The sequence below is a fragment of the Massilia sp. BHUDP2 genome (assembly GCF_046236355.1).
Taxonomy (GTDB): Bacteria; Pseudomonadota; Gammaproteobacteria; order Burkholderiales; family Burkholderiaceae_D; genus Telluria; species Telluria varians.
Genome location: NZ_JBJUVW010000001.1, coordinates 2,320,814 through 2,375,995, shown reverse-complemented (window position 1 = coordinate 2,375,995; position 55,182 = coordinate 2,320,814). Strand labels below are relative to the sequence as shown.

Genomic DNA, 55,182 nt, shown 5'->3' with positions numbered 1-55,182 from the left:
GACCGTGCCGCCCACCTTGATGTCCTGCACCACGTCGCGGTAGGTCTGGTCGGGCGAAATGCCGCTCTCCAGGGCGGCGGCATAGACGATCGGCTTGAAGGTCGAGCCCGGCTGGCGGGCGGCCTGGGCCACGTGGTCGAACTGGTCGCGCTCAAAGCTGCGGCTGCCGACCCAGGCGCGCACCTCGCCGGTGTGCGGGTCCATCGCCACGAAGCCGGCTTCCAGGCGCGACTTGCTCGTCTTGAGCTCGCGCATGAACTCGCGGTCGGCCTTCAGGCGCTTGAGCGCAGCGGCCGGCGCTTCGCCATCCTCCACGGCCTGGCGGTATTCGCCGCTTTCGCGCACGAAGGCGTCGAGTTCGCGCGCATGCGAACGCCAATACCAGGCGAAAGGATCGACCTCGCGCCGCATCGACGTGTACATGCCGGCCGAGGTCGAGCGCGGCATGCCCTGGTAGGCCCACTCGACGTCGGCGATCGCCTGCAGCGTATTGGCCTGGCGCTCGACCGCGCGCACGGCGGCCGCCTGCAGGTCCATGTCGAGCGTGGTATGCACCACCAGGCCGTCGAGCTGCAGGTCGTAGTCGTTCTCCTGGGCCCAGTCGAGCAGCCACTTGCGCACGAAGGCGGTGAAGTGGTCGTCCTTGCCGCTGCGGTCGTTCAGGCGCGCGAAACGTACCCGCAGCGGGCGCTTGGCCAAGGCGCGGTAGCGCTCCTCGCTGAACGCGCCGTGCTTGGACATCTGCGCCAGCACCACGTTGCGGCGCGACTTCGAGCGTTCCGGGTTGGCCACCGGATTGTAGTAATGGGTGCCCTTGAGCATGCCGACCAGGGTGGCGGCTTCCAGCACGTCCAGCTTCGCGGCCGTCTTGCCGAAGTAGGTGCGCGCCGCCATCTCGATGCCGTAGGCGTTGTACAGGAAGGGTACCGTGTTCAGATAGGCCTCGAGGATCTCGGTCTTGCTGTAGGTGTTCTCGATCTTGATCGCGGTGATCAGTTCCTTCATCTTGCGGTTGATGCTGCGCGCCCGGCCGATCTCTTCCGGGAACATGTTGCGCGCCAGCTGCTGGGTAATGGTCGAGCCGCCTTGCGGGTCGCCCTTCACGGTGGCGACGAAAGCGCCGGCCACGCGCCGGAAATCCACGCCGTGGTGGTCGTAGAAGCGGTGGTCCTCGGTCGAGATCAGCGCCTTGATCACGTGCGGCGAGATCTGCGACAGCTTGACGCGCTCCTGCAGGCCCTTCTCGAAGCTGCCGAGCTCCTTGCCGTCGCTTGACAGGATCACGCTCGGGCGCGCGGTGCTGGCCTGGCGCAGGTCGTCGATGCCGGGCGTGAGCGGAATCAGGATCACCAGGTAGAGGAAGAAGGCCATCAGGCCGGCGGCGAGGCTCCACAGCCCGATCAGTACCGCCTGTTCCCAGCGCGGGCGGTCGCGCAGCCGCGCCTGCGCCATCGAGTACCCCGCCCGGGCGCGTCCGCGCGCGCCTTCGAACAGGCGCTTGCCATGCCGGCCGAGCGCGGCGCGGCGCGAGGCGCCGGGGGCGCCGTTTCCAGTCTTGTCGTCCGAGCCGCCGCGGGTGCCGCTCTTTTCTTCCTGATCCACTATAGAAATCCTTGCTGCGATTGCCGGTGAAGCGCACTTGCCCGTGCGCGTTGCGTATGCGACAAGTATAGCTGACCGGCGCGACAACCCCGGTCCGGCTCGCCAGCGCTACGGGCAGCGCCGTAAATGACGTCAAGCATGCACCGGCGTGGGTTCCACCCTTCCCTTGCGCAGCAGCGCTTCGACCGTCTGCACCGGCTCCGGGCGGCCGTAGATGTGGCCCTGCACCTCGTCGCAGCCGTAGGCGCGCAGGTTGTCGAGCTGTTCGATGGTCTCGACGCCCTCGGCGATGACCTGCATACGCAAGCCGTGCGCCAGCGAAATGATGGCGTCGACCATGGCCGCGCCGTCCGGGCTGACCATGTCGCGCACAAACGAGCGGTCGATCTTGAGCACGTCGACCGGGAAGCGCTTCAGGTAGGCCAGGCTGGAATAGCCGGTGCCGAAATCGTCGATCGACAGCTTCACCCCCATCGCTTTCAGGCAGCGCATGGTATCGATCGCCGCTTCGACGTCGGCCATCATCATGCTCTCGGTAAGCTCGATCTCGAGCGAATCGGCTTTCAATCCGGTCTCGTCGAGCACCGTGCGTACGGTCTGCACCAGGTCGGGTTCGGAGAACTGGCGCGCCGAGAGGTTGACGCCGATCCGGAGGTTGCCCAGGCCGGCGCGCTGCCAGTCGCGGTTCTGGCGGCAGGCGGCACGCAGGACCCAGGCGCCGATCGGCACGATCAGGCCGGTTTCCTCGGCCAGCGCGATGAAGCGCTCCGGCCGCACGGTGCCGAAGTGCGGATGGCGCCAGCGGATCAGTGCTTCGGTGCCCACCACGCACCCGCTGCCGAGTTCCACCTGGGGCTGGAAGTAGAGCTCGAACTGGTCTTCCCGCAAGGCGCTGCGCAGCGCGCCTTCCAGGGCCAGCCGGTCGATCGCGTGCGCATTCATGTGCGGGGCGTAGAACTGCACCGCGTTGCGGCCGGTCTGCTTGGCGCGGTACATGGCGACCTCGGCGTGCTTGACCAGGGTTTCCGGATCCAGGCCGTCGGCCGGATAGCCGGCCACCCCCGCGCTGGAGCCGAACACCAGGGTGTGGCCGTCGACGTCGAGCGGTTCGGCGAGCGCCTCGCGCACCGCCTGCAGCCGCGCCGCGGCCTGGCGCTCGTCGCGGCAATCGGTGAGCACCAGCATGAAATCGTCGCCGCCCGAGCGTGCGGCCGTGTCTGCCTGGCGGATCGCGCCGGCGATCCGTGCGGCCAGGGCGCGCAGCGCCTCGTCGCCGAGGCGGCGCCCGAGCGTGTCGTTGACCAGCTTGAAATGGTCGATGTCGAGCGCCACCGCCCACACCGGCGTGCCATTGGCGCTGGCGATGGCGCGCTCGATGCGGTCGGCCAGCAGCGCACGGTTGGCCAGTCCGGTGAGCGTGTCGTAGCGGGCCCGGTGCGCCAGCTCGGCCTCGTAGCGCTTGGCCACCGTGACGTCGTAGGTGGTGACCACGAAATGCTCGGTCTTGCCGCCCGCGTCCTTGACCGGGGCGATATAGACTTCGCTGACCAGCTCGCGGCCGTCGCGCGTGGCCTGGCGCACCAGGGCGTGGCCCTTGCGGCATTCGTACAGGGCCTGGCGCAGCTCTTCCAGTCCGGGCTCGTCGACGTCCTGGCGCGCCAGGCTGGCCAGCGGCTTGCCCACCAGTTCGCCCGGCCCGTAGCCGAGCGTGCGTTCGCAGGCCGGGTTGGCGTAGTCGATCGGGTAGCCGTGGCGGGTGGCGTTGATCAGGAGGATCGGGTTGGCCGCGGCTTCGATGGCGCGCTGGTGCAGGCGCAGCGCGCCGGTGGTCAGGGCCAGGTCGGCGGTACGGCGCTCGACCAGCGACTCGATGCGCCGGGTGCGGGCGCTGCGCTGCTGGACCAGGACCGCAGCGGCCACGCTCAACACGCAGCCATAGCCGAGGATCGACAGCGAACCTACCTGGCTGTCGACGCCGCGCGCCAGGCGCACCGCCGTCAGTTCCCAGCGGGTCCCTGCGACCGTGAAGCCGCGGGTGAGCGCACTTGGCCCGCCGCCGAGCCAGCGCTCCCAGGGCTCCTGCAGGGGCGGCGCGCCCGGGTGGCTGAACACGGCCACGCGATCGCCGCGGGCGGTATGGCCATACACCGTGAGCGCGGCGTCGCTGTCGGACAACAGGCGCCCCGCGTACAGGCTGCCACCGACCAGCAGGCCGGTATCGATCACGACCGCCGTGATTCCGAGGGCCGCCGTGCGCCGTGCCGCCACGCTCGCCAGGTCCGCCCCGGTGCGGTAAACCGGCATCGCCACCACCATGCCGCGCAGCGAACCGTCGCCCTGCACCAGGCGCAGCACCGGGCTGGCGGTGGCTTCGCCGGAGTCGATCGCGCGCTCGATCGTGGCACGCTCGACGGGATCGGACAGGACGTCGTAGCCGAACACCCCGGCATTGCCGGCGATCGGGACCACGTAGTCGTTGACGAGGTAACGCTCCCGTGGCCGCGCAGGCAGCAGTTCACCGCGCGGACCGCGCTCGGTGATGGTGAAGCCGGGCCAGAAGCGGCGCCGCGCCGCTTCAAAAGCGGGACGCTCGGCGCGGCTGACGAAGCGCTGGTACTCGAGGGCTTTCAGGTAGCCGTCGCCGGCCGCGAGCGGCTGGGCGAAGGCATCGAAGGCCTCGCGGGAGACCGCGCCGCCAGAGGCGGTGAACAGCAGGTTGAGCGCACGCATGTCGTGCACGGCATCGGCAAAGGCACGCGTGACCGCCGCCGTGCGCACGGCGGTGCGCTGCCCGAAATCGGCGCGCGCATTCTCCGCCTCCAGCTCGCGCGCCACGCCGAACAGGGTTGCCGTCAGCGCGAGCCCGGCCAGGAGGGTCGCCACGGCAGCGCGCGACACGAGGCGCCGCCGCTGTGTCAGCGGATGGGCGAGCAGCCGATTCATACCGCCTATGCTAGCAAATGCGGGCTGCGGCCGCGCCACGTTTCGGCCGGGCCACGTTGGCAGTGAAAAGGCAGCGACCGCCTGTGCTGGCGCGCCGAATTTCCGCTATGATCGCGCCATGCCAGAGAATCCCGCCCCCCCAGTCGAGGACGAGCAGCCACAGCGCGTCCTGCGGCAGTTCCGTATCGTTTTCAACGCAGTCAAGAGCCATTTCCGCCAGGTCGAGCGGGAGGCCGGCCTTGGCGGCGCCCAGCTGTGGGCGCTGTCGGTCATCGATCGCCATCCCGGCATCGGGGCCACCGGCCTGGCGCGCGAACTCGACATCCACCAATCGACCGCCAGCAACCTGGTGCGCGGGCTGGTCGAACGCGGCTTCGTCACCGGCAGCCGCGAGGGCGCGGACCGGCGCAACGTCGCGCTGCACCTGCAGGACGCCGGGCGCGAGGTGCTGAAACGTGCGCCCCTGCCCTTCGCCGGGGTGCTGCCCGACGCGCTGGCCAGCCTGGACGCGGCGACCCTGGAGCAGCTGGAACAGAACCTGGCGCGCCTGATCGCCCGGCTGGACGTGGACGAGGCGGCTGGACGCACGCCCTTGTCCCAGCTCTGACCCGGCAGCTTCGACTCAGCTGTGCGCCGGCTGGCGCGCCTCGAAGATCTCGCTGGCCACCCGCGCCAGGTCGTTCATCCCGCCCCCGCCCGCCAGGTGGCGGCGCAACAGGCCGGCCTGGCCGCCATCCTTCATCAGGGCCTCGATCACCGCACGCGCCTGGGCGAAGCCCGGGTCGGTCGAGCGCCGTCCCAGGCGCTCCAGGTCGGCGCGGATGACTTGCGCCACCGGCAGCGACACGGCGGTTTCCGGATCGATCCAGCTGGCGTCGACGCCGTCGCGGGCGGCGTTGAAGCGGTTCCAGGTGTACAGCTCGCGGCTGCCGTTGGACGGCCAGCGCCCCGGCTGGTCGGCGAATTCGAGGCAGAGTTCGCGTGCATAGACGGCCAGGGCGGCCGCGTATTCCGGCCGCAGCGGCGTATCGAGCACGCGCAGCTCGATGGTGCCGTATTCCGGCTTGGGGCGAACGTCCCAGTAGAAATCCTTGATGCTGTTGACGATCCCGAAACCGGCCAGGCGCTCGAAATAGTCGCGGAAATCCTGCCAGCTGCGGAACTCGTGCGGCTGGATGCCGCTCATCGGGAAGGCGCCGACCACGTTGCTGCGCGAACTGCAGAAGCCCGACACCTCGCCCTGCCAGCACACCGAATTGCTTGAGAGCGCGATGAACAGCGGCGCACGCTGGGTCAGCCAGGCGCACAGTCGCACCGCCTCGTCGGCCGTGCCGGCGCCGATGTGCACGTGCATGCCGAACACGGTAAACAGCTTGGCCAGGTAGCCGTACTTGCGCTCGGATTCGAAATAGCGCTCCTTCGGGAAGATGCGCTGCTCGTTCCAGCGCTGGAACGGATGGGCGCCGCCGCCCGACACCGAGGCGCCGACTTCGAACGCGGCGCGCTGGACCGTGCTGCGGATATGCTCGAGCTGCTCGCTGGCCTCGCCGTAGGACTGCAGGATCGAGGTCGCCACTTCCAGCATCGAGGTCGTGATCTCCGGCGTGTGCACCCAGGGCTTGTCGTGCTGGTCGAGGATGCGCAGGATGTCGGGCGCGGCCGGGAACAGGTCATAGGTCAGGCGGTCGAGCACCATCAGCTCGAGCTCGATGCCCATCGTGCCCACGGTCGAGGACTTGAAGTCCGGCAGGAAGGCCGGACCCTTGCCCGACACCGCCTGGGCCTGGGCCTGCGCCAGACGCGCCGCTTCGTCATTGTTCAGGGGTGCGCTCATGCCTTCATCTCCTCCTTGTAGCCAACGCTGCGTTCCTCGTGGGGCGCGCCCTGGCGCGCATCCTGGCGATACGTTTCACCTGCCATGCGCAAGCCAAGCCAGGTCAGGCCCGGCGCCAGCAGCACGTTCAGGGCCAGCAGCGCGCCCATCATCTCGCTGGAAGCGGGATCCAGGCCGGTATAGGCGTTGAGCGTGGTGTCGACCACCAGGCCGCCATAGCTGACCAGCGAGCACATCTGCAGGGCCATCGCGTGCTTCTTGTTGCGGTCCCAGGCCGTGGCCGGCACCAGGGCGGCGCGGGTGGCCAGGATGCGCACCGCGAACACGGCCAGCGCGCCCAGCAGCGTCCAGCCCTGGGCCAGCCCCTGCAGGTCCACCAGTGCCGCCGACATCAGGAACAGCAGCACGTAGCCGATGTCCTGGGCGGTCTTGAGCTGGGCCTGGAACACGTTGTCGCGCCGCTCCACGTTGCGCAGCAGCAGGCCCATCAAGAGCAGGGACAGCAGCGAACTGGCCGCCGACACCGAGCACAGGCCCAGGTCGATCAGCAGCGCGGCCAGCAGCATGCCGGGGCGCATGGTGGCCGGCACCTTGCACAGCCGCGTCGCGGCGGCATACAGGCCGTAGGACAGCAAGGCGATCGCCGCGCCGAGCACCAGCTTGCCGCCCTGGCGCATCAGTTCCTCGCCGAAGCCGGTGCTGGCATCGACGCCCTGGCTGCGCGTCCACGCCATCGTCAGCGCCAGCATCAGGAGCGCGACCAGGCTGCTCAGGCCGACCATGTTGGCGGTGGCGAAGGTGCTGGTGCCGCTGGCGTTCTCGTCGGCCGCCATCGAATTGACGATGACCGGATTCACCGCGATCAGGATCGAGGCGATGAAGATCGATGCGCCCCATGGCAGCCCGAGCAGGCGCAGGATCACGGCCACCGCCACGAAGCGCGCCAGCGTGGCCAGCAGCAGGCTGCCGCCCTGTCGGCCGCTCTTGAGCAGCCACGCCAGGTCCATCTTGCGGCCGACCTCGAACAGCACCAGGGCCGAGGCGGCGTTGAGCAGTTCCTGGAATTGCGCCAGCAGCGGACGGTCGATCAGGTTGCCGCCGGTCGCGCCCAGCAGCAGCCCGGCAAGCACGGCCCCATACAGCTTGGGCACCTTGAAGCGCTGCAGCAGCATGCCGAGCACCAGTGCCAGCATCAGGCCGAAGCCCAGTACGGCCAGCGGCGACAACAGCCACAGGGGCGTCGAGAAATCTTCATTCATGGCGGGCCTCCCAGGCGTGGGCAAGCGTGCTCAACTCTCGCTCGAGCACGGCGGCGCGCGCCTTGGCCGCCTCCTGCAGGGCCGGTGCGGGGGCAGCCGGCAGCTCGCTCGAGATACGCGCGCGCACGATGCCGCCGGCGTCGCGCAGCGGAATCCACAACTGGCCCGATACCGTCGTGTTCTCGCGCCAGACGGCGAGGAACTTGGCGCCGGTACGGTCGCCGGAGATGGAGGGTTCGATCAGGCTGAAATTGCGCAGCCACTCGGCGGCCGGGAAGCGCCGCGCCAGCAGCACCTGCATCGCGCTGCGCTGCTCCAGGCGGGCGTCGTCGCGCGAATAGGGCAGGTGCATCTGGGCCTGGCCCAGGCTGGCCGTGCGCAGGTCCAGGCAGCTCGCCTCGCTGACCCAGCGCCAGGAATCGGCCGCCTGCAGGCGCGGCTTGCCGTTGGTGGCGTCCAGCCAGGCCGTCATCAAGGGCGTGCGCTGCGGCGCCGGATTGGCGGCATCGATCGCGCGCACCGCCTCGGCGACCTTCTTCCAGTGGCCTGCCTGCCAGTTGCGGGTCGGAAGCCGGTCGGATGGACGCCAGCGCCACAGCACCGCCGACCACTGCCCGCCCTCCCCTTGCCAGACCATGCCGGCCTGCACCCTGCCCCCGGTCTGGACCAGCATCGACTGGCCGTTCCAGGCCGCGCTCCATGGGCGCAATACCGCACCGACCCCGGCGCCAAGGCGGTGCCAGGCAATCGCCGGCGCGGGCAGGCAGGTGTTGGGGCTGGCGGAGACGTCCTGCCAGTAGAGCATTTCGAGGTGCTGGCTCCAGGCGCAATGGCGCAGCGTCGGCGCGCCCAGGTTGGCCAGGCCGGATTCGACCGGCGCCGCGCAGCTGCCGGCGCGGGTCCCGGTCAGCTGGGTGAAATCGGCAACCGGCGGCGGCGCGGACTTGCGGCCTGCCGCGGCAGCATCGGGAACATGGAATGCGCCCAGCGCCAGCATGGCGGCCAGCATGGCTGCCGGAGGGCGGCGCTTGGACATGGGCGTGACGATCCGGGCTGCCTGGGTCGTCGGGGAAAACGGTGCGTTCAAGTTTCCTCCGGTGGGGCGCACAGGGGAAGCTCCAGCTTCGGCCTGGCGGTGGGCCGGCAGGCGCCGCGATCGCGCCAGCCGCGGCAGGATGGGCCGCGGCACCGAAAAAAGTCCCCCGGCACGATGCGGGGGACGAAAAGAAACGGACTCAACCGCCTCATCGCTGATCGGGTGCCGGGCCGTTGCTGGCTGGCACCACCCACCTATGATGGACTAAAAATAGTGCGAAGGCAACCTAATTTGTCCAAATGTATTTATATGCATGCTCCGTGAGCGGTTCATTCCTGACGCATGTGCAGCAGCGGATAAGGACGCCCGGCGTCATCCGTCGGCGAGCGTCCGGTCGCCGTGAATCCCATGTGGCGGTAGAAACCGAACGCCTGCAGGTTCTGCTCGTTGACGTCGACCGTGAGCCGTCCGGCAATGCTTTCGGCATGCGCCAGCAAGCGGCGCCCCGTTCCCTGGCCGCGGCTGGCCGGGTCGATGAACAAGGCGTCCACGTGAGCGCCGCTCAGTCCCAGGAAGCCGCAGGCGCGGCCCGCTTCGTCCAGCGCCACCCATACGCGGGTGGCGGGCAGGTAGTGTTCGGAGACCAGGGTGTCGATCTCGCGGAAGTCGGTATCGAGCAGGAAGTCATGGGTGGCGCGCACGCTGGCGCGCCAGATGTCCGCCAGGACAGCGGTGTCGGATGGGGTCGAGAGCCGGATGCGCATGGTGTTTTTCTTATACAGAGCGCAATTGTGCCTCAAAGCAGGCTTACTGTGCGTAAAATCGTGACAACAGGGCGGGAGGACCTATGGCATTGCCGACATGGCTGCAGGCAGGATTATGGGGATTGCTGGCGGGCGGCGCCCTGCTGGTCGGCGCCGCGCTCGGTTACCGGCTCGCGGTGCCGCAGCGCCTGATCGCCGCCGTCATGGCCTTCGGCAGCGGCGTCCTGATCTCGGCCCTCTCCTTCGAACTGATGGAACACGCCTTCCACACCGGCGGCTTCCCCGCCACGGCGCTGGGCTTCCTGGGCGGCGCCGCGGTGTACACCCTGGCCAACTGGTGGCTCGCCAAGCGCGGCGCGCGCCACCGCAAGCGCTCCGGCTGCCAGCCCCCGGCCAGCGAGAACGGCGGCAGCGGTACGGCCATCGCGGTCGGCGCCCTGCTCGACGGGATCCCTGAATCGATCGTCATCGGCCTGTCGATGCTGGGCGGGCGCGGCGTCAGCGTCGTCGCGGTGGCGGCCATCTTCCTGTCCAACATTCCGGAAGGCCTGTCGAGCGCCGCCGGGATGAAGCGCGCCGGGCGCTCCGCGCGCTACATTTTCGGGATCTGGGGCGGGATCGCCGTGGTCTCCGGCATCGCCGCCCTGCTCGGCTACGCGGTGTTCCGCCATTTTCCGCCGCAGGTGGTGGCGGCGACCACCGCGGTGGCGGCAGGCGCGATCCTGGCCATGCTGGTCGACACCATGATTCCCGAGGCCTTCGAGGAGACCCACGATTTCGCCGGCCTGATCACGGTGGCCGGCTTCCTGGCCGCGTACTCGCTCAGCAAGCTGGGGGGCTAGGCTTCGGCCTGCGCATGGTAGCCGGCGCCATCCCAGCGCGGCAGCTGCGCCTCGGCGCGGGCCGGCACCGCCCTGGCCGCATAGGCAGGCCCGAGCCGGGCGAGCAGGCGCGGAAAGGCCCGGCAATAGCTCGACTGGACGCCGGCCACATGGGCCAGCTCGGCATAGCCGATCACCTGCCCCGGCGGCACCGCCTCGATGACGCGGGCCACGCGCTCGCGCCAGTCTTCCGGCATCGCGGACAGGCGCTCTTCCAGCACGATGACCGGATCGCCAAGCTCGATCTCGCCGCCGGCGAGCACCCGTGCCAGCATGCCGCGTCTGGCGCCGATGGCGCGCGCAAGGCCAGGCGCGTGCCGGTCCAGGCCGCCGCAGGCTTCGCACTGGAAGCTCAAGCGCAGCCGTACTTGCGCGCCGATGCACAGTACCGTGCCGGAGGCCATGGCGGCGGTGTCGACGTCGAGCAGCAGATTCTCGCGCAAGGCATGCGGCGGCAGCCCGAGCGACCGGTAAGCGGGCGCGCCGGCGAGCAGCACCTGCCTCGGCGAGCGTGCATCGGCGTGCATGTCGCCGGCGAGACCGCAGCCGGTCACGGCCAGGGCACGCTCCATGCTGGCCGGCGCCGGCGTGCCGGGCGCGCGCACGGCGATCGCGCGCACCGTCCCAAGCTCCCGACCCATCTCAGCCTACCGGGCGCCGGCGGGCGCCGCCGGATGCGCGCGCAGGTAGGCCAGCAGCTCGGCGATCTGGCGCTCGCTGCGCAAGCCCCAGAAGCGCATCTTGTTGCCTGGGACGACCTCGTCCGGGTCGCGCAGGAAGGCGGCCAGGTTCTTTTCGTTCCAGGTGAAACCGGCCTTCCTGAGCGCCGGTGAATAGTCGAAATCGGGCGCGGAACCGGCGCGGCGGCCGAGGATGCCGTTGAGCTGCGGACCGAAATTGCTGCGCGCGCCGGGTCCGACCTGGTGGCAGTTGGCGCAGCGCTGGAAGGCGGCCTTGCCGGCGGCGAGAGGATCGGCGGCCTGCAGGGCCGGAGCGGCGAGCGACAGGGCCAGGAAGGCCGGCAGCAGACGCGAGTTCATGGCTTGATCCCTACTTGACCCGCTGCTTCTCGAGCTTGCGCGCCAGCGTGCGCCGGTGCAGCCCGAGGCGGCGCGCCGCTTCCGAGATGTTGAAGTCGGTCTCGGCCAGCACCGCATGGATGCGCTCCCACTCCAGTGTCTTGATGGAGGTGGAGCGGTTGCTGACCTCGACGTCGGTATTGCCGGCCACATGCCCGAAAGCGGCCTCGATGTCGTCGGTGTTGGACGGCTTGGCCAGGTATTGCACCGCGCCCAGCTTGATCGCCTCCACCGCGGTGGCGATGCTGGCAAAGCCGGTCAGGACCACGATCAGCATGTCCGGGTCGTGCTCGTGCAGCAGCTGCACGCAGGCCAGGCCCGAGCTGTTGCCCTTGAGCTTCAGGTCGACCACCGCGTAGCCGGGCGTATGCGCCGCCAGCAGCGCCGCCGCTTCCTCGTGGCCCGGTGCGACCAGCACCCGGTAGCCGCGCCGCTCGAACGAGCGGCTCAGGGTGCGCGCGAACGCCTCGTCGTCTTCGATGATGAGCAGCAGGCGCTCAGTAGTGTCTGTCAAATGCCTTCCTCTTCCAGTTCGATGCTTGCCAGCGGCAGCCGCAGGCTGACCTGCGCCCCGCCCTCCGCCCGGTTGGCGGCGACAACCGAACCGCCCAGCTTGCGCACCACGTTCACGGCCAGGAACAGGCCCAGGCCGCGTCCCGAATTGGCCTTGGTCGACTGGTAGGGCTTGCCGATCTGGCCGAGCATGCCCGGCGCGAAACCCGGTCCGCGGTCGGTGACCATCACGTGCAGGATCCCGTCCTCGATCATGGCGTCCAGGCCGACCCAGTCGGGAGAGGCCTCGAGCGCATTGTCGAGCAGGTTGTCGATGGTCTGCTTGAGCGCCGAATCGGACGCGACCGGCCTGTCCTCCAGGATACGGTTATTGTACTGGAAGCCCGGTGCCGAGCGGCTCCCGCGCCAGCTGCTCACCACGCCGTCGAGGAAGCTGCGCACGGTGGTACGCACCGCCGACTCGCCGCGCGCCTCGCCCGCCGACAGCAGGATGCCGCTGACGATGGTCTTGCAGCGCTGGAGCTGGGTCTGCATCTCGGTGATTTCCTCGAGCAGGTCGGGATCGTTGCGGAACTGCGGCATGCGCTTCCAGTCGCCCAGGATCACCGAGACCGTGGCCAGCGGCGTGCCCAGTTCGTGGGCGGCGCCCGAGGCCAGCAGGCCCATGCGCACGATATGTTCTTCTTCGACGGCCTGCTGGCGCAGCGCCGCGAGCTGGGCGGCCTTGTCGCGCAGGGTGTCGGAAATGCGCGAGATGAACATCACCAGCAGCGCCGCGTTGAGCGCGAAGCACACCAGCAGGCCCTGGATGTAGAGGCTGGAGATCCCGCGCGCATGGTCGAACGGCAGCGCGAGCGGCTGGGCGTACATGGCCAGGCCGGCCATGCAGGCGATGGTGATCAGGACGATGGTCCAGGTCCACAGCGCTTCCAGCAGCACCGCCGACAGGATCACCTGCAGCAGGTAGAGGAAGGCGAAGGGATTGGTGATGCCGCCCGACAGGTAGAGCAGCACGGTCAGGCTGGCCACGTCCACCAGCAGGGCCATGAACATCTCGCTGTTCGACACCGGCCGGCGCTCGTGCCAGCGCAGGTGGCTGGCCACGTTGAAGGCGATCAGGCAGGCCAGCACCTGCAGCATGGGGAGCAGCGGCAGCTCGATCCCGAAGATCAGGATCGCTGAGGCGATGGTCGTGACCTGGCCGATCACGGCGATCCAGCGCAGCTCGATCAGCTGCAGCATGTTCTTGTGGCCGGCGGCGAACTCGACGTTCGCGGCGGCCGCCTGGGGCGAGCTGCGGGCCGCCTTGGCGAAGAAATCGAGGGGGTTCTGGATCATGCCCGTGGGGTAGCGTCAGTCATCGTCGCGCATTGTAGCGCCATGACGGCTGACCCACCACCATGCAACCAGCACCATCAGGGCCAGCGCATACCAGGTAAGGGCATAGACGAGGTGATTGTTGACGAAGGAGACCACGGTCAGGCCGCCGACGGCGCGCTCGGGCGCCGCCGCCGGATCCTGGTTCTTGCCGGCATCGACAAAGAACGGCGCGACGTTCGACAGGCCGCGTGCGGCGGCCAGCGCCTGCACGTCGCGCGAGAACCAGCGGTTGTTCGCCGGGTCGTTCTCGCGCAGGAAGCCGCCGCCCGGCTCGCTGATGCGCAGCAGGCCGGTGACCACGACCCCTTCCCCACCGTTCGCGCAGGGATCGGCGGCGGCACGGCGGGCGGGATAGGTCCCGGGTTTGTTGTCGGCGGCAGGAATGAAGCCGCGGTTGATGAAGACGATGTGGCCCTGCGCCGTACAGAGCGGCGTGAGCAGCCAGAACCCCGCGCCCAGCTCGGACACAGCCTGGACGGGAGCGGTGAATTCGTAGAGGTAGTGACCGGCAAGGCGTACGCGCCGGTATTCGTCGGATTCCTTGCTCACCTGCGCCCAGCGGGCAGGCGGCGGTGCGGCGACGGGATCCGCGTGAACGCGCGATTCGACGCGTTCGATCAGGTCCAGTTTCCATTGCAGGCGAACCACCTGCCAGGTTCCCAGAGCCAGAAAAAGCGCGGCCAGCAGCAGGGCCGCCACCCCCAGCACGCGGCGCGCGAAGGCGCTGCGTGGAGGATGCGTGGGCACTGCTTGCTGGTCGCGCGGGTGCTGCATTTACTGCATGTCGTGCATGCCGTGGGTGGTGTCGCTTGCGCCACCCATGGCCGGCATCATGTTGGCGTTCATGTGCGCCATGACCCAGATCGAACCGGCCAGCACGATGACCAAGAGGACCACGGTCAGGATCAGCGCCATCATGTTCCAGCCGCCTTCCGACTTCGAGTTCATGTGCAGGAAGTAGATCATCTGCACGACGAACTGGACGGCGGCGAAGCCCATGATCACGTACTTCGTCGTTTCCGGCGGCAGCACGTTGCCCATGACCAGCCAGAACGGGATCGCGGTCAGGATCAGCGACAGCACGAAGCCGATCGCGTAATCCTTCATCGAGTAGTGGGTCACGAAGCTGGTATGGCCGTCGTGATCGACCTCGTGGTGGTGGATGTGGTCGCTCATGGCAGCACTCCCATCAGGTAGACAAAGGTGAACACGCCGATCCAGACGACGTCCAGGAAGTGCCAGAACAGCGACAGGCACTGCAGGCGGCGGAAGTTCTCGGTGTTGATGCCGTGCTTGGCCAGCTGGACCATCAACGTCACCAGCCAGATCGCGCCGAACAGCACGTGCAGGCCGTGGGTGCCGACCAGCGCGAAGAACGCGGTCAGGAAGCCGCTGCGCTGCGGACCGGCGCCCTGGTGGATCAGGTGATAGAACTCATAGATTTCCAGCGCCAGGAAGGCCGCGCCCAGCAGGCCGGTGACGCCCATCCACAGCAGGGTCGCGCCCAGTTTCTTGGCTTGCGCCGAGATCATCGCGATGCCGAAGGTGATCGACGACAGCAGCAGGAAGCCGGTGTTAATGGCGATCAGCGTCAGGTCGAACAGCTCGGCGCCGGTCGGACCGCCGGCGTAGTTACGGCCCAGCACCGCGTAGGTGGCGAACAGGGACGCGAAGATGAGGCAGTCGCTCATCAGGTAGATCCAGAAGCCCAGCAGCGTGCCCTGCTCCGGATGGTGCTCGCGCACCATGTAGCGCGCGGTCACCTCGTCGGCGGTCAGGCCGCCGTTCATGGTTACATTATTTGCCATAATCGTTTCAGACGTAGCTCTTCATCAGACGGGTATGCGCTTCCTCGGTGCGGGCCACTTCTTCCGCCGGGATGTAGAAATCGCGCTTGTAGTTGAAGGTGTGGACGATGATCGCGGCCATCATGGCGACGAAGGACACGGCGACCAGCAGCCACATGTGCCAGATGATGCCGAAGCCCACCACCGCCGCCAGTGCCGAGATGACGAAGCCGGCCCAGGTGTTCTTGGGCATGTGGATCGCCACGAAGTCCTTCAGCGGACGCTGGTAGCCGTTCTTCTTCATGTCGGCGAAGGTGTCGTTGTCGTGCACGACCGGGGTGAACGCGAAGTTGTAGTCCGGCGGCGGCGACGAGGTCGCCCACTCCAGGGTACGGCCATCCCACGGGTCGCCGGTGACGTCACGCAGCTTGGCGCGGTCTTTCCAGGTGAAGAAGCACTGCAGCAGCAGGGCGCCGATACCGCCGGCGATCATCAGGGTGCCGACCAGCGAAATCTGGAACAGCCACTGGATCGACGGATCTTCGAAGTGGCTCATGCGGCGGGTGACGCCCATGAAGCCCAGGATGTACGGCGGGGTGAACGCGACCCAGAAGCCGATCGACCACAGCCAGAAGGACACGTGGCCCCAGAACTGGTTGAGCTTGACGCCGAACATCTTCGGAGCCCAGTAGTTGAAGCCGGCGAACAGGCCGAACACGACGCCGCCGATGATCACGTTGTGGAAGTGCGCGATCAGGAACAGCGAATTGTGCAGCACGAAGTCGGCCGCCGGGATGGCCAGCATCACGCCGGTCATGCCGCCGATGACGAAGGTCAGCATGAAGGACACGGTCCACATCATCGGCAGTTCGAAGCGGATACGGCCGCGGTACATCGTGAACAGCCAGTTGAAGATCTTCGCGCCGGTCGGGATCGAGATGATCATCGTCGTGATGCCGAAGAACGAGTTGACGCTCGCGCCGCTACCCATGGTGAAGAAGTGGTGCAGCCACACCAGGTAGGACAGGACCATGATCACGCAGGTCGCATAGACCATGGAGGTATAGCCGAACAGGCGCTTGCTGCAGAAGGTCGAGACGACTTCCGAGAAGATGCCGAAGGCCGGCAGGATCAGGATGTAGACCTCGGGGTGGCCCCAGATCCAGATCAGGTTCACGTACATCATCGCGTTGCCGCCACGGTCGTTGGTGAAGAACGCGGTGTCGAACAGGCGGTCCATGCCCAGCATGGCCAGCACGGCGGTCAGGATCGGGAAGGTGATCACGATCAGGATGTTGGTGCACAGCGAGGTCCAGACGAACACCGGCATCTTCATCAGGCCCATGCCCGGAGCGCGCATCTTGACGATGGTGACGATCAGGTTGACCCCGGAAAGCAAGGTACCTACCCCCGCGATCTGCAATGACCAGATGTAGTAGTCGACCCCGACCCCCGGACTTGCCAGGATGCCCGACAGCGGCGGATAGGCCAGCCAGCCGGTACGTGCGAATTCACCCACGAACAGCGAGGCCATGACCAGCACGGCGCCCATGGTGGTCATCCAGAAGGAGAAGTTGTTCAGGAACGGGAAGGCCACGTCGCGGGCGCCGATCTGCAGCGGCACGACGTAGTTCATCAGGCCCGTCACGAACGGCATCGCCACGAAGAAGATCATGATCACGCCGTGGGCGGTGAAGATCTGGTCGTAGTGGTCCGGCGGCAGGAAGCCCTTGTTGGCGCCGAAGGCGAAGGCCTGCTGGGCGCGCATCATCAGTGCGTCGGCAAAGCCGCGCAGGAACATGATGATGCCGAGGATCATGTACATGATACCGATTTTCTTGTGGTCGATACTGGTAAACCAGTTGTTCCACAAGTTGCCCCACTGGCGGAAGTAGGTGATCAGGGCCACCAGGCCCAGGCCACCTGCGATCACGCCGGCGAAGGTCGCGATCAGGATCGGTTCGTGGAACGGAATCGCGTCCCAGCTGAGCCGACCGAAGAGTAGCTTCGTCAGGTCGAGAGAGTCTTGCATGATTACTTCTTCACAGAATTATTAGGAATGCCGACGGCCGGGCCACCGGCTTCCGGCGTGATGCACATTTCCGCTTCCGCCAGCTGGGCCATCTGTTCCAGCTGGGCCTTGCTCGGCAGGCGCTTGGCCGCGGCCGCGATCGCGTTGCGCTTGTGGTCCTGGGCCATCTGCTCGTTCATGCAGACGTTGCCTTCGGCCACGCAGCGGTTCAGGATGCGGTTGAACAGCGCGGTTTCCACCTGGCCGTAGTAGCGCACCGGCTCGCGCACGGACGGCTTTTCCAGGGTCAGGTAGTCGGCGCGGTCCAGCACGCCCGGCTTGGCCTTCATGTTCTGCACCCAGGCGTCGAATTCGCCGCCGGTCACGCCCTTGTAGGCGAAGTGCATGTGCGAGAAGCCCTCGCCGCTGAAGTTGGCGGACAGGCCCTTGTAGTCGCCCGGCTTGTTCAGCACGGCGTTCAGGGTCGTCTCCATGCCCGGCATCGCGTAGATCATGCCGGCCAGCGTCGGGATGTAGAAGGTGTTCATCACGGTCGACGAGGTGATCTTGAAGCGGATCGGCACGTCCACCGGGGTGACCAGTTCGTTCACCGAGGCGATGCCCTGCTCCGGATAGATGAACAGCCACTTCCAGTCGAGCGCCACGACCTGCACTTCGAGCGGCTTGGTCGAGGCCGGGATCGGACGGTTCTCGTCGATGCGGTCGAGCGGACGATAGGGATCCAGCTTGTGGGTCGAGACCCAGGTGATCAGGCCGAGGACGATGATGATGAGCAGCGGCGCGCCCCAGATCACGAGCTCGAGCTTGGTCGAGTGGTCCCAGTCCGGTTCGTATTTCGCGTTCGCGCCCTTGCGATAGCGCCATGCGAACAGGACCGTCAGGATCATCACCGGGACGATGATGATCAACATGAGCAGGACAGAAATGGTAATCAGGTCTGCCTGCTGTTTTGCAATATCGCCGGTGGGATTCAAGACGACCGTGTTGCAGCCGGCGAGCGCTGCAAGCGGAAGTAATGGAAGTCCGCGGCGGACAATTTTAGGAATCATGCTAGGTATCTAACGTTACATGGGAATAAGAACATGCTACTGTAACGCCAACGGCCTACGGCAACCATTGGACACTTTGTCCCACCCTTGCTATATTGCAATTACGACATTGCTGGCATTGTCGGAAAATACAATAGAAAACAGGGTGCGACGTTCGAGCTGCGGCAGGCCGTGTTGACCCCAAGGAGACGAAGATATGCAAAGCACGACGACGTACGGCGGCGCAGGTGCCGCTCCCATCACCCACCCTACCAGCGGGGCTCGCAACATCAACGCCCGGGACGGCGAAATCCACCCGGGAGAAATTGCCGTCGGCGTGGTCATCGGCCGCGCCTCGGAATATTTCGAGTTCTTCGTCTACGCAATTGCTTCAGTACTAGTGTTCCCGGCGGTTTTTTTCCCCTGGGCTGACCGGCTTGAAGCGACACTCTACTCGTTTATCGTTTTTTCGTTCGCATTCATCGCGCGCCCCCTCGGTACCGTGGTGTTCATGTGGCTGCAGACCCGCTTCAGCCGCGAAATCAAGCTCACGGTTGCCCTGTTCCTGATGGGCACCAGCACCTGCGTGATCGCCTTCCTGCCCTCGTACGACCGGATCGGCGTGGCGGCGATCGTGATCCTGTCCCTGATGCGCATCGGCCAGGGCGTCGCCCAGGGCGGCTCCTGGGACGGCTTGCCCTCGCTGCTGGCACTGAGCGCGCCGGAAAACAAGCGCGGCTTCTACGCCATGCTGGGCCAGCTGGCGGCCCCGGTCGGCTTCCTGATCGCCGCCGGCCTGTTCGCCTACCTGCTCGCCAACCTGTCGCAGGACGACTTCCTGGTGTGGGGCTGGCGCTTCCCGTTCTTCTGCGCCTTCGCGATCAATATCGTGGCCCTGTTCGCGCGCCTGCGCCTGGTCTCGACCAGCGAGTATTCGCGCCTGCTCGATGCCCACGAGCTCGACCCGGCACCGGTCGGCGAACTGGTGAAATCGCAGGGTAGCAACATCGCCATCGGCGCCCTGGCCGCCCTGGCCAGCTACGCCCTGTTCCACCTGGTGACGGTGTTCCCACTGTCCTGGATCCAGCTCTACGATACCCGCCCGATGGACGAATTCCTGCACATCCAGATGTGGGGCGCGGGCCTGGCGGTGCTGGCGATCCTGGCGTCGGGCTTCATCGCCGACCGGGTCGGCCGCCGCACCACTCTCGGCACCCTGGCCGTGCTGATCGGCCTGTTCTCGCTCGCCGTGCCTTCGCTGATGGATGGCGGCGTCACCGGCCAGAACACCTTCATCCTGGTCGGCTTCGTGCTGCTGGGCCTGTCCTACGGCCAGGCGGCCGGCGCGGTGACCGCCAACTTCAAGCAGCAGTACCGCTACACCGGTGCGGCCCTGACCTCCGACCTGGCCTGGCTGGTCGGCGCGGCCTTCGCCCCGCTGGTCGCACTGGGACTGTCGGCGCACTTCGGCCTGGGCTATGTGTCGCTGTACCTGCTGTCGGGTGCGGTCGGCTCGCTGGCTGCGCTGAGCCTGAACCGCGCACTGGAAATCCGCGACTGAGCTTCTCGAGCCGGATGTGAGAACGCCCCGCGGCGCCTGGCGCCCGGGGCGTTTTTTATTTGCCGGAACCTCAGGCCAGCGTGTACAACGGCGGTTCGGCATTCAAGCCCTGCTTGACGGCGCGCGTGATCTCATCGACCAGCACTTCGGCCGCGCCGGCCTCGAGAGCGGCGAAGCTGCGTGCGACAACGGTATCCGGGCTCAGCTTGGGCAGGTCGAAACCGCGGGTCAGGTCGGTGTCGATCATGCCGACGTGTACGCCCAGCACTTGCGTGCCCTGCTCGCGCAGTGCATCCCGCACCCCGTTGGTGAGGCTCCAGGCGGCCGCCTTCGTCACGGCGTAGCCGGCCAGCGCCGGATTGCTTTTCCAGCTCGCGACCGACAGCACATTCACGAAGGCGCCGCCGCCATTGCGCTGCAGTACCGGCGCGAAGTGCCGGCTCATGTTCAGGATGCCGAATACGTTCGTTTCCAGCATCCAGCGCAGCGCGTCGGCGCCGTCTTCCGCCAGCAGTTTCCCGGCGCCCGCCACGCCGGCATTGTTGATGACCAGGTCGACGTCGCCCAGCTCCGCGGCCAGCGCCGCCACGGCTGCGGCGTCGGTGACGTCCAGCCGCACCGGCACGACGCCTTCCAATGTGACCGATTCCGGCACGCGCGCCGCGGCATAGACCTTGTTCGCGCCGCGCGCCAGGGCCTGGCACGCGAATTCGGCGCCAAGGCCGCGGTTGGCGCCGGTGACGAGGACGGTGGCATTCTGGATGTGCATGGCATTTCCTTTCGAGTCGGACGATGAGCAAGGGAATATGATGAATTTCATATGATGGTCATCATATTATGATTCAAAAAAAATGATGCACATCATATGATTCGAATCATATTCCGGCATCGAGCTTGGCCACGTTTTCGCCGGTGGCCGGCGGCATCAGGCAGGACGAGAGGCGAACAAGGCCACCAGCGACTGGCGGGCGGCAGCCAGCGCCGCCCTGCCCTCGGCATTGTCGCCCTGGATGCGGGCCAATTGCAGGTTGCCCACCAGGGCGCCGGCAATCACGCCGGCGAGGGATGGGTCGGCGCCTTCAGGCAGGGCCGACGCCACCCGGCGCACCAGGCGGTCGGCGCGCTGCGCCGAGGCGATGCGCACCGGCTCCTCCTGGCGCGGCATTTCGCTTGCCAGCGCGCCGACCACGCAGCCATGCTCCGGATGCGCAAGGTGTTCGTCGGACAAGTAAAGCTCGATCAATGCCTGCAGGGCATTGCCGGTCTCCAGCGTGCGCGCGGCGATGCGCTCGTCCAGCACGGCGCTGCTGATGGCGCCCGCATGCTCGATCGCCTCGACCAGCAAGGCATCGCGCGACTCGAAATGGGCGTAGAAGCCGCCATGGGTCAGGCCCGCCTCCTTCATCACCTCGGCCACGCCGACGCCGGCGTAGCCATGGCGTCGCACGGCCCGGCTGGCCGCCTCGACGATGCGATGATGGGACTGCTCGCGCTTGCTGGCCTTGGCTGATGTGCTCATGGCGCCCCCTAAATATGATGAAGGTCATATTACGCCCACCATATTTAGGAAGTCAAGCGCGGCATACAAGATCCTCGGTGAATCTTCGCCATCGGCGGAGGTCAAAGTTTCCAGTCATACGGAGGGCGCCATGACACGCAAGGAACTGGTCACGATCGCAGCCGGCGCGGCCCGGATGGAGGGCATGCTCGAGCTTCCGGCAAGCCCGATCGGCATGGTGTTGTTCGCGCACGGCAGCGGCAGCAGTCGCCACAGTCCCCGCAATGGCCTGGTGGCCGCGCGCCTGCGCGACGCCGGGGTCGGCACCCTCCTGCTCGACCTGCTCAGCGCGCACGAAGACCGCAGCTACGAAAACCGCTTCGACATCGCCCTGTTGACCGACCGCCTCGTTCAGGCCGCCTCCTGGCTCGGTACCGAGCCGCTCACCGCGCCCCTGTCGCTCGGGCTGTTCGGCGCCAGCACCGGCGCGGCCGCGGCCTTGCAGCTGGCGGCGCGCGACGGCTCGGGGATCGGGGCGGTCGTGTCGCGCGGCGGGCGCCCCGACCTGGCCGGCCCGGCGGCGCTGGCCGCCGTCGTCGCCCCCACGCTCCTGATCGTCGGCGGCGAAGATGGCGTGGTGGTCGACCTGAACCGCCAGGCGCTTTCCGAACTACGCTGCGACAAACGCCTGCTGCTCGTTCCCGGCGCCACCCACCTGTTCGAGGAGCCGGGCAAGCTCGACGAAGTCGCCCAGGCCGCTACCGACTGGTTCGTCCGGCACCTGGGCACACGATTGTAACCACGCCCCCGCCCTGGACCATCACGCCAGCGCCGTATCGAGCACCGTCATCAGGATGAAGCCGAAGACCAGGGCGATGCTGGCGAAGGTGCCGTTGCCGTTCTGGCGGTATTCGGGAATCACGTCGTTCACGATCACCAGGAGCATCGCCCCGCCCGCCGCCGCCAGCGCAAAAGGCAGCAAGCCTCCGGCGATGCCGATCAGCGCGACCCCGAAGGCGGCCGCCACCGGTTCGATCAGACCCGAGACGACGCCCAGGCCGACCGCGGTCAGGCGGCCATAGCCGACCGTGCGCAGGGCCAGCGCCACCACCAGGCCTTCCGGTACGTCCTGGATCGAGATCCCGGTGGCCAGCGCATTGGCCTTTTCGATGTCGATGCCGGCGTAGCCGACGCCGATCGCCATCCCTTCGGGCAGGTTGTGCAGGGCCACGGCCCAGACGAACATCCAGGCGCGGCGGATCGACACGCCGGCATCGCCCCGGTCGAGGATGCCGTCGGACTGCACCGCGCGGCCGAGCAGCAGGATCGCGCCCGCCCCCGCCATGATCCCGGCGCCGGTCATCAGGCTCGCTTCCCAGCTGCCGGCGCCGGCGGCCTTGGCCGCGGCAATGGAGGGGATCACGAGCGAAAACGCGGTCGCGCCGAGCATCACGCCGGCGCCGAAGCCGAGGAAGCAGTCGTAGCTGCGTTTCGAGAAATTCTGTGCGAACAGGACCGGCAAGGTGCCCAGCGCGGTGGCCGCCGCGGCGGTGCCGCCGCCCAGCAGGGCAAGGCGCATCTTGGGATTCGCGTTCATGATCTGTTCGGCCAGGCTGCCGAGCAGCAGGATGCAGCCGACGCCGCAGATGAGGAAGCCGACGACGCGGCGGAAAGTCAGCGCGCGCAGCAGGGCACGCACTGCGATGAGCCGGTTGTCATGCGCTTTTTCGGCATTCGTATCCATGCAAACCCTAAAGAAATACCGCGCGGCCGGCCTGGGCGGGCCGCGCGACGCGTGCTTACTTCTTCATTGCCTTCATGCCCTTGGCGGTGCCCTTGTCCTGGGGCTTGCTCATGCCGGTGTCGTCGAGCTGACCGCCTTTCGAGCCGAGCTCGGCGCTACCCATGGCGCTGCCGGACTGCCCTGCCATCGTACCACCGCCGGCCGACTGCATGCTCATACCGAGTTCGGCGCCGGTGCGCGGCGAGGACATCGGGTCGGACATGGTGCGCATCGCCATCTGCTTGAGGATGTCGATGTCGCCGCTCGGCAGGGCCACTTCGGCCTCGCCCGAGCCGCCGTCCACCGCCATCTGCTTTTCGCGGTCGGTGACGAAGTCCCAGTCGGCGCCCTGGTTCCAGGGGCCGCGCATCTCGCCCGGGCCCTGCGACATGTTGTAGTACACGCTGGCGAAGCGCGGGTCGGCCGGCATTTTGCCTGCCGGGAAGTTCGGCTCGATGGCGTACAGCGCCTTCTCGAAGGACTTCTGGTGCGCCACTTCGCGCGTCATCAGGAAGCCCAGCGCTTCCTTCACGCCCGGGTCGTCGGTGAGCGCGATCAGGCGCTCGTAGACGATCTTGGCGCGCGCCTCGGCTGCGATGTTGGAACGCAGGTCGGCGGTCGGCTCGGTGATCGAGTCGATGTAGGCGGCGGTCCAGGGCACGCCGGCCGAATTCACCAGCGGGGTGCCGGCGCCGTACAGCACCTGGGTGATGTGGCTGTCGTTGCCCGGCCCGGTGATGGCCTTGTACATGTCGGCCTCGCTGTCCACGGCCTCGGCCAGGCGGCCCTTGGCGCCCTTGTTCAGCATGGCGACGATGTGGCCGATCACCTCGAGGTGGCTGAGTTCCTCGGTGGCGATGTCGAACAGCATGTCCTTGCGGCCTGGATCGTCTTCCGAAACCGCCTGGGTGAAGTAGCGCATGGCCGCGGCGAGTTCGCCCTGCGGGCCGCCGAACTGTTCCAGCATGAGGTTCGCCAGGGCGGGATTCGGTTCGCTGACGCGCACCGTGTACTGCAAGCGTTTGTTGTGTGCAAACATGGACAATTCCTCCGGTGATGAGTCATTGGGCGCGCCAGGGCGTCGCCGTCCAATGGCACCGGCCGTGGCCGGTATCCGTATGTCTCATGGTGGCAGTTCGACCCTGCAGTGAGGATCGGGTGTTCGCGCGTGAGCTTGTAGGACTAGAGCGACACACATGAACTTGATGGAAATATTGGAATTGATAAATAAGAGTATTTATCCGGCAGGTTTTGCCGGTCGATCAAGGATGCGGGCCTGGACGCGCGCCGGGCTGCGGTCTGGACCGACAGGGGCGCGGCGCGCGCTCCTACAGTAAAGACGAGCGGCGGCGCACTACCATGTTGAATATATGACCACAAAGGGGGTAACGATGTTTAATCTGAATAAGCTGAGCCCGACGATTACCAACATGATCCGCTTCGACCATTCGCACGTGATGGTCACCTTCCACCAGTACGAAAAGGACAAGCCGCCGCGCGTCAAGAAGGCGCTGGCCGACACCATCTGCGACGCACTCGAGATCCACGCGACCCTCGAGGAAGAAATCTTCTACCCGGTGATGCGCCAGCGCGATAGCGGCGAGCCCTTCATGCACAAGGCCGAGCCGGAGCACATGGAAATGCGCCGCCTGATCGCCGAACTGCGCCGCACCAGCGGCTCCGACCCGCGCCACGACAAGCTGGTGATGGAACTGATGCGCGACGTGATGCACCACGTGGCCGACGAGGAAACTACCCTGCTCCCGCACGCCGAAGCCAAGCTGAGCCGCGAGGCCCTGTCCGAGCTGGGCGCCCAGATGACCCGCCGCCGCATGCAGCTGGTGGGCCCGAAGGCCGGCAAGCTGGCCAAGGAACACGCAGTCGGCTTCGGCGGCAGCGGCGCCGCCCTGGTGGTGGGCCTGGCCAGCGCGCTGTTCGCCGTCAAGGCCTTCGGACCGAAGAAGACCTGGAAGTCGAACCCGACCTGATTGCCCAGGCAGGCTCCGCACACCGAACCGGCCTTCTGGCCGGTTTTTTATTATCCGCTCAGGGGCGGAACACCAGCGCCGGGTCGAGCGTCGTGCGCCGGCCGATATCGTCGAAATGCTTGTCCAGCCAGGCATCGGCGGCCGCCGCGCCACGATCGTGCAGCATCTGCAGGAAGCGCGGCTCGGCATTGAACTTGCTCGAGATGCTCAGTTCCTTGAGTGCGTGCGCGGCGCTGATCAGGTGCAGGCGCACCGGTGCGAGCACGGTCGAATCGCCGGCCTCCTCGTCGGGCACCGCGCCGCTGTGCAGCAGCGCATTCACCTCGCGCAGGAAGCTGATGTTGAAGGCGATCTCGTTGGCGCGGTTGCTGATGTCGGCCATGTTGTGCGGAGACTCCATGCGCGCGACCGGGTTGATCTGCACCACCAGCAGGTCTTCGGCGCCCGCTTCCACCAGCGGCGCCAGCGGCGGGTTGGCCACATAGCTGCCGTCCCAGTACAGCTCGCCGTCGACCTCGGCGGCGGCGAACACGGTCGGCAGGCAGGCCGATGCCATCAATCTCTGCGCGTCCAGTTCCTCGCGCCGGAACAGCTTGCCGCTGCCGGTCCTGATGTTGGTCGCGCTGGCGAACACCTGCAGCTCCTCGCAGGCGCGCACCCGCTCGAAATCGATCATCACGCTCAGGAACTGGCGCAGCGGATTCACCGTCAGCGGCATTTCCCGCACCGGTCCTGCCAGCGCGCCGGCCATTTCCAGCATCTGGTAGGCCGGCGAATGGCGCATGGTAAAGCCGCCGGCCAGGTGGTCGGCCGGGGTGCGCTGCAGCGGGCTGAACATGGCCGTGCCCGCCAGCGCATGCCAGAAACGGTCGAGCGCCTGGCGCGCCCCTGCCCGTCCGCCGCCGCGCGCCATGCCGTCCGCGACCACCGCCGCGTTGATCGCGCCCGCGCTGGCCCCGCTCAGGGCGACGATCTCGAGCCGCTCTTCCTGCAGCAGCCGGTCGAGCACGCCCCATGTGTAGGCGCCGTACGTGCCGCCGCCCTGCAGCCCGAGGCTGATCTTCTTGCTTGCCGTCGTCACGCCACACTCCTTCGCATACAAATAGCCGAAATCTAGTGATTTGAGTGAATTGACGGCGCGACGCTGCCGCTAGGCATCTTCAGCCCAGCCAGCGCATGACCGCCGGCACCAGCCAGGGGGCGATCACGGCCGTCAAGGCGCCATTCAAGCCCATGGCGAGCCCGGCAAAGGCGCCCATCTCGGCGCCCGACTGGAATGCACGGGCGGTACCGATGCCGTGCGAGGCCAGGCCGAGGGCAAAGCCGCGCGCCGCCGGCGAGGCGATGCGCATGCGGTCGAACAGCCAGGGGCCGGCAATCGCCCCGAAGATGCCGGTGCCGATCACCAGCGCCGCCGTCAGGGCCGGAATGCCGCCCAGGCGCTCCGACACCGCCATCGCGATCGGCGAGGTGGCCGATTTCGGGCCCAGGGTGGCGGCCAGCTGCGGGCTGGCGTCCAGCAGCAGCGCGATGGCCACGCTGGAGACGATCGCCGTTACCGATCCCAGCACCAGCGCGAAGGCCAGCGGCAGGAAAGCGCGCCGCAGGCGCGGCAGCTGACGCACCAGCGGCAAGGCCAGCGCCACCGTGGCGGGACCGAGCAGGAAGTGCACGAACTGGGCGCCGGCGAAGTAGCGCTGGTAGGACATGCCGGACAGCCACAGCACGAAGGCCACCAGGGCGATCGAGAGCGCCACCGGATTGGCCAGCGGCGCGCCCTTGAAGAAGGCGGTGATGCGGTGCGCCGCCAGGTAGGCGCACAGGGTCATGGTCAGGCCCAACAGCGGCGAGGCCGACAGGTAGACCCAGAATTGGGAGAACTGGTTCAGCTCAAGCATCGCCGCCCTTCTTCCCGAGTCCACGCAGCAGCAGGCCGGTCACCGCCAGCGTCAGGGCGGTGCTGGCGACGAGCGCGGCAAGGATGGCGAACCAGTGGCCGCTGCCGCTGGCCGCGGTGGCCACGATGCCGACGCCGGCCGGCACGAACAGCAGGGACAGGTGCGACAACAGGGTGTTGGCGGCTTCCTCGATGCGTTTCTCCAGCGGCGGCCAGGCCAGCAAGGCGGCCATCAGGAGCAGCATGCCGGCGACCGGGCCGGGCAGCGGAAGCTTTAACAGGAAGACGATGCCTTCGCCGAGGCATTGGAACAGCAGGAGGATGGTGAAGGCGGCGAGCATGAGGCTTCTGAACGGGGCAAAGCGCTCAGAATAGCAAAACGGGGCGGAGGGCGTGCGCCGCCCCGCCCCGCTACCCGGACTCAGGCCTCCGCGGTGGCGCCGGCGATCGCGCCGCGGCGCAGCTGGTCGCGCTCGATCGACTCGAACAGCGCTTTGAAGTTGCCTTCGCCGAAGCCGTCGTCGCCCTTGCGCTGGATGAATTCGAAGAACACCGGGCCGAGCTGGGCTTCGCCGAAGATCTGCAGCAGCAGGCGCGGCTTGCCGTCCTTGACCGCGCCGTCGAGCAGCAGTCCGCGCGCCTTCAGTTCTTCCGGGTTCTCGCCGTGACCCGGCACGCGGCCGTCCAGCATTTCGTAATAGGTGTCGGGCGGGGCCTTCATCAGCGGCACGCCGGCTTCGCGCAGGCTGTCCACGGTCTTGATCAGGTCGTCGGTCAGCAGCGCGATGTGCTGGATGCCTTCGCCGTTGAACTGCATGAGGAATTCCTCGATCTGGCCGCCGCCCGCCTTGCCCTCTTCGTTCAGCGGGATGCGGATCATGCCGTCCGGCGCGGTCATGGCCTTCGAGGTCAGGCCGGTGTACTCGCCCTTGATGTCGAAGTAGCGGATCTCGCGGAAGTTGAAGAGCTTCTCGTAGAATCCGGCCCAGAAGGCCATGCGGCCGCGGTAGACGTTGTGGGTCAGGTGGTCGATGATTCTCAAGCCGTGGCCGACCGGGTTGCGTTCGACGCCCTCGATGAATTCGAAGTCGATGTCATAGATCGATTTGCCGTCTTCGAAGCGGTCGATCAGGTACAGCGGTGCGCCGCCGATGCCCTTGATGGCCGGCAGGCGCAGCTCCATCGGGCCGGTCGGGATTTCGACCGCCTGGGCGCCCAGTTCCAGCGCGCGCGCATAGGCCTTGTGCGAGTCCTTGACGCGGAAGGCCATGCCGCAGGCCGACGGGCCATGCTCGGCCGCGAAGTAGGCCGCGTAGCTCTTCGGCTCGTTGTTGATGATGAAATTGATGCCGCCCTGGCGATACAAGGCCACTTGCTTCGAGCGGTGCACCGCCACCTTGGTGAAGCCCAGCTTCTCGAACACGTCTTCCAGCACGCCCGGCGTCGGCGACGCGAACTCGACGAACTCGAAGCCCATCAGGCCCATGGGATTCTCAAACAGGTCTGCCATTTCTTCTCTTCCTTGTGTCTCGTTGGTCAGGTTCAAAATACGTCCTACTCCGCAAATACTTCCGCCAGCAATCCGCGCAGCCACTGGTTGCCCGGATCCTGGTTGTAACGCCGGTGCCAGAACACGTTGGTCTGCAGCGTGGGCAGTTCCAGGGGCGGCACGATCCACTCCAGGCCGAAGGGCAGCGCCGCGCGCTCGGCCAGCTTCTGCGGCACGGTGACCACCAGGTCGGACGTAGCCACCATATAGGGCACCGCCGTGAAGTGCGGCACCCGGAAGCGCACCGATGGCCCGACCCCGGCGCGCGCCAGCAGCGCGTTGATGCGGTCGTACGGACTCTCGTTCGCATCGACCAGCATGTGCTCGGCCTTCACGAAACGCGCCAAGCTCACTTCGCCCTTCCCCAGCGGATGCCCCTTGCGCATCATCGTTACATAGGGCTGGCGGAACAGCTGGCGCTGGTACAGCGCTTCCGAGATGTCCTCGAAGGGCCCGACCGCCAGGTCCACCCGTCCGCCTTCCATTTCCTCCTTCAGCGCCAGGCTGCCTGCGCGCATCGAGCTGATCTCGACCAGCGGCGCCAGCAGCTTGCAGCGCTCGATCAGGGTGGGCATGAAGTAGATCTCGCCCACGTCCGTCATCGCCAGCACGAATCGCCTGCTGCTGGTGGCCGGGTCGAAGCGGCTGCGCTGATTCAGCGCCAGCGCGACCTGGGCCATCGCCACGCCGATCGGTTCGGCCATCTGCGTTGCCAGCGGCGTCGGCTGCATGCCGCTCGCGGTGCGCACGAACAGCTCGTCCCCAAAAGCGCGCCGCAGCCGCGCCAGCGCATTGCTCACCGCCGACTGGCTCAGCCCCAGCTTGCGGGCGGCCGAGGAAATCTGGCGTTCCCGGTAGACTTCCTGGAATACCGAGAGCAGGTTCAGGTCGATATCGTGCGGTTCGATCATGGGCGTTCTGTCTGGCCTGCATTGTGGGCGTGCCGTAGCCGCGCGACCAGTAGTATTTAGATGGTGAATAGTCTACATTTTTCTATTCATCTCGTAAAACATGCGGGATTCTTCTACAGTGGCGGCAAATAACCACCATGAGAGTGAGCATGAGCGAGTCCACCGCCACCATGAGCGGATACATGAGCGGATTCGGCAACGAATTCGCCACCGAAGCCCTGCCCGGCGCCCTGCCCCTGCACCGCAACTCGCCGCAGCGCGTGGCCTACGGCCTGTATGCCGAACAGATCTCGGGCACCGCCTTCACCGCCCCGCGCAGCCACAATCGCCGTTCCTGGCTGTACCGGATCCGCCCGGCCGCCGTGCACGGCAGCTTCACCCCGATCGACGCCGGCCGCATCGTCTCGCGCTTCGACACCCCGGCGCCCCCCAACCAGCTGCGCTGGAGCCCCCTGCCGATGCCCGACGCGCCCACCGACTTCATCGACGGCTGGGTCACCATGGCCGGCAACGGCTCGCCCGAAGCCATGAGCGGCTGCGCGATCCACCTGTACGCCGCCAACAAGGACATGGACGGCCGCTACTTCTACAGCGCCGACGGCGAATTGCTGGTGGTGCCGCAGGCGGGACGGCTGGCGATCGCCACCGAGCTCGGTCTCCTGGCGGTGGAACCGCAGGAGATCGCCGTGATCCCGCGCGGGGTGCGCTTTTGCGTCAGCCTGCCGGACGGACAGGCGCGCGGCTACATCTGCGAGAACTTCGGCGCCCTCCTGCAGCTGCCCGACATGGGCCCGATCGGCTCGAACGGCCTGGCCAACCCGCGCGACTTCCTCACGCCGATCGCCCGCTACGAGGACCTGGAAGGCGACTTCGAGCTGGTGGCGAAGTTCTGCGGCGGCCTGTGGCGCGCCCAGATCGGCCACTCGCCGCTCGACGTGGTCGCCTGGCATGGCAACTACGCCCCCTATAAGTATGACCTGCGCCACTTCAACACCATCGGCTCGATCAGCTACGATCATCCGGACCCGTCGATCTTCCTGGTGCTGCAGGCGCCCAGCGACACCCCGGGCGTGGATACGCTGGACTTCGTGATCTTCCCGCCGCGCTGGCTGGTCGCCGAAGACAGCTTCCGCCCGCCCTGGTTCCACCGCAACGTGGCCAGCGAGTTCATGGGCCTGATCCACGGCGCCTACGACGCCAAGGCCGAAGGCTTCGTGCCGGGCGGCGCCAGCCTGCACAACTGCATGAGCGGGCACGGACCGGACGCCGCGACCTTCGACAAGGCCAGCAGCGCGGATACCGCCAAGCCGCACAAGGTAGCGGACACGATGGCCTTCATGTTCGAGACCCGCCACGTGATCGTGCCGACCCCGTACGCGCTGTCCTCGCCCCAGCTGCAGCCGGACTACCAGCAGTGCTGGGCGGGCATCGTCAAGCATTTCCGCTCGGCTCCGTAACGATGCCAAGTTGGCAATTCGTGTGGCGGAAACTCCTTCCGGCATGCGATGATGTGGCGTACGCCATTTTCGCGCGTGACCGGTCGCGGCCCGGATAGTCCGACGGAGGCCCCGCGCCAGTGTTAACCGACATATTGATCATCTCCTTCCTCATCCTGATGAACGGAGTGTTCGCCATGAGCGAGTTGGCACTGGTCTCGGCCAAGCGCATGCGCCTGGAACGGCGCGCCGAAGAAGGAAACCGCGGGGCGCGCGCCGCCCTCAAGCTGGCCGACGACCCCAGTCACTTCCTCTCGACCGTGCAGGTCGGGATCACCCTGATCGGCATTTTCAACGGTGCCTTCGGCGAGGCCTCGCTGGTCAGCCACCTCACGCCCGAACTGGCGACGCTGCCGGTGATCGGCCCCTATGCGCGCGAAGTCGCGCTCGCCGTGGTCGTGATCGCGATCACTGTCGCCTCGATCATCTTCGGGGAGCTGGTCCCCAAGCGCATCGCCATGGCCTTCCCGGAAACGGTGGCCACCCTGATCTCGCAGCCGCTGCGCACGCTCTCGGTGATCATGTCGCCTTTCGTGAAGTTCCTGTCCCTGGCCACCAATGCCATCGTCCGCGTGCTGGGCATCCGCGCAGCCAAGGAGGAAGCGCCGACCGAGGAAGACATCATCGGCAGCATCAAGGAAGGCGCCGACACCGGCGTTTTCGAAAAGACCGAATACGACATCGTGCAGCGCGCCCTGCGCCTGGACGACCAGCACCTGAAGTCCCTGATGACGCCGCGCGTCGACCTGGTGATCCTCGACCTCGAGGACGACCGCCAGCAGAACCTCGAGGCCATTGCCACCAATCCCTACAGCCGCTACCCCGTCTGCCGCGGCGACCGCTCGCATATCCTCGGCTACGTGATGGCGCGCGACCTGTTCGCGCAGGCAGTGCGCATCGGTTCGCTCGACGCGGTCGATCTCGACGGCGCGGTGCAGGAACTGCTGTACGTGCCCGAGACCGTGAGCGCCATGGCCCTGCTCGAGATGTTCAAGAAGAACCGCGCCGAACTGGCCCTGATCGTCGACGAGTACGGCGACATCCAGGGCATGGTCACGCTCAGCGACGTGATGAGCGCCCTGGTGGGCGACGTCACCGTGGCCGGCGAGGAGCACGACGCCGACGCCGTGCGGCGCCCGGACGGCAGCTGGCTGGTGGACGGCGGCATCTCGCTGGACCGCTTCCGCGACCTGCTCGAGACCACCCTCGAGTTCCCCGGCGAGGACGAAGGCGCCTACCACACCCTGGCCGGCTTCCTGCTCTACCAGCTCGGCTACATCCCGAAGCCGGCCGAAATCGTCGATCACGAAGGCTTCCGCTTCGAGGTCATGGACATGGACGGCAACCGCATCGACCGCATCATGATCTCGCGCTACGTGCCGGTCGATCCGGAGCCGGAACGGGATTAATCTTCTGCTAAGACTGGTGCGGTATCGTCGCGCTATCTCAACCAGGGAAAGCGCGCGATGGATGTTGTCACACTAGGCCCCCTTGTCCTGCCCACGGGCGTGCTGCTGGTCGTGGGCGGCATCCTGCTGGCCAACCTGCTGGCCGAGTGGTTCCGGCGCCGCCGCGCGCTCGATCCCGGCCCGATCCTGTGGAAGATGCTGCTCGCCGGCTTCGTCGCCGCGCGCGCCGTGTTCGTGCTGCGCCACCACGACCTGTTCCTCGATACACCCTGGGCCGCGCTGGACTTCCGCGACGGCGGCTTCGACGCCACCGCGGGACTGGTGGTCGCCTGCGTGGTGGGCGCCGAGCTGACCCGGCGCGCCCCAGGCCTGCGCCGCCCCCTGCTGGTATCGAGCCTGGCCGGGATCGCGCTCTGGATGGGCGGCAGCCTGCTGCTGCCGGCTTTCGCCCCGCCGCATGCGCCCATGCCCGAGCTCAGCGTGCGCCGGCTCGACGGCAGCGAGGTGCCGCTGCGCGCCTACCAGGGCAAGCCGCTGGTCGTGAACCTGTGGGCCACCTGGTGCCCGCCCTGCCGGCGCGAGATGCCGGCCTTGGCGGCGATGCAGCGCAAGCGCCCGGACGTCGGCTTCGTCTTCGTCAACCAGCGCGAGTCCGCAAGCACGGTCCAGGCTTTCCTGACGGCGCAGGGCCTGCGCATGGAGAACGTGGTGATCGACCCGGCCGGCCAGCTGGGCGCCCGTACCGGGGCGGTGGGTTTTCCGACCACCCTGTTCTATGACGCGCAAGGCAGGCTGCGCTTCCGTCATGTGGGAGAGCTGTCGGAGGCAAGCCTGAGGGAGAAGCTGGGGGCGCTGGAGCGCTAGCCGCCTTCCCCCGCGAGCAATCCTGTGGTACAACTCACGCCGCACCAAGGAGAGCCCATGCAAGTGAACCCGATCCAGCTGTTCGACGCCGAATCCTCGACCTACACCTACATCCTGTCCGCACCTGGCAGCCTTGAAGCGGTCATCATCGACCCGGTCGACCGCCACTGGCAGCGCGACCTCGCGCACATCGAGCGCCTCGGCTTGAGGCTGACCCACGTGCTCGAGACCCACGCCCATGCCGACCACGTCACCTCGGCCGGCAAGCTGCGCGCCCTGACCGGCGCCAAGGCCTGCGTGCCCAGCGGCTGCGGCATCCCGCCGGCCGAAGTGCAGCTGCAGGACGGCGACCTGATTGCCTTCGGCGGGCGCGAGCACATCGCCGTCATCCACACTCCCGGCCACACCGCGGGCAGCATGTGCTACCTGTGGCGCGGCAACCTGTTCACCGGCGACACCCTGCTGGTGGACGGCTGCGGGCGCACCGACTTCCAGGGCGGCTCTGCGTCCGCCCTGTACGACAGCGTCACCCGCAAGCTGTTCGCGCTGGACGAGGCCACCCGCGTCTGGCCCGGCCACGACTATAAAGGACAGTCGGTGTCCACCATCGGCTGGGAAAAGCGTCACAATGCGCGCCTGGCCGGCCGCTCGCGCGAGGAATTCGTGGCGCTGATGGCCGCGCTCGACCTGCCGCGCCCGAAATTGATGGATGTGGCGGTGCCCGCCAACCGCAACCTGGGCCTGGCGCACAGCGTCTGAGCGAAGCCTGCTGCATTTTCCCAACAAGCAACAAGCGAATTCGTCAGTTCCGGGTATAATCTTGCATCCATAGAAATTTGATTGCACTTAAAGAAACTCACTCGGCGGTGCGCGAAGGCTGATGCATGAAACAGTTTGACGACCTGGCCCAGTGGCGCGCGCGCATTTTCTCGACCCTGATGTCGGCGGTCCTGCTGCTCGGCGTGGTGGCCGCCGTCCCCAGCGCGATCCTGGCCATGGTCGATGGCCTCTGGCAGATCGCCGCGATGGACGCGGTGGCCCTGGCCTGGATCTTCGCGATCTGGTGGTTCGACCGCCTGCCCTACACGCTGCGCGTCCTGAACTTCCTGGCGATGCTGTTCCTGGTCGGCGTCGGCCTGATGCTCGGCGTCGGCGCGGTCAGCCAGATCTTCCTGATGGCGCCGCCGGTACTGGCCGTGGTCCTGCTCGGCACCCACCAGGCCCTCGGGGCGCTGGTCGTGAGCGCCCTCACCATCCTGGGCCTGGGCCTCTCCGGCCACGCCAAGCTCTACGTCGCCGGCCTCGGCCACGATGAACTGCTGTCCTCGCTGATCGTCACCCTCAACTACCTGTGCGTCGGCGCCCTGATCACGATGACCTGCGGCGCCCTGGTCAAGGGCCTGGCCGACACGCTCGGCGAAGTGCACGGCTTCGCCGAAACCCTGGAGTCCAAGCAGGACAAGCTGCACGAGCTGAACGCCGAACTGCGCCTGACCTCGGCCGCGGTGGCGCGCCTGAACGACATGGTGCTGATCGCCCACGCCATCGACACGCCGGGTGCGCAGCAACCGATCATCTCCGCCAACGAAGCCTTCGAGCGCCGCACCGGCTACCGGCGCGACGAGATCATCGGCCACAGCATGCGCCTGCTGCACGGTCAGGACACCGATCCCGACGAGGTGGATCGCGTCCTGCGCGCGGTCGCGCGGGGCGAAGCGGTCAAGGCCGAACTGCTGCTCTACACCAAGGCCGGCGAGCCCTTCTGGGCCGAGATGGAAATGGTGCCCTTCGCCAGCGACGGTGGACGCAGCACCCACTGGGTGGTGGTCGGGCGCGACATCACCGAGCGCCGCAACTCGGCCAAGGCGATCCATCACCTGGCTTTCTACGACGTCCTGACCGGCCTGCCCAACCGGCGCCTGTTCACCGAACGTCTCGACGCCCTGGTGGACGCCCGCAATGCCGGCGGCGCGCTCGGCGCCGTGCTGTTCATCGACCTCGACAATTTCAAGTACGTCAACGACGCCCGCGGCCACGCCACCGGCGACGCCCTGCTGCGCAGCGCGGCCGGGCGCCTGGTCGCGACCGTGCGTGCGCGCGACACCGTGGCGCGCCTGGGCGGCGACGAATTCGTCATCCTGCTGAACGACCTGGGCGACGACCCCGACACGGCCGCTGCCGCCGCGCTCAAGGTGGCGCACAAGGTGCTGGCCGCACTGGGCGAGGAAGTCACGATCGACGAGCACGTGTACCGCTCGACGGGCAGCATCGGCGTGGCCCTGCCGCTGCGCGCCGGCCAGACCGCCCACGACCTGCTGCGCGAAGCGGACACCGCGATGTACCAGGCCAAGGCGAGCGGCCGCAACGGCGTCGCCCTGTTTGAGACCACCATGCTGGCCGAGGCCGAGCAAAAACTCACGCTCGAGCGCGACCTCGCCAATGCCCTCGAGCGGGGCGAGCTGGCCATGCACCTGCAGTTGCAGGTCGACCGCGAACAGCAGCCGGTTGGCGCCGAGCTCCTGATGCGCTGGCGCCGCGCCGACGGCATCCTGGTGCCGCCGGACGTGTTCATCCCGATCGCGGAAACCACCGGCCTGATCGTGCCGCTGGGGACCTGGGTGCTGCGCCAGGCCTGCGAAGCCTGGCTGCGACTTAGCGCGGCCGGCCATCCGCTGCCGCTCTCGATCAACGTCAGTCCGGCGCAGTTCCGCCAGCCGGACTTCGTGGAGACGGTCGCCCGGGTGCTCGAGGAGACCGGCGCGCCGGCCGGCCAGCTGATCTTCGAAGTCACCGAGGGCCTCCTGGTATCGGACCTGGACCAGACCATCGCCCGCATGCACGAACTGGCGGCCCTGGGCATCCGCTTCTCGGTCGACGACTTCGGCACCGGCTATTCGAACCTGGCCTATCTCAAGCGCATGCCGCTCTACGAACTCAAGATCGACAAGAGCTTCATCCGCGACACCCCGAACGACGTCAACGGCACCGCGATCGTGCAGTCGATCCTGGCGATGGCCGAGCACCTCGGCCTGCGCGTGGTGGCCGAGGGCATCGAGACCGCGCAACAGGCCGATTACCTCAGCGGGAACGGCAGTCCGCTGATGCAGGGCTACCTGTTCTCGCGCCCGGCGCCGCTCGACGACCTGCTCGCCGTGCTGGACGGTCTGGGATCCGCACGCGGCGCCGCCTGATTCTGCTAAGCGCTGTCAGCGCTGGCTATGGATGTGTCTGATTGCGACGCGCAGCAATTGCTCCACCGTCGTGATCCGTCCACCATCGAGCGCCCGACGCCAGCCCAGGTAGTTCGGCAGGTAGCGCGACGCGACCCCGCGGAAGCGGCTCAACCATTGCCGGAAGCGCTGGTGGTAGGCATTCACATTTTGCACATGAATGGCATCGGCAAGGCCGCGGCGTACCCGGACTCCCGCACGCAGGTTCACTGCCTGGTGCGCAATGCCATGCTTGCGGGCGAAACTGCGGTACGCCGCATGGGCGTCGCTGACCAGCAGCACCTGCCGGTCGAGCCTGGGCAGCAGGTGGCGCTCCAGCTGCGCCTCCGTCAACGCGCCACGGCCGACCACGGCATCGAAGGTCTGGCCGCTGCGGTCGCGCGCGACCAGAATGCAGTCGAGCTCGCGTGAAATGCCGCGCTTGCTGGCGCGGCCGCCACGCCGGCGTGCCGGTCGGTCCAGCTTGCGCGCGCCTTTCTGCGATTCCAGCATGAACATCTCGTCAGCTTCGACAATGCCGCCCAGACGTGTCGGCTGGGCATGCCTGGGGCGCTCCAGGAAGCGGTGGCGCCAGCGGAAAGCGGTATTGCGGTGCACGCCGACCTCGCTGGCGGCTGCGCGCACCGACTTCGAGTCGAGCACGGTCCCCAGGTAATCAAGCCACTTTACACGCAGCCGGAGCCGCGCCAGCGGCGTGCCGCTCAGGTCGTTATAGGTGCGGCTACAGGCGCGGCAGCGGTAGCGCTGCAAGCCGTTCGCTTGTCCATGCCGGTAGTAACGTTCGCAGGCGCAACTGGGGCAGCGGCGCGACGCCCCGCCAATCTGGCTGATGAGGGCGATCACCCGGTCCAGCCCGGCAGCGGGATGCAGGGCCGCCAGCGTTTGCAGGCGCTGGGAAAGGTTCAGTGCAGGGAGTTTGGCAAACCACTTCTTGAAATGCGGTGCGTGCATGGTCGTTCCCGTCTGTTATGACAGGCGTTCGACCATGGAGCAGCTCGGCAGTTCCGCGCTCATCCATAGTTAAGGTTGACAGCGCGTTCTGCTAAGCTGTGCCCCGGACCAGAACCGGAGCACAGCGTGGCGCACCAGAGCATCCTCGACATCCCTACCCCAGGGCGCGGCACCCGCGACATCACCGAGGCGGTGGCCGAGGTGGTACGCGCTTCAAAAGTGCAATGCGGCCTGGCCCATGTTTTCGTGCAGCACACCAGCTGCTCGCTCCTCATCACCGAGAATGCCGACCCCGACGTGCGGCGCGACCTCGAAACCGTATTGAAACGGCTCGCCCCCGACGGCGATCCGGCCTACCGCCACGATGCCGAAGGACCGGACGACATGGCGGCCCATGTGCGCAACATGCTGACGGGTTCCGGCCTGAGCGTGCCGGTCGGTGGCGGCCGCCTGCTGCTCGGCACCTGGCAAGGCATCTACCTGTACGAGCACCGCAGCGCGCCGCACCGCCGGCGGGTCGTGGTCACCGTCGTCTGAGGGGATTTCCCCCAGCCGTGGGGGAAGACCCGGACCGGTCGATTGTCTACACTGCATGCAGGCCGTGACGCTGCACCCGCGAAGGCGCAGGGAGAACGGCCATAGATTTCCGGACCATATGTATCCATTTTCCGTGGACAGCGCGATCCGCCGCGGCTAGTCTGGAGGCTCGTTCTCCAGCCAGAGGTCTCGCCATGCCGCTCCTGTTCGCCAAGCTGCGCCTGGGCGCCGCCCTGCTGCTCGCCCTGCCTGCGCTCGCGTTCGCGGGTCAAGCGACAGCCCCGGCCGCGCCAGCCGCGATCGTCGCCGCCGCCGACCACCACCAGCACCTGTTCAGCCCCGGCATCATCGCCTTCATCGCCCCGAAACCGGGACCCGACGCGCTGCGCGAGATCCCGGTGACCGAACTGATCGCCCTGCTGGACGAAGCCGGCATCCGCCGCGCCGCCGTGCTGTCGACGGCCTATATCTACGGCCGACCCTCGCGCGTGGTCGAGGACGAATACGCCAGGGTGAAGGCGGAGAACGACTGGACCGCCGCCCAGGTGGCAAGGTATCCGGATCGCCTGCGCGCCTTCTGCGGCTTCAATCCGCTCAAGGACTATGCGCTGGCCGAACTGGAGCGCTGCGCGGCGCACCCGCAGCTGCGCACCGGGATCAAGATGCACTTCGGGAATTCCGACGTCCAGCTGGACAAGCCCGAGCACGTCGCGCGACTGAAGGAAGTGTTCCGCGCCGCCAACCGGCATCGCATGGCGATCGCGGTCCACATGCGCGCTTCGATTTCGCTGGAGCGCCCCTATGGCGAAGCGCAGGCGCGCGCCTTCCTCGAGCAGCTCATGCCCGAGGCCACGCACACCATGGTGCAGGTGGCGCACTTCGCGGGCACCGGTCCCGGCTACGAGGATCCACCGGCCAACGAGGTGATGCGCGTGTTCGCCGAGGCGGCCGCGCGCAAGGACCCCAATACCCGCAACCTGTACTTCGACGTGGCCTCGATTGCCACGCCCGACATGAGCCAGGTGCATGCGCGCGAGATGGTCGAGCGCATCCGCCAGGTAGGGGTCGACAAGATCCTGTACGGCTCGGATGCGGCCACGCCCACCAACATGAAGCCGCGCGAAGCCTGGGCGGCCTTCCGCGCGCTGCCGCTCACCGAGGCAGAACGCAAACGAATCGCGGGAAACGTGGCAGCCTACCTGCGCTGATCGCTTGTCGTCCTTCCAACATGGCGCAGCCATATGTTGTATGATGTCCGATGACATTCAGACAGGACCGATCATCGCATGTTCCCCGCTTCATCCATCGGCCGCGCAGCGCAGCCCGAAACCCCGTTCTTTGCCCGTCCCCTGGTCGTCGTCGCGCTGGCAACGCTGTGCTGCCTGTTGTGGGGCAGCTCCTACCCGGCCATCAAGACCGGTTATGCCCTGCTGGGCATTACGCAGCAGGACATTCCGTCCAAGCTGGTCTACGCGGGTTACCGCTTCCTGCTGGCCGGGATCGGCGTGGCGCTGGCCGCCTGGCTGCTGCAAAAGAAGTTTCCGGTCCCACCCCGTGGCCAGTTGCGCCAGGTCTTCCTGCTGGGAATAGCCCAGACCAGCCTGCAGTATGTGTTCTTCTACATCGGACTGGCCTACACCACCGGCGTGCGGGCCTCGATCCTGAACGCCACCACCACCTTCTTCAGCGTCCTGCTGGCGCACTTCCTCTATAAGGACGATCGCCTGTCGGCGCGCAAGGCCGTCGGTTGCGCGCTGGGTCTGGCCGGCGTGCTGGCCGTGAATGCCGACGCCAGCCTGCTGGGCAGCGGCCTCAGCCTGCAGGGCGAAGGCTTCATCGTGCTTGCCGCCTTCGTGCTGTCGGCCGCATCGATCTATGGCAAGCGCGTCTCGCAGCGCATGGATGCGATGACGATGACGGCCTGGCAGCTGGCGATCGGCGGGCTGGTCCTGCTGGCGGCAGGCTACGCGACGGGCGGCAGCCTGGGGCGGCTTGACCTGGCCTCAAGCCTCCTGCTGCTCTACCTTGCCGCGCTGTCGGCGGTCGCCTTCACCCTGTGGAGCCTGCTGCTCAAGCACAATCCGGTCGGGCTGGTGAGCATGTTCGCCTTCCTGGTGCCCCTGTTCGGCGCCGCCCTGTCCGGCATCTGGCTGGACGAGGACGTCCTGACCTGGACCAATCTTGCTGCGCTGGTGCTGGTGTGCGGCGGCGTGCTGCTGGTGACGCGGGGTGCGCCGACTGGGCGGCCGGCTCCCCGCCAGCCTAAAGGCTAGACCGCCGCAGCGAGCTGGCATCACGCTTTCGCAAGCGGTTTCATCCGGAAGCTGATTCCCATCCGGTTAATCGCATTCATGGCCGCAATCACGAGTGTCAGGTCGACGAGATCCTTTTCTCCAAATACGGAGAGCGCCGCGCAATACGCATCGTCGGAAGCATGGGTTTCGCTCACACGCGTTACCTCTTCCGTCCATGCCAGCGCGGCCCGCTCCCGATCGGAGAACAGATATTGCGCCTCCTCCCACACCGGCACCAGCACGATCTTGTCGATCGTCATGCCGGTCTTGATGAGGTCGCGGGTATGGATATCGATGCAGTGGGCACAGCCGTTCAGTTGCGAGGCCCTCAGGAATACCAGGTGGATGAGATCCGGCGGCAGCGCCGTGCCGGTCGTGACGTAATGGTGAAGTGCGCCGACGGCCTTCGCGCCTTCCGCGGACACCTGGAACCAGTTTGGGCGTTTCATGAGATCTTCTCCTTGTGTGATGTCGACGACGCCGATATGCGTCATCCTTGCCGGTAAGACGGCTGCCATGGCCCGTTCGTGACAGGCCATGCCGGTTCACAAAAAAATCCCGGAGCCTGTCACAAGGAGCGAATCCAGTTCGTCTAGGAGCAAAGAGGTGTCGATTCCCGATACCCGCACGCCCGAGTGAAAAGGACGCGAGGATGCTATGACCGATGGCGCAAGCACACATACGCAAACAATATTCAACGCGCTTCGCCCGCGCCTGTTTTCGATTGCATACCGTATGCTCGGTATCCGCGCGGACGCCGAGGACGTCGTGCAGGATGCATGGCTGCGCTGGCACGACGCGCGGAAAGAGCACATCGTGTCGCAGGAAGCATGGCTGGTGACCGTGACGACCCGTCTCGCGATCGATCGCCTGCGCAGGGCAAAGGTCGATCGTGAGGCCTATGTCGGCTGGTGGCTGCCGGAGCCCCTGGTCGAACTCGACGAAAACACGCCCGAGAGTGCGCTCGAGCAGGCCAACGACGTCTCGGTGGCGCTCATGTGGGTCCTGGAACGCCTGTCCGCCGAAGAGCGAGCGGCTTTCCTGATGAGGCAAGTATTCGATGCCGATTATGCCGAGATCGCCGAGGTCGTCAAGAAATCGGAACCGGCCTGCCGGCAGCTTGTCCATCGTGCATCGGTGCGCGTCCAGCAGGAACGCCCGCGCTTCGACGTCCCCAAGGATACACATCGCGCATTGCTTGGCCGCTTCATTGAAGCCGCAAGGCAGGGAAATCGCGCGGACATGCGTGCCCTGATGTCCGACGACGTGCAGCTGGTGTCTGACGGCGGGGGAAAGGTCAAGTCCTTCATGCATATCCTCAAGGGTGCAGGACGGGTCGCGGGCGTATTCTGGACGCTCGAACACCAGTTTCCCATGCAGGTTTCATATAAGACCGCCCTCGTGAATGGCGAGCCGGGTGTGCTGCGTTATGTGCGGGGAAAGCTGGAATCCGTGCAGTCATTCATCGTCGATGAAGAACGGATCGTGGCGGTCTTCGTCATGCGCAATCCGGACAAGCTGGCAGCCGTCCCGCAGGAGCCGTGAGACCGGCCGGCGCCGCACTGCTGAGCGCCGGTCCGTTCAGGCCCATGCTATCTTTCCGGGGCAATGTCGCACACGTCCGCCAGGAAGCCCGCATGCACCCGTCCAACATCGTCCTCCTCGAATTCCATCCCGAGCGCGACGAGCTTTGCTACGGCAAGGAACTGCGCGACGGCCTGTCCGTGGCCCTGCGCATGGGCAGCTCGCTCTGGCTCGCCAACGACGAATCGGTCAGCATCGAGCGCCTGACCGTGTGCGAGGTCGACAGCACCGGCCGCAGCAGCTTTACGCGCGACCATCGCCAGTATGCGCTGCACGACTATCTCGACCTGCCGCTGCCGGCGCACGGCGACACCGAGGACGACATCAACGAGGCCGACATCGAGGGCCTGGCCTGCGACGGCAAGTACCTGTGGCTGGCCGGCTCGCACAGCCTGCGGCGCAAGCAGCCGAAGGACGGCGACGGCGTCAGGAAGGCGCACAAGCGCCTCGCCAGCGTCAGCCTGGATGCCAACCGCTACCTGCTGGCGCGCATCCCGGTGTGCCGGGACGGCGACGGCTACACCCTGGAGAAGGAAAGCACCCACAAAGGCAAGCTGCGCACTGCCGCGATGCTGCGCGGCGACCATCAGGGCAACGAACTGACCGCCCTGCTGCGCCAGGACGAGCACCTCGGTCCCTTCCTGTCCATTCCCGGCAAGGACAACGGTTTCGACATCGAGGGCCTGGCCGTGGCCGGCAAGCACCTGCTGCTCGGCCTGCGCGGGCCGGTGCTGCGCGGCTGGGCGCTGGTGGTGGAAGTGGCGCTCGTCGAGGACGAGCAGCCGGGCCGCTTGCGCCTGGCGCCGGTGGACGACAATGGTCGCCTGTACCGCAAGCACTTCCTCGACCTGGGCGGGCTCGGTATCCGCGACCTGTGCGTGCACGGCAAGGACATCCTGGTGCTGGCCGGGCCGACCATGGACCTGGACGGTCCGGTGACCCTGTTCCGCTGGCGCGGCGCAACCCAGCCTGGCAAGGAATGCGTGGTGGCGGCGGACCAGCTCGAACGGGTGCTGGAGCTGCCCTTCGGCCATGGGGTCGATCACCCCGAGGGCATCGCGCTATTCGCGGTCGACAAGGATGGGCGCGACACGCTGCTGGTGGTGCACGATTCGGCCTCGCCCAGCCGGCAGATCGGCGACAGTACCCTGGTGGCGGACGTGTTTACGCTGCCGCGGCGCGAGCGCCCTCATGGGGGCAAGCCGGCGAAATAGGGTATGAAGGGTGCATATTTCCGCACGCCCGTGATTTTTGTTGAATTTCGCGGCCAGTCGCCGGTGGTATTCTCGCCGCCTCGCTCCTGAATCAACGCAATGACTCCCAAGAATACCCTGTGGGCGCTGCTGGCGCTCATGTTTGCCTGCGGCATGTCCGACGCCCTGTATGCCGCCTCCCACGTCCACATGCCCATGTGGTGGATGGTGCTCTCGGCCTTCCTGCTGAGCTTCCTGCCCTACTACTGGTATCGCCTGGACAGCGAAGCGCGGCTGTACCGGCGCCCACGCTGGATGAGCACGGCCGTGGTGGCGATGGCGCCGATCGGGATTCCCCTCTACCTGCTGCGCAGCCGTCCCCAGGGCGGGCGCCTGGGGTCGCTGGCCCGCATGTCGGGCTTCTTGCTGATGATGCTCGGCGCGAGCCTGGCAGGTGTCGTCGCCTTTTTCCTGATGCCGGGTTAAGCCCTGTGCATGGCGCGCCGGCGCCGCACGGCCCCAATGCCGGCAGCGCCCAGCAGCAGGAGTGCGCCCGATGCCGGTTCCGGCACCGCGTTCACCGAAATGTTATCGATGGAAAATTCCGGATTGCCGCCGATGCCGCTGAAGGTGACCGACAGCAGCTTGCGGAAGCTGGCGTCCAGGGTGAAGGTCTGCATGCCCGAGACAGCATGCTTGACGAGGTCCAGGTCGAAGGTCTGGGTGACGGTGCCGCCGCCTGCCAGGGCCCCGACCACGCTGATCCGGTCCGCCCAGAAGTGCTCGTCGCCGAACCAGCTCTCGCCGCCGTCGAAACTGAACAGGTCGAACGCCCCCTGGTTCGCGGCCGAGAGGGTTACCTTGGCGCCATTGAAGTTCACCAGGCGCGTGCTGCCATTCCCGCTCAGCCCTGTGTTGTTGTCGGTGCCCGCAACGATGAAGGAAAAAGCACCGGCATTGCCGCCGTCGCCCATGGCTAGCTTGTAGCCTGAGGCGCTCATGCCGGAGGGAGTGAGCTCGGTCCAGTCAGCGACCTCTTCGAAGTCGATCAGGCTAGCCGCGGCATTCGACGCGACAAATTGGCTCGCCGCAAACACGGCGACGCAGGCGATGACTTTCAGGCCAGGCGTGAGGTTCATGGGACATCCTTATGAAATGTTGTAACCGACTCTCAAGCAATCTTTATGCCTGCAGGAAAGTTTGCTTGGAAATCAATCAAGTAGACGGGCTCGGCGTTCCGAGCACCAAGCGCGTGTCAAATTTGTCGACACGCGCTGCCTGAGGCTCGCGCCGCCTGAATCGTCCTTTTGCTAAGCTGTTTCCGTCGCCACGCCACGCCGTGGCCGGTCCACTTTCATTGATTGGAGAATTGCCATGCGCAAGATGATCATGATGGCCATTGCAGGCCTGCTCTGGAAAAAATTCGGCGGCAAGATGGCGCAACGCTATCCGATGGGACGCCGCAGCTACCGCCGCTTCTGATCCGCCCGGGCGGCCGCCCATCGGCTTTCGGGAGGCGCGCCGTCCATCGCGGCCCTGCTTGCAGTAAAATCGCTGGCTTTAAGGCAACTTTCGCTGAAGGCCGACGATGGACACCGCCAAGCATGAACTCAAACGTGGCTTAAAGAACCGCCACATCCAGCTGATCGCCCTCGGCGGCGCCATCGGCACCGGCCTGTTCCTGGGCGTGGCCCAGACCATCCAGCAAGCCGGCCCCTCCGCCCTGCTCGGCTACGCCATCGCCGGCCTGGTCGCCTTCCTCATCATGCGTCAGCTCGGCGAGATGATCGTCGACGAGCCGGTCGCCGGTTCCTTCGGCTATTTCGCCAGCAAGTACGGCAGCCCGATGGCCGGTTTCGTCTCCGGCTGGAACTACTGGGTGATGTACATCCTCGTCAGCATGGCCGAGCTGTCCGCGCTCGGCATCTATGTCCAGTACTGGTTCCCGGACATCCCGACCTGGGTCTCGGCGCTCGCCTTCTTCGTGCTCGTCAATTCGCTCAGCCTGCTTAACGTGAAAACCTTCGGCGAGCTCGAATTCTGGTTTTCCATCATCAAGGTGGCGGCCGTGGTCGGCATGATCGTGTTCGGCCTGTACCTCCTGATCAGCGACACGGCCGGCCCCCAGGCCGGCGTGGCCAACCTGTGGCAGCACGGCGGCTTCTTCCCGAATGGCTTTGCCGGCCTGGCGCTGTCGATGGCGGTCATCATGTTCTCCTTCGGCGGCCTGGAAATGATCGGCATCACCGCGGCCGAAGCCGACAACCCGGGCCGCACCATCCCGCGCGCCATCAACCAGGCCATCTGGCGCATCGCCATCTTCTACGTCGGCGCGCTGGCCGTGCTCTTGATGCTGTACCCGTGGCAGAAGGTGGTCACCGGGGGCAGCCCCTTCGTGCTGATCTTCGCCGCGCTGGACAGCAATGCGGTGGCCAACATCCTCAACCTGGTGGTGCTGACGGCCGCCCTGTCGGTCTACAACGGCTGCACCTATGCCAACAGCCGCATGCTGTTCGGCCTGGCCGAACAGGGCAACGCGCCGCGCGCCCTGCTCAAGGTGAGCAAGCGCGGCGTGCCGCTGGCCGCCCTGGGCGTGTCGGCGCTGGCCACCGGCATCTGCATCTGCGTCAACTATTTCCTGCCGCGCGACGCCTTCGGCATGCTGATGGGCCTGGCCGTGGCGGCCTTGGTCATCAACTGGGGCATGGTGTGCTGGAGCCACCTGCGCTTCCGCCGCGCCAAACAGGCGGCGGGCCAGGCGACTGCCTTCCGCAGCCCCTGGTTCCCGCTCACGAACTACCTGTGCCTGGCCTTCCTGGCCGGCATCATCGTGGTGATGTACCTGACGCCGGGCCTGCAGCTGTCGGTGTGGATGATCCCGGCCTGGCTGGCCCTGCTGGCGCTGGGCTACTGGCTGCGCCAGCGTAACCTGGCCGGCTCCACGGTCGCCTCCGTGTCGTAAAGACGCGATAAAGCGACAGCTCAGGCGCATTTCATGACTGGCGAGTCAATTTGTCATGTTGCGCTAGCTCAACAGCCGGGCTGTTGATAAAGTATTACTCCAGTCGTTCACCATTTATGAGCCCGAAGGAGTCAGCTTGAAGAAGATTGTCGCCAGTTTCGTCGCACTCGCCCTGTTCGCGGCCGATGCCCACGTGGTCGTCGCCGCGCAGGACTACAGCAAGTACAGCCAGGAAGCCCTGGACAAGGAACTGGCGCTGATCGCCACGTCCCGCCTCAGCGTGATGGTCCCGATGCGCGACGGCATCAAGCTGTCGACCGACATCTACATGCCGAAGAACGCCAGCGGCAAGTTGCCCACCATCCTGTGGAAGACGCCCTATAACGAGGGCAAGCTGAAGGGCTCGACCCAGCGCTACGTGCTCGAATCGGTCAAGCGCGGCTACGCCTTCATCGTCCAGAACGAACGCGGCCGCTACTTCTCGGGCGGCAACTGGGAAATCCTGGGCAACCCGCAGAACGACGGCTACGACACCCTGAGCTGGATCGCCAGGCAGGACTGGTCGAACGGCAAGGTCGGCACGCTCGGCTGCTCGTCCTCGGCCGAGTGGCAGCTGGCCCTCGCCGGGCTGAACCATCCGGCGCACGCGGCGATGGTGCCGATGGCGGCCGGCGCCGGCATCGGCAAGGTGGGCCGCTTCCAGGAGCAAGGCAATTGGTACACCGGCGGCGTGCCGCGCAACCTGTTCTTCGTCTGGCTGTACGGCGTCGACAATCCGCTGCGCGCCCAGCTGCCCGCCATCGCCGACGACAAGCTGCGGGCCCGCATCGAAGCCTACAACGACCTGAACCCCGCCAAGCCGCAGGTCGACTGGAACAAGCAGATCAAGCACCTGCCGGTCGACCAGCTACTGAGCTCGCTGGGCGAACCGGCCGGCACCTTTGAAGAACTGATCAAGCGCACGCCAAGCGACCCGGCCTGGCAAAAAGGCGGCCTGTATCACGAAGGTATGGGCTGGGGCGTGCCGGCGCTGTGGTTCAACAGCTGGTACGACGTCTCGATCGGCCCCAACCTCGAGCTGTTCAAGCACGCCGCCGCGGCCGGCACCGACAAGGAAGCCAGCGCCAACCAGTACGCGGTGGTGGCGCCGAACGTGCACTGCGCCTTCTCCCGTCTCGGCCCGAACAACACCATCGGCGAGCGCAACATGGGCGATACCAGTTTCGACGTCGACGGCGCCATCTATGGCTGGTTCGACCGCTGGCTGAAGGGCGACAGCAAGGCCTTCCCCGCGAATACGCCGCACGTGCGCTATTTCGAGATGGGCGCCAACCGCTGGCAGAGCGCGGGCACCTGGCCGCCGGAGAAAGCCAAGCCGATGCGCCTGTACCTGCGCTCAGGCGGCCGCGCGAACTCGCTGTACGGCGACGGCCGCCTGCTGCCGCAGGCGCCCGGCGCGAACGAGGCGGCCGACCGCTACCGCTACGACCCGATGAATCCGGTGCAGACCATCGGCGGCGGCGACTGCTGCAACGGCGGCATCGTGGTGCCGGGCGCCTTCGACCAGCGTCCGGTCGAGGCGCGCAGCGACGTGCTGGTCTACACCAGCGACCCGCTGCCGAAAGCCGTCAGCGTGGCCGGTTTCGTCGATGCGGTGCTGAAGGTCTCGTCGAACGCCAGGGACACCGATTTCGCCGTCAAGCTGGTCGACGTGGCGCCGGACGGCACCGCCTGGATCATCGGCGACACCATCTTCCGTGCGCGTTACCGCAACGGTTTCGACAAGCCTGAGATGCTCACGCCGGGTGAAGTCGTGACCATCCGCCCGAGCCCGATCGCCACCGCGATCCAGTTCGGCGCCGGGCACCGCATCCGCGTCGAAGTCACCTCGTCCAACTTCCCGAAATTCGTGCGCAACCTGAATACCGGCGGGCCGAACGAAAGCGAGAAGACCGGGGTGGTGGCCGATAATGCGGTGCACCACGACGCCGCCAACCAGAGCTACATCGAGCTGCCGGTCGTGCAATAAGGCAGCCCGGCGTCGCCCGTGGCGGCGCCGGCTTAGTGGACCAGGAAGTCCAGCACCATGCGGTTGAACGCATCCGCATGTTCCCACTGGACCCAGTGGCCGCAGCGGTTGAAGACGTGCAGCTGTGCGTTCGGGATGCCGGCGATGAGTTTGAGTCCGGTGTCCATGGCCACGAAGCGGTCGTCGCGGCCCCAGATCACGAGGGTCCGGGCCTTGATTTCCCCCAGGCGCGGGCCGTAGTCGGTGAACTGTTTCGGGTTCGCCGCCAGGCTCGCGAGGAAGTTTTCCAGGTGGTCGCGGCGCGCCAGGATGTTGGCCAGGCGCTGCTCCATCAGCTCGTCGGTGATCGCCGAGGCATCGTACACGAACACGTTCATCAGGCGCTTCAGGTTCTCGATGCTCGGCTCGCGGTAGACGGCGTTGAGCTGCTTGATGCCTTCGGTGGGCATTGGTGCGTACAGGCTCGGCCCGCCGGTGCCGCCGCCCATCAGGATCAGCTTGCCGACGCGCTCTGGGTGGGCCAGCGCGAAGGCCACCGCGCTATGGCCGCCCATCGAATTGCCGACGATGTGCACCCGCTCGAGCGCCAACGCGTCGAGCAGCGCCTTCAGGAAGGCGGCGTTCAGCTCCGAGCGCGAACCGGTGTTCACGATCGAATCGCTCTTGCCCCAGCCCGGGCAATCCATCAGGATCACACGGTAGCCGGCCTGCGCCAGGGGTTCGATGTTGCGGTGGAAGTTGGCCCAGCCGGTCGCACCCGGCCCTGAGCCGTGCAGCATCACCACGGTTTCAGAACCGCTGCCGACGTCGTTGTAGTGGATGTTCAGTTCCTGACCGTCGTGCGTGACGCGAACGAACTTGCTGGTCGATGCTTCATCCACCCTGCTTGCACTGTTGCTCATCGTGTGTCTCCTTCTGTATTAGTAACTCTGTTCCTGGGTACGGCGCTTGAGCAGATCGAGCGCCACGTCGACGATCATGTCCTCCTGGCCGCCGACCATGCGGCGCTTGCCGAGTTCGACCAGGATGTCGAAGGCCGGCAGGCCGTACTTCTGCGCCGCCGCTTCCGAATGGCGCAGGAAGCTGCTGTACACGCCCGCGTAGCCGAGCGCCAGGGTCTCGCGGTCGACCCGCACCGGACGCTCCTGCAGCGGGCGCACGACGTCCTCGGCTGCGTCGATCAGCTTCCTGACGTCGCAGCCGTGGGCCAGGCCCATGCGGTCGACCGCAGCCACGAATACCTCCAGCGGCGCGTTGCCGGCGCCGGCGCCCATGCCGGTCAGGCTGGCGTCGATCCGGTCGCAGCCGTGCTCCAGCGCGACGATCGAATTGGCCACGCCCAGCGACAGGTTGTGGTGGGCGTGCATGCCGGTCTGGGTCTCGGGCTTGAGTACGTCCTTGAAGGCCTTGAAGCGATCGGCGATGTCGTACATGTTCATCGCGCCGCCCGAATCGACCACGTAGACCGTGGTGGCGCCGTAGCTCTCCATCTTCTTCGCCTGCTGCGCGAGCTCCCGCGGCGTGGTCATGTGGCTCATCATCAGGAAACCCACCGTGTCCATGCCCAGTTCGCGGGCGTACTCGATGTGCTGCCGGGAGATGTCGGCCTCGGTGCAGTGGGTTGCCACGCGTACCACGCGCGCGCCGGCCTGGTAGGCGTTCTTCAGGTCGTGGATGGTGCCGATGCCCGGCAGCAGCAGGGTCGCCACCTTGGCGTGCTGGACGTTCGCGGCCACCGCCGCGATCCATTCCAGGTCGGTGTGGGCGCCGAAGCCGTAGTTGAAGCTCGCACCCTGCAGGCCGTCGCCGTGGGCGACCTCGATCGAATCGACCCCGGCCGCATCGAGGGCCCTGGCGATCGCCACCGCCTGCTCCAGGCTGTACTGGTGGCGCACCGCGTGCATGCCGTCGCGCAGGGTGACGTCGGAGACGTAGATCTTCTTGGTCTTGTCGAACATGTGCATTCCTCGCTTAAGCCGCGCTTGCGGAAAGTCGACGCTCGGCCATGCGTTCGGCCGTGTTGAGGGCCGCGCTGGTCATGATGTCGAGGTTGCCGGCATAGGCCGGAAGATAGTGGGCGGCGCCTTCGACCTCCAGGAACACCGAAACCTTCAGGCCGGCCATCCGGCCAATGCCCGGCAGGTTCGGGCCCTCCTCGAGGCGGTCGAACTGCACTTCCTGCTTGAGGCGGTAGCCTGGCACGTATTGCTGCACGGCGGCCGCCATCTCGGCCACCGAGCGGCGGATCGCATCCTGGTCGGCGTCCAGCGCGGTCATGCAATAGACCGTGTCGCGCATCATCAAGGGAGGCTCGGCCGGATTGAGCACGATGATGGCCTTGCCCTTACGCGCCCCGCCGACCTGCTCGATCGCGCGCGAGGTGGTCTCGGTGAATTCGTCGATGTTGGCGCGGGTGCCGGGGCCGGCCGAGCGGCTGGAGATCGAGGCGACGATCTCCCCGTAAGCGACCGGCGCCACCCGCGCCACCGCCGCCACCATCGGGATGGTGGCCTGGCCGCCGCAGGTGACCATGTTCACGTTGGGAGCATCCAGGTGGGCGTCGCCGTTCACCACCGGGACGCAATAGGGGCCGATCGCCGCCGGCGTCAGGTCGACCATGCAGATGCCTGGCTTGAGTTGCCGCAGGACGGCGTCGTTCTTGAGGTGCGCCGAGGCCGAGGTGGCGTCGAACACCACGTCGATGTCGGCGAAGGCCGGCATCCGAGTGAGGCCTTCCACGCCTTCGTGGGTGACCGCCACGCCCATGCGCGCCGCGCGCGCCAGCCCGTCGGAGTTCGGGTCGATCCCGACCATCGCCGCCATCTCGATGTGGCGGCCGTGGCGCAGGATCTTGATCATCAGGTCGGTGCCGATGTTGCCCGATCCGATGATCGCGGCCTTGAGTTTCTTGCTCATCGCTTGAGTCCTTGTTTTGTCTGCTTACTCGCCGAACACCGCGCGCACGCTGCCCAGCCCGTCGATCTGGGCCGTGAAGCTGCCCGGCCCGGCCACCGCCACCATCGGCCCGAGCGCGCCGGTCAGTACCACGTCGCCGGCGCGCAGGGGCGTGCCGAGCTTCACCATCGTGTCGGCCAGCCACGTCGCCGCGTTCAGCGGGTTGCCCAGGCAGGCGGCGCCGACGCCCTGCGACACCTTCTCGCCATCCTGCTGCATCGTCATCCGGCAGCCGGCCAGGTCGAGCTGGTCCAGCCGCACCGGGCGCGAGCCCAGCACGAACAGCGCGCTCGAGGCGTTGTCGGCGACGGTGTCGACGAAGCTGATGTCCCACTCGCGGATGCGGCTGTCGACCACTTCGATCGCCGCCAGCGCGTAAGCGGTGGCGCTCAGGATGTCGGCGAAGCTGTGCTTCTCGCGCACCAGGTCGCGCTCCAGGACCAGCGCGATCTCGGCTTCGACCTTCGGCTGGATCAGGCGTCCCAGCGAGATGGTCTCGCCGTCGCCGCAGGCCATGCTGGCGAACAGCGCGCCGAAGTCCGGGCGGTCCACGCCCAGCTGGCGCTGCACCACGGTCGAGGTCAAGCCGATCTTGCGGCCGACGATGCGCTCGCCTCTAGCCAGGCGCGCTTCCACGTTGGCCTGCTGCACGGCATAGGCCAGCGCCATGTCGCCGGGCGCGATCTCGCCGCGCACCGGGGCGACCGGCTGGCGCAGTTGTTCGGCCTCGCGCAGCCTGGCCGCGAGGGTGTCGATGCGTTGTGGGGAGGTCAAGGCTTTCTCCTTTGCTTGTCCGGTTTATGCCGCCGCGAGGGGGACGGCGTGCATGGCCGCGAAACCCGCGATCCATTCGGGAATCGGGCGATAGAAGTCGAGCGATGCGCGGTAAGGGCCGCAGGCCGACAGCGCCCCGAAGGCGGCGACCCAGGTGCGGATCTCATGGGCCGACTTGCCGCCGTCGCGGGTGATGGCGGCGTCGGTCATGCCGTCGACCGCCGGCAGTTCGTTCGCCAGGCGGTCCAGGAAGGCGCGGTCCCATTCGGGGTTCAGCGGACGCATGCTGCTGGTGCCGGCCGCGAATGCGCGGGCAGCGGCGACGGTGCGTTCCTGGCGCTGGCGGCGCGCCTCAGGCGTGGGATTGCGCCCGTCGATCAGGCGCGCCGCCAGTTCCGCGTTCGCGCCGGCCAGTTCCGGCACCGGCGGCTCGTGCGAGATGCCGCCGGAACCGACCACCAGCACCCGCTTGCCGCTTCGCGCCAGGAAGCGGCCGATCGCTTCGCCAAGCAGGCGCGCGCGGCGCAGGCTGGCCATCGGCGGCGCCACCGAGTTGATGAACACCGGAATCACCGGGTAGCGGTCCAGCGCGCCGGTCAGCACGTCGAGCGCCTGCGCGCAACCGTGGTCGACCTGCATCCGGTAGGACAAGGCGCAATCGACGTCGGCGGCCAGCACGCTCTCGGCCAGCTCCCTGGCCAGCGCACGCGGCACGTCCAGCGGCCCGGCCAGGCTTTGATAGTCGCCGATCGACTCGGCCGCCGCGCCGATGCAGAACGGCGGCATCATGTCGTAGAAGAAGCCGTTGTAGTGGTCCGGGGAAAACACGACCACCAGTTCCGGGTCGTAGGCCAGCACGCGCTCGCGCGCCGCCGCCTGCACGCGCTCGACTTCGGCCAGCACCTCCGGCGCCGGATCGAAGTAGCCGTGCAGCGGCGTATGGGACAGACATTCAAGATGGATGGGCATGCTCAAACTCCAGCCGTCATGAGACGGATCGGTCAATATCGGGTCGGCGGCGGCCGGCTCGCGACCGTCGCCATTCAGGGTGCCGGGCTTCAGGCCGGCTGGGGCTCACCCACCGCCCTGGCCAGCGCGCGCAGCGCCTGGCCGGGGTCCTGCAGCACGTCCAACGCCAGCCGGGCGCGCCGGTCCACCAGTTCGCGCGCGCTGCGCATCTCGCGTCCCAGGTTGACGGTGATGGCGCCCGCCAGCGCACCCTCACCGTCGAGCCCGAACAGCACAAAGGGCGGCGCCGCCAGGTCGCCGCGCACGATCCAGCGCGGCGCCGCCATGTCGCCCACGCACTGGACGTTGTAGCCGCACTGGTCGGTCCAGAACCAGGGTGCGCCTTCCGCGTCAAGCGCCAGGCCGAGCATGGCGCGCGCCGCCGCGATGCCCTGCTTCTGGGCGTTCTCCCAGGTCTCGCGGCGCGCCTGCCCGCGCCGGACCGCGACGTCGCCGGCCGCGTAGATGTGCGGGTCCGAGGTGCGGCACGCTGCGTCGACCACGACGCCGCCGTCCAGGTCCAGGCCGGCGCCCTGCGCCAGCGCGATGTCGGGCTCGACGCCGATGCCGTAGATCACGGCGTCGGCCAGGATGCGGGCGCCGTCCTGCAGTTCCAGCACGATGTCGCCGTCCTCGCGGCGCGCGTCCTCGATACCGGCGCCAAACAGAAAATTCACGCCGCGGCGGCGGTGCGCATCGCACAGGAAGCCGCTCAGGAGCGGCGGCGCGCAGCGCCCCATGGCCGCGCGGGTCGGCTCGACCACGGTGACCCGTGCGCCCAGCTCGACCGCGCTCGAAGCCAGTTCCAGCCCGATCACGCCGGCGCCGACCAGCGCGATGCGGCGCCCCGGGCGCAGCTCGGCGCCGAGCCGTCGCGCGTCCTCGAGGGTGCGCAGCGTGTGCACGTTGGCACCGAGCGCATCGAGCAGCGGCAGGCGGCGCGCACGGGCGCCGGTCGCCAGCAGCAGCTTGTCGTAGGCGATGTCCTGGCCGTCGGCCAGGCGCAGGACGCGCGCTTGAGGATCGAGCGCGAGCGCGGACACGCCCAGTTTCAGCTCGATGCCCTGCTCCTCGTAGAAGCCTTCCGGGTGCACCGCGCAGCGGGTATCCTGCGGGCGCAGCAGCACGTCCTTCGACAGCGGCGGACGCTCGTACGGCGCATGGGGCTCGTCGCCCACCAGCAGCACCCGGCCGCTGAAACCCTGCCTGCGCAATTCGGCCGCGGCATTGGCGCCGGCCTGGCCGGCGCCGACGATGACATGGACGGGACGATTCATGGTGCCCTTCTCATAGATGCAGGCCACCCGCCACGTGGCGGATGCCGCGGATGCCCAGGCCGGCGTCGGCATTGATCATGACGCCGCTCAGCACGCGGTTGTTGGCAGTCGAGGCCAACATGACGTAGGGGCCGGTGAAATCGGCGGCCTCCGGGAAGAACTGCAGCGGCAGGATGCCGGCAATCGCCTCGGGCGAGCGCGAATCCATGATGCGCTTGCCTTCTTGGCCGAGCGCGGCCGGGCCGCGCAGGTCGCTCGCCATGCCGCACGGCGCCACGCCGTTCACGCGCACCTTGGGCGCCAGCTCATAGGCCAGCTGGCGCACCAGGCCGACGGCGGCGTGCTTGCTGGCGGTGTACAACGGCCCGCCCCCGCCCGGGTAGAACGCGGCGTTCGAGAGCGTGAAGATCATGCTGCCCTCGGTCTCGACCAGGGCCGCGGCGGCGGCCTTGGCGCCCAGCAGGTAGCCCTTGACGTTGACGGGGAACAGCTCGTCGAAACCCTGGTCCAGCTGCTCCGGGGGCAGGTCCATCAGGCTCGCGGCGTGATCCCAGATCGCGGCGTTGCCGACAAAGGTGTCGAGCTTGCCGAAACGGGCGAGCGTGGCCGCCACGGCGCGCGCGTTGTCGGCGAACGAGCGCACGTCGCCCTGCACCGCCACCACGTCGGCGCCGAAGCGCGCTTCCAGCGCGGCCACCTTGTCGGCGCAGCGCTCCAGCACCCCGACCCGGCAACCCTCGTTCAAGAAGCGCTCGACCAGCGCCAGGCCGAGCCCGGAGCCGCCGCCGGTGATCAGGGCCACCTGGCCGCGCAGCCAGCCGCCCTCTTGCGGCGCGCGCATCACGCGGCCTCCGGAAGTTCGATGTAGATGTTGCCGTTCACCACCGCGACCGGGAAGGTCCGCAGCGGCTCGGTGGCCGGCTGGCACAGGGCCGCGCCGGTCTTCAGGCAGAAGCGCGCCGCATGCAGCGGGCACTCGACCGTGCCGTCGTCCTCGACATAGCCTTCCGACATCGAGGCATTGCCGTGGCTGCAACGGTCGGCCAGCGCGAACACTTCGCCGTTCGAACGGAACACGGCGACGGCTTCGCCGGGGCCGTCGATCTTGATCGCCCCGCCGTCCGGCAAGGCCTTGTCTTCGCAAACGAGAATACGTGTCATGGCTTCAGAAAAGTACGCTGAGGTTATGGGTGGTCAGGGTGGCCTGGTCGAGCACGATCTCGCGGCGGCAGATCTGCCATCCCGCGGCGGTGTCGGCCCGGCGTACCCGGTCCATGCGCTTGCCGGCATACAG

The 55,182-nt window shown here is 67.1% G+C and carries 54 protein-coding genes (2 of these 54 only partly in view); 18 read left to right on the top strand and 36 right to left on the bottom strand.

Translation table 11 applies throughout. From position 1 onward, the window contains the following. Both ACK6C6_RS10725 and ACK6C6_RS10720 read right to left on the bottom strand, forming a co-directional pair. Positions 1-1,602, bottom strand: the 5' portion of a protein-coding gene (locus ACK6C6_RS10725; RefSeq protein WP_409267280.1) for a penicillin-binding protein 1A. It extends 921 nt beyond the left edge of the window; the window shows 1,602 of its 2,523 coding nt (coding positions 1-1,602); the start codon lies at positions 1,600-1,602; the stop codon falls past the left edge of the window. Positions 1,603-1,734: 132 nt separating this feature from the next. Then, positions 1,735-4,545: an EAL domain-containing protein gene (locus tag ACK6C6_RS10720; RefSeq protein ID WP_409267279.1), complete on the bottom strand. Its 2,811-nt coding sequence runs from the start codon at positions 4,543-4,545 to the stop codon at positions 1,735-1,737. A gap of 118 nt (positions 4,546-4,663) precedes the next feature. Between ACK6C6_RS10720 and ACK6C6_RS10715 the strand changes: the two genes are divergently transcribed. Next, positions 4,664-5,152: a MarR family winged helix-turn-helix transcriptional regulator gene (locus ACK6C6_RS10715; RefSeq protein ID WP_209586617.1), complete on the top strand. Its 489-nt coding sequence runs from the start codon at positions 4,664-4,666 to the stop codon at positions 5,150-5,152. A 15-nt stretch (positions 5,153-5,167) separates the two neighbouring features. On the opposite strand, the gene ACK6C6_RS10710 is transcribed toward ACK6C6_RS10715, so the two are convergent. The 4 genes from ACK6C6_RS10710 to ACK6C6_RS10695 form a co-directional block, all read right to left on the bottom strand. Next, positions 5,168-6,379: a YbdK family carboxylate-amine ligase gene (locus tag ACK6C6_RS10710; RefSeq protein WP_209586616.1), complete on the bottom strand. Its 1,212-nt coding sequence runs from the start codon at positions 6,377-6,379 to the stop codon at positions 5,168-5,170. Beyond that, a complete protein-coding gene (locus ACK6C6_RS10705; RefSeq protein ID WP_409267278.1) occupies positions 6,376-7,638 on the bottom strand; it encodes a cation:proton antiporter in 1,263 nt (420 codons plus the stop codon). Before ACK6C6_RS10705 ends, ACK6C6_RS10710 begins: the two co-directional genes overlap by 4 nt. Then, the gene (locus ACK6C6_RS10700; protein WP_409267277.1) at positions 7,631-8,725 is read right to left on the bottom strand and encodes a hypothetical protein; all 1,095 of its coding nucleotides are present in this window, start codon (positions 8,723-8,725) and stop codon (positions 7,631-7,633) included. The genes ACK6C6_RS10705 and ACK6C6_RS10700 overlap by 8 nt, the downstream gene beginning before the upstream one ends. A gap of 278 nt (positions 8,726-9,003) precedes the next feature. Beyond that, the gene (locus ACK6C6_RS10695) at positions 9,004-9,438 is read right to left on the bottom strand and encodes an acetyltransferase (RefSeq protein WP_409267276.1); all 435 of its coding nucleotides are present in this window, start codon (positions 9,436-9,438) and stop codon (positions 9,004-9,006) included. Between the two features lie 83 nt (positions 9,439-9,521). Between ACK6C6_RS10695 and ACK6C6_RS10690 the strand changes: the two genes are divergently transcribed. Further along, positions 9,522-10,280, top strand: a complete 759-nt coding sequence (locus ACK6C6_RS10690; RefSeq protein WP_409267275.1) for a ZIP family metal transporter — start codon at positions 9,522-9,524, stop codon at positions 10,278-10,280. Here the strand turns inward: ACK6C6_RS10690 and ACK6C6_RS10685 are convergent. From ACK6C6_RS10685 to cyoA, 9 genes are read right to left on the bottom strand one after another with little or no spacing between them, the layout of a single operon-like run. After that, on the bottom strand, positions 10,277-10,960 hold the full coding sequence (locus ACK6C6_RS10685; RefSeq protein WP_409267274.1) for an MOSC domain-containing protein: 684 nt from the start codon (positions 10,958-10,960) through the stop codon (positions 10,277-10,279). The genes ACK6C6_RS10690 and ACK6C6_RS10685 overlap by 4 nt on opposite strands. 6 nt (positions 10,961-10,966) lie before the next feature. Continuing rightward, the gene (locus ACK6C6_RS10680) at positions 10,967-11,359 is read right to left on the bottom strand and encodes a c-type cytochrome (protein ID WP_409267273.1); all 393 of its coding nucleotides are present in this window, start codon (positions 11,357-11,359) and stop codon (positions 10,967-10,969) included. A 10-nt stretch (positions 11,360-11,369) separates the two neighbouring features. Beyond that, complete coding sequence (locus ACK6C6_RS10675) at positions 11,370-11,912, bottom strand: response regulator transcription factor (RefSeq protein ID WP_036212627.1); 543 nt, start codon at positions 11,910-11,912, stop codon at positions 11,370-11,372. Further along, positions 11,909-13,249, bottom strand: coding sequence for an ATP-binding protein (locus ACK6C6_RS10670; protein WP_409267272.1), 1,341 nt, complete (start codon positions 13,247-13,249; stop codon positions 11,909-11,911). Before ACK6C6_RS10670 ends, ACK6C6_RS10675 begins: the two co-directional genes overlap by 4 nt. A 15-nt stretch (positions 13,250-13,264) precedes the next feature. Beyond that, complete coding sequence (locus tag ACK6C6_RS10665; RefSeq protein ID WP_409267271.1) at positions 13,265-14,038, bottom strand: SURF1 family protein; 774 nt, start codon at positions 14,036-14,038, stop codon at positions 13,265-13,267. 27 nt (positions 14,039-14,065) lie between these two features. Further along, positions 14,066-14,467: a cytochrome o ubiquinol oxidase subunit IV gene (gene cyoD, locus ACK6C6_RS10660; protein ID WP_409267270.1), complete on the bottom strand. Its 402-nt coding sequence runs from the start codon at positions 14,465-14,467 to the stop codon at positions 14,066-14,068. Then, positions 14,464-15,099 (bottom strand): cytochrome o ubiquinol oxidase subunit III, encoded by a 636-nt coding sequence (gene cyoC / locus ACK6C6_RS10655; RefSeq protein ID WP_409267269.1) that lies wholly within the window; start codon positions 15,097-15,099, stop codon positions 14,464-14,466. Before cyoC ends, cyoD begins: the two co-directional genes overlap by 4 nt. Before the next feature lie 7 nt (positions 15,100-15,106). After that, entirely contained in the window at positions 15,107-17,110 is a 2,004-nt protein-coding gene (gene cyoB / locus ACK6C6_RS10650; RefSeq protein ID WP_409267268.1) for a cytochrome o ubiquinol oxidase subunit I, read from the bottom strand. A 2-nt stretch (positions 17,111-17,112) separates the two neighbouring features. After that, positions 17,113-18,159, bottom strand: a complete 1,047-nt coding sequence (gene cyoA / locus ACK6C6_RS10645; RefSeq protein WP_409267267.1) for a ubiquinol oxidase subunit II — start codon at positions 18,157-18,159, stop codon at positions 17,113-17,115. A gap of 196 nt (positions 18,160-18,355) precedes the next feature. On the opposite strand from cyoA, the gene ACK6C6_RS10640 reads away from it, so the two are divergent. Beyond that, positions 18,356-19,699: an MFS transporter gene (locus tag ACK6C6_RS10640; RefSeq protein ID WP_409267266.1), complete on the top strand. Its 1,344-nt coding sequence runs from the start codon at positions 18,356-18,358 to the stop codon at positions 19,697-19,699. Between the two features lie 70 nt (positions 19,700-19,769). Here ACK6C6_RS10640 and ACK6C6_RS10635 read toward each other — a convergent pair whose 3' ends face one another. Further along, positions 19,770-20,468, bottom strand: a complete 699-nt coding sequence (locus tag ACK6C6_RS10635; protein WP_409267265.1) for an SDR family oxidoreductase — start codon at positions 20,466-20,468, stop codon at positions 19,770-19,772. Between the two features lie 156 nt (positions 20,469-20,624). Then, entirely contained in the window at positions 20,625-21,218 is a 594-nt protein-coding gene (locus ACK6C6_RS10630) for a TetR/AcrR family transcriptional regulator (RefSeq protein WP_409267264.1), read from the bottom strand. A gap of 130 nt (positions 21,219-21,348) precedes the next feature. Here ACK6C6_RS10630 and ACK6C6_RS10625 point away from each other — a divergent pair, with 130 nt between their 5' ends. Continuing rightward, the gene (locus ACK6C6_RS10625) at positions 21,349-21,996 is read left to right on the top strand and encodes a dienelactone hydrolase family protein (protein WP_409267263.1); all 648 of its coding nucleotides are present in this window, start codon (positions 21,349-21,351) and stop codon (positions 21,994-21,996) included. A 21-nt stretch (positions 21,997-22,017) separates the two neighbouring features. On the opposite strand, the gene ACK6C6_RS10620 is transcribed toward ACK6C6_RS10625, so the two are convergent. Both ACK6C6_RS10620 and ACK6C6_RS10615 read right to left on the bottom strand, forming a co-directional pair. Next, a complete protein-coding gene (locus ACK6C6_RS10620) occupies positions 22,018-22,941 on the bottom strand; it encodes a ZIP family metal transporter (RefSeq protein WP_409267262.1) in 924 nt (307 codons plus the stop codon). A 55-nt stretch (positions 22,942-22,996) separates the two neighbouring features. Further along, on the bottom strand, positions 22,997-24,019 hold the full coding sequence (locus tag ACK6C6_RS10615; RefSeq protein WP_209586601.1) for a manganese catalase family protein: 1,023 nt from the start codon (positions 24,017-24,019) through the stop codon (positions 22,997-22,999). A gap of 352 nt (positions 24,020-24,371) precedes the next feature. On the opposite strand from ACK6C6_RS10615, the gene ACK6C6_RS10610 reads away from it, so the two are divergent. Beyond that, positions 24,372-24,968, top strand: coding sequence for a hemerythrin domain-containing protein (locus tag ACK6C6_RS10610; protein WP_209586600.1), 597 nt, complete (start codon positions 24,372-24,374; stop codon positions 24,966-24,968). Positions 24,969-25,026: 58 nt separating this feature from the next. On the opposite strand, the gene ACK6C6_RS10605 is transcribed toward ACK6C6_RS10610, so the two are convergent. From ACK6C6_RS10605 to ACK6C6_RS10585, 5 genes are all read right to left on the bottom strand, one after another. Further along, complete coding sequence (locus ACK6C6_RS10605; RefSeq protein ID WP_409267261.1) at positions 25,027-26,049, bottom strand: patatin-like phospholipase family protein; 1,023 nt, start codon at positions 26,047-26,049, stop codon at positions 25,027-25,029. Between the two features lie 79 nt (positions 26,050-26,128). Then, positions 26,129-26,866 (bottom strand): LrgB family protein, encoded by a 738-nt coding sequence (locus tag ACK6C6_RS10600; RefSeq protein WP_409267260.1) that lies wholly within the window; start codon positions 26,864-26,866, stop codon positions 26,129-26,131. Further along, positions 26,859-27,206 (bottom strand): CidA/LrgA family protein, encoded by a 348-nt coding sequence (locus tag ACK6C6_RS10595; RefSeq protein ID WP_409267259.1) that lies wholly within the window; start codon positions 27,204-27,206, stop codon positions 26,859-26,861. Before ACK6C6_RS10595 ends, ACK6C6_RS10600 begins: the two co-directional genes overlap by 8 nt. A gap of 80 nt (positions 27,207-27,286) precedes the next feature. Continuing rightward, entirely contained in the window at positions 27,287-28,375 is a 1,089-nt protein-coding gene (hppD, locus tag ACK6C6_RS10590; RefSeq protein WP_409267258.1) for a 4-hydroxyphenylpyruvate dioxygenase, read from the bottom strand. Positions 28,376-28,419: 44 nt separating this feature from the next. Further along, on the bottom strand, positions 28,420-29,325 hold the full coding sequence (locus tag ACK6C6_RS10585) for a LysR family transcriptional regulator (protein ID WP_409267257.1): 906 nt from the start codon (positions 29,323-29,325) through the stop codon (positions 28,420-28,422). Positions 29,326-29,474: 149 nt separating this feature from the next. On the opposite strand from ACK6C6_RS10585, the gene hmgA reads away from it, so the two are divergent. The 5 genes from hmgA (at position 29,475) to ACK6C6_RS10560 (ending at position 36,285) form a co-directional block, all read left to right on the top strand. Beyond that, positions 29,475-30,782 carry a homogentisate 1,2-dioxygenase gene (gene hmgA, locus ACK6C6_RS10580; RefSeq protein WP_409267256.1) on the top strand — a complete coding sequence of 436 codons (1,308 nt, stop codon included), beginning with the start codon at positions 29,475-29,477 and terminating at the stop codon, positions 30,780-30,782. 119 nt (positions 30,783-30,901) lie between these two features. Continuing rightward, positions 30,902-32,230 carry a hemolysin family protein gene (locus ACK6C6_RS10575; protein ID WP_409267255.1) on the top strand — a complete coding sequence of 443 codons (1,329 nt, stop codon included), beginning with the start codon at positions 30,902-30,904 and terminating at the stop codon, positions 32,228-32,230. 57 nt (positions 32,231-32,287) lie between these two features. After that, positions 32,288-33,094: a redoxin family protein gene (locus tag ACK6C6_RS10570; RefSeq protein ID WP_409267254.1), complete on the top strand. Its 807-nt coding sequence runs from the start codon at positions 32,288-32,290 to the stop codon at positions 33,092-33,094. A 57-nt stretch (positions 33,095-33,151) separates the two neighbouring features. Further along, entirely contained in the window at positions 33,152-33,853 is a 702-nt protein-coding gene (locus ACK6C6_RS10565; RefSeq protein ID WP_409267253.1) for an MBL fold metallo-hydrolase, read from the top strand. A 125-nt stretch (positions 33,854-33,978) separates the two neighbouring features. Continuing rightward, positions 33,979-36,285, top strand: coding sequence for a putative bifunctional diguanylate cyclase/phosphodiesterase (locus ACK6C6_RS10560; protein ID WP_409267252.1), 2,307 nt, complete (start codon positions 33,979-33,981; stop codon positions 36,283-36,285). A 15-nt stretch (positions 36,286-36,300) separates the two neighbouring features. On the opposite strand, the gene ACK6C6_RS10555 is transcribed toward ACK6C6_RS10560, so the two are convergent. Then, complete coding sequence (locus ACK6C6_RS10555) at positions 36,301-37,275, bottom strand: IS1595 family transposase (protein WP_409267251.1); 975 nt, start codon at positions 37,273-37,275, stop codon at positions 36,301-36,303. Between the two features lie 126 nt (positions 37,276-37,401). Between ACK6C6_RS10555 and ACK6C6_RS10550 the strand changes: the two genes are divergently transcribed. From ACK6C6_RS10550 to ACK6C6_RS10540, 3 genes are all read left to right on the top strand, one after another. Further along, positions 37,402-37,812 carry a secondary thiamine-phosphate synthase enzyme YjbQ gene (locus ACK6C6_RS10550; RefSeq protein WP_409267250.1) on the top strand — a complete coding sequence of 137 codons (411 nt, stop codon included), beginning with the start codon at positions 37,402-37,404 and terminating at the stop codon, positions 37,810-37,812. 194 nt (positions 37,813-38,006) lie between these two features. Then, positions 38,007-39,020 carry an amidohydrolase family protein gene (locus tag ACK6C6_RS10545; protein WP_409267249.1) on the top strand — a complete coding sequence of 338 codons (1,014 nt, stop codon included), beginning with the start codon at positions 38,007-38,009 and terminating at the stop codon, positions 39,018-39,020. A gap of 78 nt (positions 39,021-39,098) precedes the next feature. Further along, positions 39,099-40,085 carry a DMT family transporter gene (locus ACK6C6_RS10540; RefSeq protein ID WP_409267248.1) on the top strand — a complete coding sequence of 329 codons (987 nt, stop codon included), beginning with the start codon at positions 39,099-39,101 and terminating at the stop codon, positions 40,083-40,085. 20 nt (positions 40,086-40,105) lie between these two features. Here ACK6C6_RS10540 and ACK6C6_RS10535 read toward each other — a convergent pair whose 3' ends face one another. Beyond that, positions 40,106-40,555 (bottom strand): carboxymuconolactone decarboxylase family protein, encoded by a 450-nt coding sequence (locus ACK6C6_RS10535; RefSeq protein WP_409267320.1) that lies wholly within the window; start codon positions 40,553-40,555, stop codon positions 40,106-40,108. 208 nt (positions 40,556-40,763) lie between these two features. Here ACK6C6_RS10535 and ACK6C6_RS10530 point away from each other — a divergent pair, with 208 nt between their 5' ends. The 3 genes from ACK6C6_RS10530 to ACK6C6_RS10520 all read left to right on the top strand — a co-directional run bounded on the left by ACK6C6_RS10530 (position 40,764) and on the right by ACK6C6_RS10520 (position 43,369). Next, on the top strand, positions 40,764-41,651 hold the full coding sequence (locus ACK6C6_RS10530) for an RNA polymerase sigma-70 factor (protein ID WP_409267247.1): 888 nt from the start codon (positions 40,764-40,766) through the stop codon (positions 41,649-41,651). Between the two features lie 92 nt (positions 41,652-41,743). Next, positions 41,744-42,904, top strand: a complete 1,161-nt coding sequence (locus tag ACK6C6_RS10525; RefSeq protein WP_409267246.1) for a DUF3616 domain-containing protein — start codon at positions 41,744-41,746, stop codon at positions 42,902-42,904. 99 nt (positions 42,905-43,003) lie between these two features. Next, positions 43,004-43,369, top strand: coding sequence for a hypothetical protein (locus ACK6C6_RS10520; protein WP_209586586.1), 366 nt, complete (start codon positions 43,004-43,006; stop codon positions 43,367-43,369). Here the strand turns inward: ACK6C6_RS10520 and ACK6C6_RS10515 are convergent. Continuing rightward, positions 43,366-44,022, bottom strand: coding sequence for a PEP-CTERM sorting domain-containing protein (locus ACK6C6_RS10515; RefSeq protein ID WP_409267245.1), 657 nt, complete (start codon positions 44,020-44,022; stop codon positions 43,366-43,368). The genes ACK6C6_RS10520 and ACK6C6_RS10515 overlap by 4 nt on opposite strands. A 449-nt stretch (positions 44,023-44,471) precedes the next feature. On the opposite strand from ACK6C6_RS10515, the gene ACK6C6_RS10510 reads away from it, so the two are divergent. Next, on the top strand, positions 44,472-45,845 hold the full coding sequence (locus tag ACK6C6_RS10510) for an amino acid permease (RefSeq protein ID WP_209586584.1): 1,374 nt from the start codon (positions 44,472-44,474) through the stop codon (positions 45,843-45,845). Positions 45,846-45,981: 136 nt separating this feature from the next. After that, positions 45,982-47,874, top strand: a complete 1,893-nt coding sequence (locus ACK6C6_RS10505) for a CocE/NonD family hydrolase (RefSeq protein WP_209586583.1) — start codon at positions 45,982-45,984, stop codon at positions 47,872-47,874. Positions 47,875-47,906: 32 nt separating this feature from the next. Here ACK6C6_RS10505 and ACK6C6_RS10500 read toward each other — a convergent pair whose 3' ends face one another. From ACK6C6_RS10500 to hcaF, 9 genes are all read right to left on the bottom strand, one after another. Beyond that, positions 47,907-48,776: an alpha/beta fold hydrolase gene (locus ACK6C6_RS10500; RefSeq protein ID WP_209586582.1), complete on the bottom strand. Its 870-nt coding sequence runs from the start codon at positions 48,774-48,776 to the stop codon at positions 47,907-47,909. An 18-nt stretch (positions 48,777-48,794) separates the two neighbouring features. Further along, the gene (dmpG, locus tag ACK6C6_RS10495) at positions 48,795-49,832 is read right to left on the bottom strand and encodes a 4-hydroxy-2-oxovalerate aldolase (RefSeq protein WP_209586581.1); all 1,038 of its coding nucleotides are present in this window, start codon (positions 49,830-49,832) and stop codon (positions 48,795-48,797) included. A gap of 13 nt (positions 49,833-49,845) precedes the next feature. Continuing rightward, positions 49,846-50,790: an acetaldehyde dehydrogenase (acetylating) gene (locus tag ACK6C6_RS10490; RefSeq protein ID WP_409267244.1), complete on the bottom strand. Its 945-nt coding sequence runs from the start codon at positions 50,788-50,790 to the stop codon at positions 49,846-49,848. Positions 50,791-50,814: 24 nt separating this feature from the next. Then, a complete protein-coding gene (locus tag ACK6C6_RS10485; RefSeq protein ID WP_409267243.1) occupies positions 50,815-51,603 on the bottom strand; it encodes a 2-keto-4-pentenoate hydratase in 789 nt (262 codons plus the stop codon). Positions 51,604-51,627: 24 nt separating this feature from the next. After that, positions 51,628-52,572 (bottom strand): 3-carboxyethylcatechol 2,3-dioxygenase, encoded by a 945-nt coding sequence (locus ACK6C6_RS10480; protein ID WP_409267242.1) that lies wholly within the window; start codon positions 52,570-52,572, stop codon positions 51,628-51,630. Between the two features lie 89 nt (positions 52,573-52,661). Continuing rightward, a complete protein-coding gene (gene hcaD, locus ACK6C6_RS10475; protein ID WP_409267241.1) occupies positions 52,662-53,888 on the bottom strand; it encodes a 3-phenylpropionate/cinnamic acid dioxygenase ferredoxin--NAD(+) reductase subunit in 1,227 nt (408 codons plus the stop codon). Between the two features lie 10 nt (positions 53,889-53,898). Next, positions 53,899-54,729 carry a 3-phenylpropionate-dihydrodiol/cinnamic acid-dihydrodiol dehydrogenase gene (hcaB, locus tag ACK6C6_RS10470; protein ID WP_409267240.1) on the bottom strand — a complete coding sequence of 277 codons (831 nt, stop codon included), beginning with the start codon at positions 54,727-54,729 and terminating at the stop codon, positions 53,899-53,901. Further along, positions 54,729-55,049 (bottom strand): 3-phenylpropionate/cinnamic acid dioxygenase ferredoxin subunit, encoded by a 321-nt coding sequence (gene hcaC / locus ACK6C6_RS10465; RefSeq protein WP_209586575.1) that lies wholly within the window; start codon positions 55,047-55,049, stop codon positions 54,729-54,731. The genes hcaB and hcaC overlap by 1 nt, the downstream gene beginning before the upstream one ends. Before the next feature lie 4 nt (positions 55,050-55,053). Then, positions 55,054-55,182 carry the final stretch of a 3-phenylpropionate/cinnamic acid dioxygenase subunit beta gene (hcaF, locus tag ACK6C6_RS10460; RefSeq protein ID WP_209586574.1) on the bottom strand. Its footprint extends 414 nt past the window's final position, so the window shows 129 of its 543 coding nt (coding positions 415-543); its start codon lies off the right edge, out of view — the gene reads right to left on this strand; the stop codon is at positions 55,054-55,056.

Bases quoted from the DNA above. Each gene is read 5' to 3' on its own strand.
- ACK6C6_RS10720 (WP_409267279.1), bottom strand. From the start codon at position 4,545: ATGAATCGGCTGCTCGCCCATCCGCTGACACAGCGGCGGCGCCTCGTG.
- ACK6C6_RS10715 (WP_209586617.1), top strand. From the start codon at position 4,664: ATGCCAGAGAATCCCGCCCCCCCAGTCGAGGACGAGCAGCCACAGCGC.
- ACK6C6_RS10710 (WP_209586616.1), bottom strand. From the start codon at position 6,379: ATGAGCGCACCCCTGAACAATGACGAAGCGGCGCGTCTGGCGCAGGCC.
- ACK6C6_RS10705 (WP_409267278.1), bottom strand. From the start codon at position 7,638: ATGAATGAAGATTTCTCGACGCCCCTGTGGCTGTTGTCGCCGCTGGCC.
- ACK6C6_RS10695 (WP_409267276.1), bottom strand. From the start codon at position 9,438: ATGCGCATCCGGCTCTCGACCCCATCCGACACCGCTGTCCTGGCGGAC.
- ACK6C6_RS10690 (WP_409267275.1), top strand. From the start codon at position 9,522: ATGGCATTGCCGACATGGCTGCAGGCAGGATTATGGGGATTGCTGGCG.
- ACK6C6_RS10685 (WP_409267274.1), bottom strand. From the start codon at position 10,960: ATGGGTCGGGAGCTTGGGACGGTGCGCGCGATCGCCGTGCGCGCGCCC.
- ACK6C6_RS10680 (WP_409267273.1), bottom strand. From the start codon at position 11,359: ATGAACTCGCGTCTGCTGCCGGCCTTCCTGGCCCTGTCGCTCGCCGCT.
- ACK6C6_RS10670 (WP_409267272.1), bottom strand. From the start codon at position 13,249: ATGATCCAGAACCCCCTCGATTTCTTCGCCAAGGCGGCCCGCAGCTCG.
- cyoD (WP_409267270.1), bottom strand. From the start codon at position 14,467: ATGAGCGACCACATCCACCACCACGAGGTCGATCACGACGGCCATACC.
- cyoC (WP_409267269.1), bottom strand. From the start codon at position 15,099: ATGGCAAATAATGTAACCATGAACGGCGGCCTGACCGCCGACGAGGTG.
- cyoB (WP_409267268.1), bottom strand. From the start codon at position 17,110: ATGCAAGACTCTCTCGACCTGACGAAGCTACTCTTCGGTCGGCTCAGC.
- cyoA (WP_409267267.1), bottom strand. From the start codon at position 18,159: ATGATTCCTAAAATTGTCCGCCGCGGACTTCCATTACTTCCGCTTGCA.
- ACK6C6_RS10640 (WP_409267266.1), top strand. From the start codon at position 18,356: ATGCAAAGCACGACGACGTACGGCGGCGCAGGTGCCGCTCCCATCACC.
- ACK6C6_RS10635 (WP_409267265.1), bottom strand. From the start codon at position 20,468: ATGCACATCCAGAATGCCACCGTCCTCGTCACCGGCGCCAACCGCGGC.
- ACK6C6_RS10630 (WP_409267264.1), bottom strand. From the start codon at position 21,218: ATGAGCACATCAGCCAAGGCCAGCAAGCGCGAGCAGTCCCATCATCGC.
- ACK6C6_RS10625 (WP_409267263.1), top strand. From the start codon at position 21,349: ATGACACGCAAGGAACTGGTCACGATCGCAGCCGGCGCGGCCCGGATG.
- ACK6C6_RS10620 (WP_409267262.1), bottom strand. From the start codon at position 22,941: ATGGATACGAATGCCGAAAAAGCGCATGACAACCGGCTCATCGCAGTG.
- ACK6C6_RS10615 (WP_209586601.1), bottom strand. From the start codon at position 24,019: ATGTTTGCACACAACAAACGCTTGCAGTACACGGTGCGCGTCAGCGAA.
- ACK6C6_RS10610 (WP_209586600.1), top strand. From the start codon at position 24,372: ATGTTTAATCTGAATAAGCTGAGCCCGACGATTACCAACATGATCCGC.
- ACK6C6_RS10600 (WP_409267260.1), bottom strand. From the start codon at position 26,866: ATGCTTGAGCTGAACCAGTTCTCCCAATTCTGGGTCTACCTGTCGGCC.
- ACK6C6_RS10595 (WP_409267259.1), bottom strand. From the start codon at position 27,206: ATGCTCGCCGCCTTCACCATCCTCCTGCTGTTCCAATGCCTCGGCGAA.
- hppD (WP_409267258.1), bottom strand. From the start codon at position 28,375: ATGGCAGACCTGTTTGAGAATCCCATGGGCCTGATGGGCTTCGAGTTC.
- ACK6C6_RS10585 (WP_409267257.1), bottom strand. From the start codon at position 29,325: ATGATCGAACCGCACGATATCGACCTGAACCTGCTCTCGGTATTCCAG.
- hmgA (WP_409267256.1), top strand. From the start codon at position 29,475: ATGAGCGAGTCCACCGCCACCATGAGCGGATACATGAGCGGATTCGGC.
- ACK6C6_RS10570 (WP_409267254.1), top strand. From the start codon at position 32,288: ATGGATGTTGTCACACTAGGCCCCCTTGTCCTGCCCACGGGCGTGCTG.
- ACK6C6_RS10565 (WP_409267253.1), top strand. From the start codon at position 33,152: ATGCAAGTGAACCCGATCCAGCTGTTCGACGCCGAATCCTCGACCTAC.
- ACK6C6_RS10560 (WP_409267252.1), top strand. From the start codon at position 33,979: ATGAAACAGTTTGACGACCTGGCCCAGTGGCGCGCGCGCATTTTCTCG.
- ACK6C6_RS10555 (WP_409267251.1), bottom strand. From the start codon at position 37,275: ATGCACGCACCGCATTTCAAGAAGTGGTTTGCCAAACTCCCTGCACTG.
- ACK6C6_RS10545 (WP_409267249.1), top strand. From the start codon at position 38,007: ATGCCGCTCCTGTTCGCCAAGCTGCGCCTGGGCGCCGCCCTGCTGCTC.
- ACK6C6_RS10540 (WP_409267248.1), top strand. From the start codon at position 39,099: ATGTTCCCCGCTTCATCCATCGGCCGCGCAGCGCAGCCCGAAACCCCG.
- ACK6C6_RS10535 (WP_409267320.1), bottom strand. From the start codon at position 40,555: ATGAAACGCCCAAACTGGTTCCAGGTGTCCGCGGAAGGCGCGAAGGCC.
- ACK6C6_RS10530 (WP_409267247.1), top strand. From the start codon at position 40,764: ATGACCGATGGCGCAAGCACACATACGCAAACAATATTCAACGCGCTT.
- ACK6C6_RS10525 (WP_409267246.1), top strand. From the start codon at position 41,744: ATGCACCCGTCCAACATCGTCCTCCTCGAATTCCATCCCGAGCGCGAC.
- ACK6C6_RS10520 (WP_209586586.1), top strand. From the start codon at position 43,004: ATGACTCCCAAGAATACCCTGTGGGCGCTGCTGGCGCTCATGTTTGCC.
- ACK6C6_RS10515 (WP_409267245.1), bottom strand. From the start codon at position 44,022: ATGAACCTCACGCCTGGCCTGAAAGTCATCGCCTGCGTCGCCGTGTTT.
- ACK6C6_RS10510 (WP_209586584.1), top strand. From the start codon at position 44,472: ATGGACACCGCCAAGCATGAACTCAAACGTGGCTTAAAGAACCGCCAC.
- ACK6C6_RS10500 (WP_209586582.1), bottom strand. From the start codon at position 48,776: ATGAGCAACAGTGCAAGCAGGGTGGATGAAGCATCGACCAGCAAGTTC.
- dmpG (WP_209586581.1), bottom strand. From the start codon at position 49,832: ATGTTCGACAAGACCAAGAAGATCTACGTCTCCGACGTCACCCTGCGC.
- ACK6C6_RS10490 (WP_409267244.1), bottom strand. From the start codon at position 50,790: ATGAGCAAGAAACTCAAGGCCGCGATCATCGGATCGGGCAACATCGGC.
- ACK6C6_RS10480 (WP_409267242.1), bottom strand. From the start codon at position 52,572: ATGCCCATCCATCTTGAATGTCTGTCCCATACGCCGCTGCACGGCTAC.
- hcaD (WP_409267241.1), bottom strand. From the start codon at position 53,888: ATGAATCGTCCCGTCCATGTCATCGTCGGCGCCGGCCAGGCCGGCGCC.
- hcaB (WP_409267240.1), bottom strand. From the start codon at position 54,729: ATGCGCGCGCCGCAAGAGGGCGGCTGGCTGCGCGGCCAGGTGGCCCTG.
- hcaC (WP_209586575.1), bottom strand. From the start codon at position 55,049: ATGACACGTATTCTCGTTTGCGAAGACAAGGCCTTGCCGGACGGCGGG.